Raw genomic sequence first — 57,671 nt, forward strand, 5'->3', positions numbered from 1 at the left:
GCAGTGGGCGACCCAGATCGGCGGCTGGAGGTGATGGCAGATAGCGCCACAGGTGCCTTTGGAGCAATGGCAGCGATCGCCTTGGTACTACTAAAAATAACTGCTTTGACAGATATGCCAGAAAACCGTTGGTTATTGCTGATGGCAGCTTGTGGCTGGGGACGTTGGGGACAGCAGCTAGCGATCGCCCGATATCCTTATCTGAAACCAACTGGCAAAGGTGCATTTCACAAACAAGCCATTCGTTCTTACAGAGATTTGTTACCGGGATTGTTGTTGTTGTTGGGTTTGAGTGGTTTACTTGTGCTAATAGATAAACAGCAGCTATTTCTCGCACTGGCAATGATAGTTGCTGGAAGTGCGATCGCTACTTTAACTGGTGCATGGTTCAACCACAAACTAGGTGGACACACAGGAGATACCTACGGCGCAGTCGTTGAGTGGACAGAAGCCTTATTTCTCTGTGTACTGACTGCCTTGTAAAAAATGAGGAAGATGAGGGAGCAAGAAAAGAATTTTTAACTCCTGACTAATGACTACTTCATTTAATAGGTTGCAGCTTTGTCACCTTGAGTTTAAAAGCCCCAACCCCAGTTTCCCCAAAAGACCGGACACGAATAACATAATTCCCTGTCTCTACGATGCGGGTAAATAGTAGGGAATTGCTACTACCATCTGGGCCATCATCATTTTCTGCCAGAGTCGATCCATTAGGTGCTAGCAGGGTGATGATACTGTCAAAGTTTTCAGATGACAGGTCAACTGCTAAATTATCGCCCTTCTCTAACCTCACAGTATAATCACGAGCAAACCCACCCTGACCTGTGGGAATGTCTTTATCTGAAAGGCTATCGGAAAGTTCAGTACTGTTAGATAAAGGAATTGGACTATACAATTTATTTTGAGCAAAAGCTGCACTTGTGCTTATGCCTATTGCCAGCAATGTGGCAGGAATGATGATGAGTTGTTTTAAACCTGCCGCAAAAACTTTATTCATACATTTCAAGCAATTGTTTCTACAGAAATAGGGTAATTCGGTCAATTTATGCACTTATCTGCTAAAGCTTGCCATTAATTCTTGATTTATCCGTCTTTGACCGCAGTGGCTACTGCTACTAATCCTAAGACCACAATTCCATACTGACCAAGTGTTTGCACAGCAGACCTGGCAGTCGCACCAGTAGTATAAATATCATCCACTAACAGCACTGGGACATTTGGAGGACGACGGCGAAACTCTTGCCCAACCGCAAAAGCTTTAGCCAAGTTTTGTTCTCGTTTAGATACCGATAAACCAAATTGCGCTTCAGTTTCTCGCACTCTTGCTAAACCATTTAGTTTCAATTTTAATCCAGTTATTTCGCAGAAGCTTTGTCCTATGAGTGCGGCTTGATTGTATTTACGTTGTTTTTGCTTGCTAGGGTGAAGTGGGATGGGAACTACCACAGGCTGGCTATCTCGCCTCGGTGAATTTAACAACCATGCTTCTCCTAACCATTGACCCAAGGGACGAGCTATTTGGGGTTGATTTTCGTATTTCATCGCTGCGATCGCTCGTTTCACCGGGCCACCATACTCCCCCCAGCCAAATACTGGTATTGGCTCTTGCCATAGAGAAATCGGGTCTTTTCGTTGACATTTTTGCAGTTGTCTGGTGCAGTTCTGACAGAATTCTTGCGAGGTTGCACGTTGGCACAGAGGGCAATGGGATTGGAGAAAAAGATTGAGTAAGCCTGTGAGATTTTTAATCCAAGTGTGCATTTAGAATTGTCCTTTATCATTAGTCATTAGTCATTAGCCTTTGACCAATGACTTAACATACACGCGATCGCATCTTGTTGTTTCTACTCCTGTTGCTGGAGTGTAGCCGTTGCTTTCATACAGCTTGACTGCTTCCACCAAAACGCTGGCGGTTTCAATCCAAATTTGCCCAAATCCACGCTCTGCGATCGCGGCTTCTAGCTGTTGTAACAAATATTTCCCTAATCCCAAACCCCTAATACTGGGTAAAAGATACATTTTGCGGATTTCTACGGCTTTTTCACCACGGTGTATGGGGTAGTAAGCCCCAGTACCTACTAACTGGCTTTGGTGTTCAATTACCCAAAACTCTCCCCCAGTAGCTAAATAAAATTCCTCTACTCGCAGCACATCTCGGTCAGCGCCCTTTGGTTCCCAACCCAAACCGTATTCTGATAATACATAACTGATGACTTCGGCGGCTCTTGTGCGATCGCTTTTCACCCAATCACGAATTAAAAAATCTTGATAATAGTTTTTCATACCATTTGCTGGTCAAGTTTACACAGAAAATTTTCCTGGTTCTATATCCCAATTTACCCAGCAAATAGCTTTTGTGGCAGAGTCTATTTCAGGCGGTACTCTCAAGGTGTCAATGAAGCGATAAGGGGAGGAGAATTGTCTTCCCCTCCCCTTCTCTGCTTACCAAAGATAATTTAGCGATATAGTAGCCCGCCGCAGGCATCGCTACTATATCGCTGACATTGATATTACAAAAGGATTTGGGCCTTGGACTTGTGTACCAGATGTAGGGCTAAGTTCGTGATTGCGAACTAAAATAACTAAGTTTGTAGTTCAGATATTGGATAGTTGTTGGCGGCTAACTTTTAACTGATAATTCCTAGATTATTGTAGATTTCGATGAGATTTCCATCAGGATCGCGGAAATGAGCTGTGCGAATTCCCCAGTCTGGGCGATCTTGTGGTTCAGTCACAACGATCGCATTCTGATCTTTTACTTGCTCATAGACTTCATCCACGTTATCGACTGCGAAAATCAAGACAATTTTATCTCGATTGACAATATATGAAGGTTGTTCGATTCTTGGGACTACTTCAGCCATTAATTCTTTTTTGAACAAACCCAGCTTGAGATATCCGGTATTAAACTCAGCATATCCGCTATCTTCATCGCCCCAATCGACATCAAATTTCAGCAGATCCCGGTAGAACAGAAAAGAATCTTTATAGTTGGATACAAGCAGTCTCAGGTGTGTTAACTGAAGCTTCATATCTGTTGGGTTAGTCTACTAACTGTGAATTCTAGGTTCTGGGTGCAAAGTCGCCAGTAACTCACTTTCGACAATTGCTAATTCATCAAGCCGTTGCATGACAATTTCTCTGTCGAAGTAAGTAGCAGCTAATACCCAATATATACCGTAGTGACGCGCTTCGGATGCCATTAGCCCACGATAAAATTTTGCTAATTCTGGCTCTGGACAGTGAGCAGCTAATAGTCCTAGGCGTTCGTGAGAGCGAGCTTCTATTAAACCAGTGACTAGTAAGGAATCCAGAAATCGCTCAGGTTCTTTAGGGCGGACTTGAGCTTTTAAACCCGCGCCGTAGGGAGGTGGTGGTAAGGGAGCCAGGGGAATATTCCGGCGTTCTAACCATTGGTTAACTAGCTCAAAGTGTTCTAGTTCTTCGCGGGCGATCGCAGTTAGTTCCCGAACCATTTTAGTATTGGAGGGGTAGCGAAACATCATGTTCAAGGCTACGCCTGCTGCTTTGCGTTCACAATGCGAGTGGTCGAGTAAGATGATGTCTAAGTTAGCGATCGCTTGTTCAACCCAAGCAGAGCTAGTGGGCTGTTTCAGGACATTAATAGTTGGTAATTGAGTAAGCACAGAGTCAATCAATTTTAGATTTTAGATTTTTCCATAGTTTAAACTAGTAGTCCACCAAAGAAACTTTGCGGGGTTTATCGTCAGAAAATCAAGTTCTTTTCTCCCCTACTCTCCCTGCCCCCTGCCCCCTGCCCCCTGCCCCCTCCCTGTTTCATTCCTGCTGCCGACGTTCCTCAATTTCTTGACTCGAAATCATACTATTGACTCTTTCTACATCTGCCATCATCAAAACTGCTCCTTGTATTTCAATGCCAAGCAGGGGAGTGATTGCCAGGTAACATTTTATTTGCCTACCCCGACGATTGGTAGCATCGAGGATCATTTCTTGAAATTGTTTTTTCCCGGATATGGACTCGCGGATAGGCGATCGCAACTGCTCGACGGGTAGCCCAATGTCTAGGCTGAAGATAGACTTTCCTAGTACTTCATCAGTCCGCAAGCCCCATAAATCCTCTACCATATAATTCCAAATTGAAATGTTAAAGCTGCTGTCAATTACCACTATTCCCGTTTGGAGACTTCTCAAAATAGAGATGAGGAAAATGTTTGTGCGATTGAGTTCTGTAGTGCGCTGCGAAAGTTCATTATTAATTGTCTGTAATTCTTCATTAGTAGATTGAAGTTCTTCATTCATCGTCTCCAATTCTTCATTGGTGGATTGGAGTTCTTCGTTAGTAGTTTCTAACTCTTCATTGGTGGATTGGAGTTCTTCGTTGGTGGTTTCTAATTCTTCATTGGTAGATTGAAGTTCTTCGTTGGTGGTTTCTAATTCTTGTTGGGAGCGTTGCAGCGCCTCTTGGAGTTTAATGTAACGGCTGACATCATGAAAAGCGATGCTAACGCCTAAGAAACTGGTGTCGGTGTCTTGCAAAGGCGTAATCAGCACATCCAGATATTGGGTTTCTGTGTTGGACAAATAGCGCTCTACATTTGTCAGAGTGATCGGGCGGCGTTCGGCATAAGCCCGTTCAATTAGCGATCGCAGTTCTATTGGTCGATAGGAAAGTTCTAGATCCTGGAAAGGACGAGTTAAATCTCTGGGTGAAAGGGCAAACAAATTCCGCGCCTGCTCGTTCACCAGTACTAGAGTGCCATTGGTATCAATAACCACTTGGGCGATTGTTGCTGTGTCGAAACTTATATCTCGCAACCGCAGGTGTCGAGACAAACGGATGTTAGATTCGTCTTCTACTGAATTTGCCATAACTAAGAGGCGATCGCGGATATTCACTGACGATACCTTAGTAAATATCCGGTTTTTTAAGTCTATTGGGGTAAAAAGATTAGAATGCATCAACAGCATCTCTGCTTTCCCCAAAAACAGATAGCCAGTATCATTGAGTGCAAAATGAAATCTGGCCAAAATTCGCGCTTGAGTCTCAGAATTAAAATACATTAATGTATTGCGGCTGACTAGTAAATCTAAGCGCGAAATTGGCGCATCCTGAAGTAGATCGTGGCGGCCAAAAATTACTGAGCGGCGCAAGTCTTGGCGGAAGACGTAGCGGTTACCGAGAGTCTCAAAGTATTTTTGCCGCAGTTCATCAGGTACCTCCTGGACATCTTTTGATGAATACGTAGCTTGGCGAGCCTCGTTGAGAGCCTCTTCATCTACATCTGTAGCGTAGATTTTCACTCGTTGGCGAAATTCATCTGCTCCCAATATTTCAGCCATTAACATTGCCAAGGTATAAGCTTCTTCCCCAGAGGCACAGCCAGCGCTCCAAATGCGGATTTGGTCAGAAGTTTTTTTATTCTTAATTATATTAGGTAGTATTTGCTCGGCTAAGTATTCCCAAGCTGATGAATCTCGAAAAAAAGCGGTGACGTTAATTAGAATGGTGTTGAAAAGATAATTGAATTCTTCTGGATAAACTTCTAAGTAGTCTAGATAATCTCCAAAGTTTTCTATGGCCAATGACTGCATTCGCTTGCGTACCCGACGCATCAAAGTCGAGCGCTTATAGCCTGTAAAATCAAATCCCCGGCTTTGTCTAAGATAAACTAGTAGATTTTCAAATTCAGGGTCTTTTTCTGCGGAAGTCATACCAATTTTGGATTTTAGATTTTGGTTTATAAATCTTTACCAAAAAGCTGTTACCTAAACCTCCAATAATACTACCTATGCCAATTTGGTGTCACAGGTCAAGTTAAAGGGAATCAGGATTAAGTAAAGAAGGTTGATTGATATTTTGGGACTTGCTAACGATAATGTCAATCATAAACACTTTCCCGGTTTATTGATTCTAATATTTTTTACTATTTTCAATTACCTCCGTTGCCCGGCCGGAAATAAATTTCCTATGTCAATCCTCTTCTTTATTTATTTATTTAGTTTTCGTTAGAAGACTTTAGCTATTAGCCTCAGAATTAATTCTGAGGTGGTTGTTGGGACTGGTGCAATATCTCAGTTGATTCAATACCCATGACTAAAGTCACCAGGGCGCTGGAGATTTCATCCAGGGGGAGAATAAAATCTACGTTACCAGTTTGAATTGCGGCGGAGGGCATCCCGGAAAATTCGGCGGTTTTTACGTCTTGGGCAATAACAGTACCGCCCATTTTTTTAATTCCCTCTACTCCCATCGCACCATCGCTACCTGTTCCAGTTAGCACAACAGCGATCGCTCTATTTTTGTAACTGGCTGCAACCGATTCAAATAATAGGTCAGCCGAAGGACGTAAAAAATGGACTAATTCCGACTGTGATAAGGAAAGCGTGCCATCACCGTTAACCAACAAGTGACGATTGGGTGGAGCAATGTAAGCCGTTCCTGGGGTAAGACAATCTCCCTCCTTTGCCTGTTTGACAGTAAGAGGCGTGCGCCGACTGAGAATTTCTGCCATGAGTGAGCGATGTTCGGGAGCGAGGTGTTGCACAACAGCGATCGCGGCTGGGAATTTTGCGGGTAGAGTCGATAGCACTTTAACTAGAGCAGCCAACCCACCGGCTGAGGCTGCGATCGCCACTATATCAAAGGCAGCATTAGTAAAGTGAGGTGGATGATTGTTGGTATCTTCTGCCATCTGAATCATGATTTTTCGGCTGTCAGTACCAACCAAAATTATTAGATACAGAGAGGATTAATGTATTTAAAATTATGCATCTTTGCTTAAATAAATTATACAGTATATTTTAACTAATTTCCTTTTTTTGCCTTTATCTGTTAAGTTCATTGGTTAATTTTCCTCTTCTAGAATGCGTTTCGCCTGCAAAAGTTGCAGCCTATGTTCTTCACTAACTGTCGGGTATTGCAGATTTAATTCTTGTAATTTTGTGCAGATAATATTAGCGACTACTAGGCGTGTAAACCATTTGCGATCGGCAGGAATAATATACCACGGGGCCCATTTTGTACTCGTGTAATTAAAAACTTCTTCATAAGCATTCATATAATCATCCCAAAAAGCTCGTTCTCGGACATCGCTATCCGAAAACTTCCAATGTTTTTCAGGAGATTCAATCCGTTCTAAAAAACGTTTTTTCTGCTCTGATTTAGAGACATTCAGAAAGAACTTCAGGATGATCACACCATTGTCTACTAAATATTTTTCAAAGTTATTAATTTCTTCAAAGCGTTGTTTCCATATCTGATTTCCCTCAGGGAAGTGGGGAAGTTGTTGCTTTTTCAGCATCTCTGGATGGACACGAGCCACAAGCACTTCTTCATAGTATGAGCGGTTGAATATCCCAATTCGACCTCTTTCTGGCAAAGCCTTAGTTGTTCGCCACAGGTAGTCATGGTCTAATTCTTCCGCACTGGGGGCCTTGAAACTAAACACCTGAAATCCTTGGGGGTTCACACCAGATGTCACATGTTTAATTGTGCTATCTTTACCAGCAGCATCCATTGCTTGAAAAATAATCAGCAAAGCATAGGTGTTTTGAGCGTAGAGAATATTTTGATAATTAGCTAGTCGTTCAATATCTGCCTGTAGTTTGATTGCAGCATCAGCTTTTTGATGAAAATCAGTCTTATAAGCTGGGTCATAGTTTTTTTTCAGAGAAATCTTTGAACCTGGTGGAACAATGAAAGCATCATAATTCATGTATAAAACTTCCTAACGGCTGCTTATACCCAAGCATATTGTGAAGTACTAATTTTTTAAAGTTACGATTTCTTAATTAAAGAATTTTAATTTCAAATCGATAAATTTTGACTCAGCACTTGCCACCTTTCATTTTCGCCGCTTTGGCATAGGACGCATCGCTTCACGGCCCAACATAAACATCCCTGTAACACCCAAACTAACAAACCAAACATATTGATACCAGTATTGCCGAATCTGCTCACCCGTCCTGAGTTCTGGACGCAACGTGTTTAAGTACAGTAGCAGCACTAATATCATGAGCGCCCCAAAACCAACAAGGCTTAAGCCAACAAGAATTCGTGCAGGTCGCAGTTCAAAATCACTAATAGTATCTAGGTCAATTTCTGCCAGTTCCTTAAAGGAGTCATCCGCTAAAGATGAGGTCGCTTGGAATTTACTGCTCAGTTTTGGTGGCAAAATCGGCGATAGTGTTGCTACGGTTGGGCGGCGTAGTAAAGCCTCAGTATCTCGCAGCAATTCCAATGGCTTACGGGTAGTAGTTGGTTGAGCAAACTCTATGTTGTCTGTGGGAGTTGGGGCATTAGCTTTGCTTTCAAAATCCATAGTACGCTTCGGAAGAACCAGGATATATATAGCCTAGCGAATCAGGAGACAAATACGCCAAAATAATTAGTAATACTCGCTAAAGGCGGGAAGCAAGCTATGTAATTCGTAGTTAGTAATTAATATTTTAGAGTCACTCAATTTAGTTGTGATAAAACACATTTTTGTTCAGAACAAACGAATTTTTGTGTGGGGAAACTACGAATTATTCGTCCATCTCTTTTAATGTAGCTAATGCCGACGGAGATAAGCGGCTCAGATAGCTGAATATCCAGTATTTAAAGATAGTGTTTAAAATCACAGGAAATGTCGCAATAAATAAAAATATGGCGTTTCTACTGGCTGCCACTCCTAAGTGTTCTGCCAATCCTTCAAGAATAATCTCCCAGCCATCTGGTGAGTGAAACCCTACGAATATATCTGTAAAGAGAATAATTAAAAAAGCCTTAGCACTATCACTAAGTCCATAAACAATATTATCTATAAAAGACTTGACAAGGACAATTTCTCTTTTACTCAGAGCGACAAAAATGCTGAAACAAATTAGTGATATTAAGTCAGCAAAAATATTACTAACAGCACTATTGTTTTTTATGTGTAATTCCTCAGATATCTCAATAGCTTTGTCTTTTATTTTTTGTTTTATTCCCTCTGAAGAAATTGGTGGTGCTTGATTTAGTAAATATTCAAACCTCAAATTTTGTTGAAAATTATATAATTTATGGAGAGCTTCTTTTTCCATATCGGAATTGATAAAAATTTGAGTTGTATTATTTACTCTATTTTTTTCTAATATAGGAATTACTAAAAATTCTTTAGATAAATACTGAGTTAAAATCGGTAGGATAATTAAGGTTAACAAAAATTTTAGGGCAATTCTTGTCCTATTTCTAGAAAAACGGTGATTTCTAACAAATTCTTCTTCTGCCTGTGGTGTTAAATCTGCTTTAATCCTATTAACTGTTTTACCAATAGACCTCGGAAAAACTTCAGCTTTTTGAGATGAAGGTGTGGGTTTGATATCATTGATAATACTGCTTTGCTTAAGTTTTATGGTTTGAAGATTTGATTTTAATGCACTTTGGTTAATTAGTTCATCTTTGATAGCGTACTTTTCTACAACTTCATCAATAATTTTCAAATTTTCTAACAATACAGAATTAGAAATATTTAAAGTTCTCCGACTAAGGCGAAATTCTACAAGTCTTATTTTGATAATAGTTAAATTTTTATTAAGGTATCCTTGCCAATAAGACATTACATTTTCAGTATAATTTACTGATTTTGTAGATATTTTTTCACCATTAAAATGTTCTATCTCAATGTTTTTAATTCTTTGGGCTGCTTGTTGAGCTTCTAATAGTGCCCTTTCTGGTGTATCTAAAAACCAATGGTTAAGCGATCGCAAATATTCTTTGATATTTTGGCGAAGTAAATTTGCTGTTTCAGCTAATGAATTTTTCATGATATATATGGCTATTTATAGCATATGCATTATAGTTATATAAGCATGAAAAATGGGTAAGATCTAGTTTAAATTATTATTAACTAGTACTCAACACATATTAGATAAATATATTATTTAGACTGTACACCTATTAGAGGATTAGCTACAGGTAAAGGGCTATTTTCTCTAATTTTAAATCGTTCGGTAGTAGTTCATAGCTAGAATACTGTACCATCACTATCTATTTGGATAGGGGATGTACCAGCTATTCTGAGTTCAGCGGCAATTTTACGCCCTGCTGTCCAGGTTCCCCCTTGCAGAATTTTTACTAGTGGTAGTTCTTCGGGACTCATACCCAACTTTCCGCGCACTGTGGCGGCAATTTTATCCAAGAGAATCACAGTCAAGGCACGCCATTCAACTATAACTTCTGATGCTACTGAGTGGGGCGATCGCAAAACATCTGGATGTTTCGGATTAATCAGTCCCAAATCAATACACAATCCCCCATTCCGATATTCTGGTAGTCCAGTCAGGGCATCTAAACCAGTAATTACTAAACCGAGTTCTTGTAGTGGTTCTAATAAAGAGTATGTCAGCCACTGAGACAATTTGTGAAATGGCACTAAACCATCATCTGCAACCGCTGGATGTTGCCAAACATCTCCCAAATTCACCCCAGCAACTTCTAATCTGCTAGGCCAAATTTCACTCAGTCCTTCCAAAACGGAACTGAAAACAGTTGCAGCTGCTAACTGTCCGTTTTGAGATTTGCCCAACAAATAATTTATCAAATTCCCTGGACGAGGCTTTTCATCGCCAAACAAATAAGGTGAAGAGACTAAAACTTGACCTAATTTTTGTAATAATCTCAAACGTCCAGAAATTCCCACCAAAGGATTTTCTGTATTTACCTGAAACCCAGTTGTGAATTCTGTTTCTGTGAATGCTTGCAATCTTTGAGCATCTACCTGAGGCAAATTATTACTCGAAAAAGTCCCTTGACAAAACATTTGGAAACTGGCTACAGCCAACCCTTCCGATCGCACCAAATTTAACCCGGTTTCCTGCTCATCATAGCGCCAATTATTCCCCGCACCAGCATCTAACAAGACACTGACGATTGCCAAATCAAACTTAGCAGCAGCTTTTTCTAGAGGCGTTAGTCCCGCTAACTGGCTATCTAACTGGGCTAAACGCGGTACACCCCCAACCTCAAAATGTCGCCAACGACTGTGAAACGGAATTTCGAGATTAGGGTACTCGCAGCGCATGACTTCAATTACATAATCTGCTACCTTTGTCAACTGCGTTAAATCGCAAGTAAAATAACGCGACTCTCCCTCAATTACCAATGCAAACAGTTGCCCACAACGTTCCCGAATCGCCACAGGAGAACGAAGATATGCGATTAATTTTCTCTCTTCCACTCTAGAACTCCTGTAAATCATCCGTAGGGGGACGGGCATGTTCCCTACGCCTCTTGACTAATCTAAAGTCCGTCCCTTCACATCAGCCAAACCATTTGCATCTAACACATCCCCTGTAGTGTAATATCCAGCAGCTTTCTTAGCCTCCATTTCTACCCGTGCATCTGGGGGAATCAAATCCTCTGGGATTGGTATTCTTTCCACAATCTCAATTCCCGACTGAATTATGGCGTTGTACTTCATATTACTCATCGATACCATCCGATCAATACGGGTAATGCCCAACCAATGCAACACATCCGGCATCAATTCTTGAAACCGCATATCTTCCACTCCGGCGACACATTCTGTACGAGTAAAGTAGGCATCAGCGCGATCGCCTCCTTCTTGACGCTTCCGAGCATTGTAAACTAAGAACTTCGTCACTTCTCCTAAAGCGCGACCTTCTTTGCGACAATAGACAATTATACCGACACCGCCTTCCTGTGCCGTTTGGACGCACACTTCAATTCCATGTACCAAATATGGGCGACAGGTGCAGATATCTGAGCCAAACACATCAGAACCATTGCATTCATCATGAACCCGCACAGCTACAGGTTTGTTGGGATCAGCGATCGCAGCCAAATCACCGATAATATATACTGTCACACCCCCAATTGGCGGCAAAAACACCTCCAAATCTGATCGCGTCACCAATTCTGGAAACATCCCCCCAGTTTGTTCAAATAAAGCGCGACGCAACTGTGCTTCTGCAATACCAAAACGCTTGGCAATTCCTGGTAAATACCAAACAGGTTCAACTGCGGCTTTGGTGACAACCAAATCACCGCCTGGTTTCATAATCTTGCCATCTACCTGCAAACGACCTTTGTCTACTGCATCTTGCAGTTCTGGCATATTGATGTGAGCTTGAGTGATGGCGATCGTTGGACGAATATCATATCCCTGTTGGCAATAGAATGCGAACATCTCAGATGCGATACCTCCAAAGGGGTCGAGGGATACTATTTTATTAGGGTCAGCCCAACTAGGGTGAGGCCCAATATGCTCTACTGGGGATGTATTAGTCAGATCCGCTCGATGATCTGACTGCAAAGCACCGCTAGCCACTGCTAGAGCACGATAAATTGCATAACTGCCAGAGTGAGTGCCAATCACGTTGCGATGTGCCTGCTTAGTTAGCGTAGCAATAATCGGCCCGCGTTCCATAGGATTGGCTGCTCCCCATTTAATGGGGATTGGTTTAGGGCCAAAGCTACTAGGATGGGAAGTAAGAACAATATGCCTGGAAACGTCGTTTTGCTTTGGCATAATCATTATTTTTTAGGGATGTTTTTATCAGCTATTACTCACTAGGGATCTGTCAACTACCTCTAGTCAGTTTTTATTTTTATGGCTCTCAATGACTAGCGTGGTATTAGTCATATTACTGAATACAATAAATAACACAGAAAATTCATAAATAGCAATTAATCAGTGCAAATTTAAAGATGACTTTAAAAATGAATTAATAGATATATTTTGTGAGAAAGTTAATACAAAGGTATATTCACTGATCTCAAATTCATGGATTCTTTATCTATCAATTCCTTACTTGAAGAGTTGAAAAACCCCGATGCCACAGTCCGGGATAAGGCAACCAGAAAAATCTGGCGGATTTGGTTTCAGCAAAAGGGAATCTATGGGCTGGAAATAATTGATCGCAGTCAAAAGCTACTGGATGCAGGTGAAATTGCTGAAGCCGAAACAGCATTGACTGCACTAATCAAAGACCAGCCGGATTTTGCCGAAGCTTGGAATCGCCGGGCTTTCCTCTATTACAGTATTGGTGATTATCAAAAATCTCTGGCAGATTGTCAGATGGTTGTGCAGATAAATCCGATACATTTTGGGGCGCTTCACGGAATGGGTTTGTGTTATGCGGCACTAGGAGAGTATGGTGAAGCTATCAGAGCTTTTAAACGTGCTCTAGAAATTCAGCCCTATTCGCTAGTGAATCAAAAGTTGATTCTAGAATGTACATTTAGATTCAGCTACAACGGCAGATAGGAGAGAGCATTATATTGTTTTATGAATCCGTCATTACCCTCATCAACAGCAATTCATCGCTTTAGTCGCCGCGATTTTATTCAATACGGTTCTATCTGGATTGGTAGTAGCTTAATTGCTGCTTGTTCTAACAGCAACCAACCGTCAACTAGCAATTCTCAGTTGGATAAAGTTACCTTTGGTACAAACTGGATAGCACAAGCAGAACACGGCGGATTTTACCAAGCGATCGCCACTGGTATCTACAAAGACTACGGTTTAGATGTCATTATCAAAATGGGTGGCCCGCAGGTTCCTAGTGGTACTCAATTGTTGATGGGGGATGCGGTAGATTTCTTTATGGGTTATGGCATGGATGCCGTGAACGCCATAGCACAAGGTATTCCTAAAATCACAGTCGCAGCAATTTTCCAGAAAGACCCTTGGTGTCTTATTACACATCCCAACCCAGCAATTAAAACCCTTGCCGACCTCAAAGGCAAACCAATTTATGTCTCCGCTTCTGCTAACATTACCTATTGGCCTTTACTGGAAGCAAAGTACGGTTTTACCGACGATCAAAAGCGCCCTTACAACTTTAATCCTGCTCCTTTTTTAACTGACAAAAACTCAGCCCAGCAAGGTTATATTACGTCTGAACCCTTTGCGATTGAAAAGCAGGGCGGTTTTAAGCCAGTGGTATTTTTATTAGCAGATTATGGCTATCAACCGTATGCAACCACTATTGAAACCAAAAAAGAACTAGTAGAAAAAAATCCTGAATTAGTAGAACGATTTGTTGATGCCTCAATTAAAGGTTGGTATAGCTACCTGGAAAATCCCCAACCAGGTAATGAGTTAATTAAAAAAGATAATCCAGAAATGACGGATGAGCAACTTGTCTATAGTATTGAAAAGCTAAAAGAATATGGAATTATCCTTTCTGATGCCTCAGAAAAACAAGGCATTGGGGCGATGACCGACACAAAGTGGAAATCACTCTTTGACAGCATGGTTGATACTAAGATTTCTAAATCTAATGTTAATTACAAAGACGCATACACCTTGCAATTTGTGAATAAAGGGGTAGGCTATTACAAGACGTAAGCGATCGCTTGCTATTCTCCAGATTTTTGAATGAGCAACCGTCCCATTATCACACTCAATCAGATTAGCAAGGTCTACACCAATGGCACTGTTGCCCTGCAAGACCTGAATTTAGGAATTCCAGAGTCGCAATTTGTTAGTTTAGTTGGCCCCTCCGGGTGCGGTAAAAGTACAGTCCTGCGCCTGATTGCCGGATTAGGACGCATAAGTTCTGGTAGTATTGACTGGGGTATAACTCAGCAAGCAAGAAAACTGGCTTTTGTTTTCCAAGATGCCGCGCTCATGCCTTGGACAAATGTCAGGGAGAATGTGCGCCTACCGCTGAAGTTGGCGAAAATGTCCAAAAAAGACAGCCAAGCATTGGTACAGCAGACATTAGAACTAGTAGGATTAGAAGGCTTTCAGGATAACTATCCCCGCCAGTTATCAGGTGGGATGAAGATGCGGGTATCGATTGCTAGGGCATTAGTTACTCAGCCAAATATCCTATTGATGGATGAACCATTTGGGGCATTAGATGAAATTACTCGTAGCAAACTCAATGGTGATTTACTCGATTTGTGGCTTCAAGAACGCTGGACGGTGGTTTTTGTTACTCACAATATTTACGAAGCAGTGTATTTATCAAATCGGGTGCTAGTCATGGGGATAAGTCCCGGAAGGATTGTAGCAGATGTAGAAATTGATGTTCCCTACCCCCGTAACGATGACTTTCGCACATCATTGCTGTATAACCAATATTGCCGTGAAATTTCTCAGCATCTAGCTAAAGCTATGAACTTTGCGCCAATTTAAAATTTTTAAGTTATATGCTATTCATCCGTCGTACCCAATCACAAAAGACATCGAGCAAGTTTCTTTCTGCTGACGTTTTGGCACCGATGGGAGTTGGCATTATAGCATTATTTTTATGGGATATATTTGTACGGTTAACACATCTACCACCTTATATCCTTCCTGGCCCTTTATTAGTATTTAAAACCTTAATTACTGACTGGAACGAGCTTTTTCCATCACTATTAATTACACTGCAAATCACAGTCGTTGCTTTTATTGCAGCAGCTATTTCTGGTTTACTCATGGCGATTTTGTTCACCCAAAGTAAATGGATTGAACGCAGTTTATTTCCCTATGCAGTCATTTTACAAACAACTCCGATAGTTGCGATCGCACCCTTAATAATTCTCTGGCTAAAAAATAACACCTTCGCCGCTTTAGTAGTTTGTGCCTGGATTGTCGCCTTTTTCCCCATCGTATCCAACACTACATTAGGACTCAACAGCGTTGACCGAAACTTGCTCAACCTATTTCAACTTTACAAAGCTTCTCGCTGGCAAACTCTGCTGTATCTGCGCTTACCTAGCGCCATGCCCTATTTCTTAGGCGGTTTAAAAATTAGCGGTGGTTTAGCATTAATTGGCGCAGTCGTAGCTGAATTTGTCGCCGGGACTGGTGGGGCAAAATCTGGCATTGCTTACCGAATTTTAATCTCCAGCTACAATTTACAAATTCCTCGGATGTTTGCAGCATTATTCCTCACAACCGGGTTGGGTGTATTAATTTTTGTCAGCTTGAGCGCCCTATCTGACTTTATATTAAGTAAGTGGCATGAAAGTGCTGTGAAACATGAGAATTAAGATTTTAAAACGCAGAGGAACGCAAAGGTTTACGCAAAGGAACGCAGAGGAGTTAATTCTCTGCGAACCTTTGCGCTTCCCTCAGCGTCCCTCTGCGTTAAAAATAAGGATATAAGCTATGACAACATTAAATGCTCTAATTAATTCTCTAGAAGGCATAGAAACCATCACCGACTCTGCCCAAGTCGCAAAATTATCTCAAGATTATCACACCTTTAGCCCGGTGCTAGCGCCGAAACTAGAGGGAAAAGTCGGGGATATCGTAGTGCGTCCCGCCAATGAAGCTGAGGTTTTAAAAGTTGCAGCCGCCTGCGCGAAACACCGTGTACCCGTAACAGTGCGGGGTGCGGGAACTGGAAATTATGGACAGTGCGTACCGTTGCATGGTGGCGTAATTTTAGATATGACGCGGATGCAAGAGATTCTTTGGGTGAAACCGGGGGTAGCGCGGGTAGAAGCTGGGGTGAAGTTGGCGGCTTTGGATAAAAAAACCAGAGAAATCGGCTGGGAAATCCGTATGGCACCCTCCACGTACCGCACAGCGACAATTGGCGGATTTATTGCTGGGGGGAGTGGGGGCATTGGCTCAATACAATATGGATTACTAGGCGATCGCGGTAATATCCTAGCATTGCGGGTGGTAACTGTAGAAGATGAACCCCGTGTGATCGAATTACGCGGCGACGATGTGCAAAAGGTGAATCATGCTTGGGGAATTAACGGCATCATCACCGAAGTGGAAATCCCCTTGGGGCCAGCTTATCCTTGGGCAGAAGTCATTGTCACCTTTGACGAGTTTATGACAGCAGCAAAGTTTGGTCAGGCTGTTGGTAATGCTGATGGCATGATTAAGAAGTTGATTTCTGTCTTTGCATCCCAAATTCCCCAATACTTTCACGCCCTACAACAGTACATTCCTGAAGGGACTCACCCAGTATTTTTGATAGTTGCTGAATCGAGTTTGGAATTCTTACCAGGTTTGGTGCAGCAATATGGCGGCAAAACTACTTATGAAAAACCAGCACAGGAAGCGGGGAAAGGGACACATTTAGCAGAATTTTGCTGGAACCACACTACCTTACACGCCCGGAGTGTAGATACTGCAATTACCTACTTACAAAGTATGTTTCCTCGCGAGCGCAGTTTGCAAGTAGTAGAGCATATGTATCATCACTTTGGCGATGAAGTAATGATGCATTTGGAATTTTTTCGAGTGAACGGTGCCGTAGTTCCTGGTGCTTTGCAACTTGTGCGCTACACCACAGAAGAACGCCTCAACGAGATTATCCGCTATCACGAAGAACAGGGTGTGAGTATTGCAAATCCCCACACATATATTATTGAAGACGGCGGCAGAAAAGTTATTGACCCTGAGCAGTTAAAATTTAAAGAAATAGTTGATCCCTATGGGTTGATGAACCCCGGTAAAAGCAAGGTTCTTCAATTCCAAATTCAAAATTAGCAAAATACAGAAACACATAAGCTGATGCGCGTCTAAAGTATATAAATATTCTTGATTGTCGTTAACTGTTGACTGTTGACGGTTAACAGTCATCAGTCATCAGGTAAATGTACAAATTAAATGCGTAACAGCTTATTAGAACTTTTTGTGTATATTTGTGTAACCTCGCTTGAAAAAGCTAGTTGTTAGGCGTTTATAATTTGTGGTTTGATTTTAAGAGCCGTGGGGATAACCCAAAATCCAACATCCCAAAATCGCCCATGATTGAAATTGACGGTTCCTACGGAGAGGGAGGCGGACAAGTTCTTCGCACTTCCTTAAGTCTAGCGGCCATCACTGGCGAACCCATACGAATTGCAGGCATTCGCGCTGGACGCAAAAAACCAGGATTAGCAGCACAACATTTAACCGCAGTGCGGGCTGCGGCAAGAATTTGTAATGCCCAACTACAGGGTGATGCTTTGGGTTCAACGCTGCTGGAATTCATCCCAGGTAGTGCTGTGCAAGCTGGAACTTATACCTTTGATGTTAGTAAAGCACAAGTTGGTGGTTCTGCGGGTGCGATCGCTCTAGTTTTACAGACAATTCTCTTACCTTTGGCACTAGCATCGGGCAATTCCCAAGTAACGCTAAAGGGTGGAACTCATGTAAACTTTAGTCCGACAGTGACGTACATTGAGCAAGTTTATTTACCAATATTGCAACGCATGGGTGTAGAAGCCCAAGTCAAGTTAGGGGCTTGGGGGTGGTTTCCCCAAGGTGGAGGAGAGGTAGAGTTGCAGGTGAGTGGCGGTGGTAAACTCAGCGGGATCAACTTGCTGGAACGAGGAGAGTTACAACAGGTACGGGGACTAGCAGTGGTGACAGAATTGCCTTCCCATATTCCGCAACGGATGGCAAATCGTGCCGAGAATTTATTACGAGAAGCCCATTTGAAAGTTCATGTACAGACTTTGCGAGAAAGAGGTGTGGCACCTGGGGCGGGTATTTTTTTAACTGCTGAGTATCAGAACAGCTTGACTGGCTTTGGTGGGTTTGGGCGATTACGGTTGTCGGCGGAAACAGTTGCAGAAATTGCTTGTCAGCAGCTGCTTGAGTTTCATCAAACTGGTGCACCAGTGGATGAACATTTAGCAGATCAGTTATTATTGCCAGCTGCTTTAGCGTCACAAGAAAGTCAGTACCGGGTAGCTGAGGTAAGTAGACATTTGACAACAAATGCAGCTGTAATTGAACAATTTGGTCTGGCGCAAATTACGGTAGATCAAGCTGAGAAAATAGTATCGGTAAAGAGTTTGACTATTTAAATTAACTATAGCTACATAGAAAATTGCCTCATTTCAACTCATAGAAATGAGGCAAAGGAGCTTTTATAAGCGGAGACAGAAAACTTTTGATACTTTATCTAGGAGGATTTGCAATCAATCCCGTAAAGCCTGATTTGTTGTAAGAATAAGCAACTGACAAATTAACAAGGTGACTACAAGTGGGTTTGAGACTGAGTTCAGTTGTTCCTAAGACTTACTATTTAATTAAATATCGAACATAGCTTTTGAATTTACCTCTGCTAAAGGCATATATTTAGGTTAAGTCAGTTTGCGATCGCAAATACAAGAAATTAGGCATTGAGCAGAGAGATGTTTGTCGTTGGCTGTGCCAATTAGGTGTAGAACTCTTGTACCTAGCAAATCATACTCTTGAATAAGTGCCATAACTTTGCTAATGAGTCTTTTATACTCGCGGATGAGTCTTTGATATTCGCGGACGAGTCTTTGATACTCGCGGACGAGTCTTTTATACTCGCGAACGAGTCTTTTATACTCGCGGACGAGTCTTTTATACTCGCGGATGAGTCTTTGATACTCGTGGATGAGTCTTTGATACTCGTGGATGAGTCTTTTATACTCGTGAATGAGTCTTTGATACTCGTGGATGAGTTATTAATAGACGATCGCACCCATTAAAATTTTCGGCAACTACATCTAAACTAAAGTTTTCAGGCGATGGCGCAAAGCACCCCCTAGAAACGATCGGCATCTCATACAAAAAAGAGACTAGACTATATTGTATTTGCAGTTTATTTCTCGTTCTTAGGTTTGAGTATAGAAACGCCAGCAACGAGTGTAAGTAGGAGATATTCATTTATGCCAAGATGGACTGCACAGGAGAAAGAAGCGTATCGAACCGAGGTGATGCAACGCATTACCGCAGCCATGCCCTCAGTAATGCAGGAATATGCCTCCATTAATTGGGAAGAGGAACTCAAAGGCTACCATACCGAACATGAATATTACCCTGACTACATTCACGCTCCCATTCATGGCCTAACCGATTCCTACACCAACCCTCAGTCTTGTTTAGCCTGGGATGCTGCTATGGATGCCATTATTCCCCTCAGCCACAAAGTTAGTTGCCAGCAGTTGCGCGAGAAAATGGCTGAATTCATTCCTGAAGACACTCAAATTGAGACGGTATTAGAGCTTGGTGCAGGTACGGCTGAGGGAGCGCTGGCCTTGGCACGGCGGTTTCCACAGGCGAATTTTCGCGTTACTGATGTTTCGCCTTACATGCTGGTGATTAGTCAGCACAAGTTTAACAAGGCTGGATTTAGTGAGCGGGCTTCGTTTGAGCAAGTGGACGCTCGTCATACTGGTTACCCTGACAACTCTTTTGATATTGTCACATCATCACTACTCTTCCACGAGACACCTAAAGAGTGGACGCCTAAGATTCTTAAAGAGATGTACCGGATCACCAAACCCGGAGGTTGGGTACTATATGCTGACACCTATCGTGGTGAATACGCCCTGAGCGCTTCTTTTCAAGAACCGTGGTTGGATGACTTTATCCATTTCAACTTCGAGTACGAGTTTGCCAAAGCAGGTTTTACAGAACTCAATTACATTCGCTATGCCGTGGGTTTGTGGTATATGGTTGGCCGTAAGCTAGAAACGTGATGGCAAAACAATGACAACAGAAGTTAGCATCACGGCATAGCGACGGCAGCTTATTACTCACCGGGCGACTAGAAGTCGCAACTATACAGACTAAACCCACCTCCGTGGGTTAAAACCCTTGATGTATTAGTCCACCTCCGTGGACTACCCTGCGGGAAGTCGCAAAGCGTCTATGTTTGTGTAGTAGCGAATTCTATTCGCCTAATACTTTTCAAACTTTTTCCAACTATAAAAGCATAAATAATCAAAGGTTTGTAGTGAGAAATTTAGTTCTTGGATGACGGCTAAAACACTTGCCATAAAACAATTATAAGATTTTTTGTATTACTTAATATAGTTTGATTTATTCTCACTGACTTACTTAGTTGCTCTAAAAGCGGTTGTAATTAAACCCGTAAATCTGCATTTATTGCAACAATAAGCAACTGACAAATTTACAAGGCGACTGCAAATAACGTTGAGATAAAATTCAGTCGTTCCTGATACTTGCTATTTACTGAACATAAAAAGACAGCATTGAAGTAGCTGTTAAAAAACATGGTAATAAATTTATTAGTGACAACTATGGAATTGGAACAAAACCATGATTGATGAACAAGAAATAGAAAAATTGTGGCAAGCTTTCAAGGTATTAGACGTAGACGGCAACGGAGCGATCTCAACTGAGGAACTAGGGGAGGTAATGCGATCGCTAGGGCAAAATCCCACGGAAGCGGGGCTGCGGGACTTGATCAAGGAGATTGACGTTGACTTGTCAGGCACTATCGACTTTGAAGAATTTAAAACGCTGATGATAGCTAAGGTAGGCGATCGCCAAAGCCGCCTCAAGTTAGCCTTCAGCGCCTTTGATGAAGACGGTAGCGGTGAAATTACTGCCACCGAGTTGCGGACTGTTATGACTCAGTTTGGGCTGACAGACGCTGAATTGAATGAGATGTTGCGGGAAGTAGATCATGATGGCGATGGCTCAATTGACTTTGAGGAATTCTGTCAGCTAGTACCGGAAGAGTCAGAGAGCAAAACTGGCTATCAAGACTCACCGATTTCCCTTAACAGTTCACTCAAGACAGTTGCTACTTCCAATGAGGCCGCAGCAGCTAGCACCCAGCCGACGCAAGAAGCAACGACTCCAGAGTTGGCACAGCTAAGAGAACAATTAGTACAACACCCAAACTCACCAAATCAGAAAACAAGCGGAACCTCCCGCTTACAAATGCAGATTGGTTTGTTTCGTTTGATTCAAGGAGCAGCCTACCGCAGTTTCCGTGAAAGTTTCTCTGCCAACCACGAAACTCACTTGCGGGTGAAAAACTTGCCATACAGAATTACTGATTTTGTGGAGTTTGTTAAGCAAGCGATCGCACTGTACAAATCATTAGGTATAGTATCCGAGGATTGCTACCCTGTCTTAGATGCAGTGGTTGAATCAATTGCTGATGAATATGCCCGATTGCAGGAGCGGATCAAAAACTGGCAAACAGTGGCAAAGACACCAGAAATGTTGGCAGAGCAGCAAGCAATTTTAGAGGCGCGGAGTAAATTTGCCAATGTCAAAGAAAAGTTTGCAGCTGGAGTCGAGTTTGCAATTACCATCAAAAAGAAAAGTCTCAGCTTGGGCGACATCGTGGAAGGTGTGCTGGCCATTAACGAACTCAATCGTTTGAGGGGAATAGAACTGAACGAAGAAATGGCTCCACCACCAACTAAATCTGCGGGAAATCCAAAAGACTATTTGAACAAGTGGAACCGCGTCATCCTCTCGCAAGCAACCGAGGAAATAGATGGTGCAATCATGCCAGTAGCGTATTGGTATGAAGACTTCATGCCGAAGTTGTTGGCGGCCTTTAGTGTGTCTACAACAGCAGATATCCAAAGCAACACCGTACCCGACGAGGCGGCTTTAGATGAATGGTATCAGTGTACAAAAAACTCAGGAGAATTTAACCGCTACGGGGCAGATGTGGCAGAAAATTTTCTCCATTGCACTCCCAAACAGAAATTGATCCTCAAACAAGCATGGCGGTTAACACATCACTACCTAAATGGAGTGCAGAAACGGCGCGAACGCCTAGAATTTGGACGAGAATCAGGGGCGCTATCGCAGTATGTAGCATTTATTGATGTCTATCTAGATCGGACTGAGGTGAAGGATTCCCAAATGCGAGTCAGCTTCCCCTACTACATCGGCCCAGCAGTGTGGCGTTTCTTCCATACTACGGCTGAGATTGTATGTACCAAGACCGATGTACAGCAAAAAGCCGCAGTGGCAATCTTCAAAGACTTCTTCCAACTGTTTGCCACGATGTACCCCTGTCCTTATTGCCGCCATCACCTGAATATGTACGTTGTGCAAAATAAGGAAGTGGATATGTATCCTGTGGAGTATCTGGTACTTGGGCGTGATCCCAACCTGACTGACTTTGAGGTGTCACTAGAGGCGAAGTTATCCACCGTAGTCGATGGTTCCTCCCTGCGTTTATTCTTTTGGAAGCTACATAATACCGTTTCTTCTTCCATTGCGCGATCGGAAGAATGGTATCAAAAGGATGAGAAAGCATTCTACACCACCCGCTTTTGGCCCAGCCTTGACTCAGAGTTAGCCAGAGCCAATGCCCTCAAATACACCAGCATAGAAACTGCTCGCATCTACAACATCTACGGAATTCTCAAGCCATTGGCGCGGCTGACAGGGTTAAAAACGGAATTACCAAAGCTGCTAGAGAAGGGCGATCAGAATAACCTCAAGGAAGCATGTATAGTTGCACAGAACCACATCAAAGATTTAGAGGAGGCTGTCATCAGCGGACAGTTTCTGCAAGAGACATACTACTTTGAGCCTAGCCTTGTAGATAAACCTCCACTCTTCACCCCTGAAGAAGAAGAGTTTGCCCGAACTGGTATGTTTACAGAAACCATTTAAAATAATTCGTAATGACGCTCCTGCGTCGCTACCGCTGCGCTAACGTAATTCGTAATTAAGAATTCAATTACGAATTACGAATTACGAATTAGTTAACTTCCCTTTTTTTCTTGTCGTTCTTTGAGTTTCAGCATGATTTCTGCATGCATCTCGCGGGTAATTGGGTAAAAATACGTTAAAACTAAGCCACAAAGCAAACAAACGGTAGGTATCGGCCCAACAGCAATGCGAATAGCAAACAATGCCGATTCCGGTTGGATAGGTAGTGGACTTCCGGTTACAGTTTCTTTGAAACCAGATACTTGCAAAGCATTTCCCACTAAAAATAGTCCGAAAGCTAAACCAAATTTTTGTAGCAAAACCATGAAGCCATAAAAAATGCCTTCTCTGCGTTGTCCAGTTTGCAGTTCATCTAATTCAATCACATCTGGAATCATCGACCAGGGAATTAGATAAGCTGTGGATACACCAATACCTGCCATGACAGCCATAAAATACATCAAAACTATTTGACCAGGTTGTAAGAAAAATAGTCCGGCTGCTGCTATTATCCATAAACTCATTCCCAGAAAATAAACAACTTTTTTCCCAATTTTTTTACTCAGCGCCCCCCAGACAAATAGCATTAGGAGGGCAGTTCCTTGGACTGCAATCATCACTGTGGGCACGTCTGATTCTTTAAGACCCATACAATTGACTACAAAATAGGGAATAATGCTGGCTGTCACCTGCACACCTAGCCAAGAAAAAAGATATATACCAATAACAAATAAAAAAGGTCGGTTGCTAAAGACAATTTTTAGCTGTTCAAAGAAAGGGAGAGATGCGGGTTCCTCGACTTGGATGCGTTTGGCCTCAAAAGCCAAGATGCGATCGCGGACTCCAAAAACGCACCAATATAATCCTAAAATCGAAATTACAGTACAAACTGTTGCTAAGACAAGAAATTGTTGTTGGCGATCGCTAATTTGAGAAAAAACAATTTGCGTTAAAATCAACGACAGAATACTGCCGCCAATGGAAAATGTAAAACGATAGCTGTTAAGGCTAGTGCGTTCATCGTAATCTTGAGTTAGTTCAGGAGTCATTGCCGTATAAGGCAAATTCACAACCGTGTAGAATGCCTGAGATATCACCCCAATCGCTACGTAGTACCAGAACAGCGGCCAAATATTCTCACTCTGATTTGCGCTAAATTGCGGTACAATCCACTGCAAGAAGAAGAAAATCCCAAAGGGAATAGCCCCATAAAACATCCAAGGAAGACGACGACCCCAACGACGAGATTTCGTTTTATCAGTCAGGAACCCGACAACCGGATCATTTACCCCATCCCAGATTTTGCCAATCATCAAAATACTGCCAGCTAAACCCGCAGGGATACCAGCGACATTCGTGAAGAAAACCAGCAGAAAAAAGACGGAGATATTTGCAGTAATTGCTGGCCCTAAATCTCCTGCACCGTAAGCCAGCTTTGTTTTCAAGTCAAGTTTTTCACTGAGAGGATCTCGTTGGGCATCGCCATCAGCGACAGAATCTTTCATAATAACTTACGCTCATATTAAAATAAAAAGTTTGCGTCACCGATAGCGAAGCGGTAGCGAGTACTCCAGCGTCCGCAGGAGCGTCACAGCCCGTCCGTCCGTCGTAGACATCGCCTTCAATACTAGCCATCTACCACTCCCCTGAGACTTATGCCAGACCTTTATGTTTCTTGGTCAGATTATCACCAAAAAATTGAACAACTGGCTATTCAGATTTATGAATCCGGTTGGGAATTCAACCAGATTATCTGTCTTGCTAGAGGAGGACTACGAGTTGGAGATATTCTCTCCCGTATATACCAGCAACCACTGGCAATTTTAGCAACCTCATCTTACAGTGGCCCTGGTAAGCAAGAAAGAAGTAATTTAATTTTCTCTCACCACTTGACGATGACCGCCGAAAAGTTAGGTTCGCGCATTCTCCTAGTTGATGACTTAGTAGATTCTGGGGTAACACTCCAGCAGACTATACCTTGGCTCAAGCAAAATACTGATTTTCCCATTGAGGAAATTCGCACCGCCGTTCTTTGGTATAAAGCCTGTTCAGTTATAGCACCCAATTATTATGTTGATTATTTAGCTGAAAACCCCTGGATTCATCAACCTTTTGAACACTACGAGCAGATGAACCTCGCAGAACTTGCGGGTAAGGTAAATCAACCGTGTTGATAAATATATACACAAAGTTAATTTCACAGCCACTCATGCTCGACCAGATTCCTTAATATACAATTTTTGTAAAGTATTGGTCGCTTTTTAGATTTTAGCGATCGCTCGTCAAATAGTTGAAAACCGACCGTAATTTAGGCGAAACTAGAGGTGGTGGCAGAAAAAGTAAAATCACCCTCGGATAATTAAAAATGAAATCAGCAGACGAACGCGAACAATTAATTAAAGATATCAACGTATTACTAAACCAAGCTTATGACAGTACTTTAGATGAGATTTACGCATTACTTCAAAAAATAGAAGATGAAGAGGAAGAGGAAGATTTAAAAGCCTATGAGCTTGCAAAAAAATCTGCTGATATTGATGGCTCAGTGTCATGGGAGGAAGCTAAAAAAGAACTAAAACGAGAAATAAAAAAGGAAGTTGCGTGAGTTATAAAGTTGAAATCTTAAAGGGAGCATTAAAACAAGTTAAAAAATTATCGCCAGAACTTCAAGAATGCATACAAGTTAAAATTGATGATCTAGCAATAGAACCCCGTCCTAACGGAGTAAAAAAGCTAAAAGGTAAAGAAAATGCTTATAGGATTAGACTAGGTGAGTATCGAGTTATATACGATATTTTCGATGATATTCTAGTGGTGAATGTTGTAGAAGTTGGACATCGTAGCAAGGTTTATAACGATAAAAGTTAGGACTAATGAATTTGTAATTAATTTTTAATTAATTCTTGATGATTTTAGGTACTTTGAGTGCTTGTTTGTCAATTATTTATGCTTACTAAGGAAGAATAAAACCCCTTTTCTCGCGGTAGCACACCTTACTAACTACAAAATTAAATGATTTGTTGTCATTATTGGCGGTAAAAATATAAATAGTGGAACCTAACAATTTAAGTCCCCAAACTTAGGACTCCACCACCCTTTTTGGGTACTGAAATAAGCTACATCTTTATGTTTGGTATCCTTACGGGATTGTGCGTTAGAACATCGCAACATTGTCTTACTTTGCCCCTCTTTGATGTAACTGTACTCCTCTAGAGGTTTCTTACATACTGGGCAGGGATATGCCGTCATCTTTACGGGAGGCTTTTGTTGATTCTCAGCCTGGACTGCTTTAGTTTGTGGTGGCTGCCAAGTTTTGTTAAAGTCGCTCCAAAACAGCACGACATCACAGCCTTTTGTGCATTTGAGGAAATATTTCTTTTTAACCTTAGTACTCGGAATTTTGGCGAGAAAACTTTTGCATTCAGGGCATCGCGTTTTGGAAGTTTCATATTTGCGATCGCTTATCACATTAGCTTTTACTATTGAGGAACTTGGAACTATAGTTTTAGCTTTGGAAAGCGCTGGTACAAAGTAATTCTGATTCCAACTAGTTAAATAATGCTGCCAAGAGTTTTTTCCTTCAGAAATTGCATCAAGGGCATCTTCCATTTTCGCTGTGAATTCAGCCTCAAGTAAATCCGGCAGTGCTTTGAGCAAAAACGCATCAACTTCTAACCCTAACGCTGTAGGCTGAAGATGGTCTTTTTTCAACTCGACATAATTGCGTTTTTTTAAAGTAGCAACAGTAGGAGCATAAGTACTTGGGCGACCAATTCCTTTACGTTCCATCAGTTGCACTAATTTGGGTTCACTATAACGCGGCGGTGGCTGGGTCTGCTTCTGCTCATGTCCAGCATTCTCCAGTTTTAATGCTTGTCCCTGTTGTAATGAAGGTAAAATACTATCCTTGCTGAGATTATTCCAGTAGCGGGCATAACCGTAAAATTCAATTACTTGCCCTCTAGCTGACCACAGTAGAGAACCAGACTGAGTAATCACCAAAGTTTTACGCAATTGAGCAGCACGACACTGAGAGGCAATTGACCGTTTCCAGATCATCACATACAGATTAAACTCATCATCAGGAAGTTCTAAACGCAACTGAACTGAGGGACGAAATACATCCGTTGGGCGAATCGCCTCATGTGCTTCTTGAGCCGATTTGCTACTGCGATGCTTGGCGACTTGCTGCGGTACATTCTGCGGATCATTTTGCTCTAACCATTTACGGGCGCTGGCACAAAATTCTGGACTCAGCATTACTGAGTCTGTTCGCATATATGTGATAAGCCCTGCCTCATACAGCTTTTGAGCAACAACCATAGTTTTGTCGGGAGCAAACCTCAGCTTTGAACCGGCTGCTTGCTGAAGGCTGGAAGTTGTAAATGGTGGAGGTGGCTGGCGATTAACGATTTTTCCTTCAAAATGAATCACTTGATGAGGATGCCGCTGTGCTTCTTCAACTAAACGTGTCGCCTCTGCTTCGGAAAGAACACGCTTAGACTCTAGTGTTTCTGGACTATTACCCACTTTCGCGTCATCGTGAGTTTCAGTTTCTTGGTCTGCTGCATCTTTTGCAGAATCAACCGTACCTTTGTAAAAAGCCCGAAATCCTTCCGCATAATCTACCCAGACACTCCAGTAATCTTGGGGGACAAAAGCCAGAATTTCGTTTTCTCGCTGACAAATCAGATGTAACGTCGCGCTTTGGACTCTGCCAACACTCTTAGCGCCGTTATTCAATGCCCAAACTAGAGGGCTACCTTTATAACCTACCAACTTATCTAGGCAATCTCGGCACAGCCCAGCACCGATTAAATTTTGGTCTAGCTTTCTAGGATTAGCGATCGCACTTTGTACCGCCGATGCTGTAATCTCAGTATAAATTACTCGTTTCGGTTCCCTTAAACCCAGCGTTTCTTTAAGATGCCAAGCGATTGTTTCGCCTTCCCGGTCTGGGTCAGTTGCTAAGACAACTTCATCAACTTGCTTCACCGCAGACTTGAGCTTCTGAATTGTTTCTTTCGCTCGTTGGTCACGTGGAACGTAATTGCACTTTACATTACTGCCGTCCATGACAAAGCCCAAGGAATCGTCCCCTTCATTGCTGAGTTCTCGGATGTGGCCACAACTGGCTAGAACTTTCCAATCCGAACCTAGAATTTGACTGAGTTTTTTGACTTTTCCCGGAGATTCCACCACAAGGAGGCGTTTGATCATAGCAACTCCGTTTTCGATGCTCTATGTTGAATACTTTGTAACAACAAGTAATTCCATAGTATATTTTAGTATATATGTATCATCTATAGAACTCATGTTTAATTTTTGAAAAAATTTCGTATAACTCAAAGAGGCTTCTTGACTGTTGCCTTCTTAAGCAAATAATTTCAGAAATTGAATCGGATTGTTATAGTGCTTTTATTACTTTTAAATTGAAGCGTAAAAAACCCGGCTTCTCTATGAAAACCGGGTTTTTAAGTAATTGTTAATTTATTTCTGGGCAGTACAACAGGGCAATAAAGGCTTGTTTACAACTTCTTTAATGTCTACTGAATTTAACAAATCTTCCCAATATTTCTGAACTTCGGGATCATTAGGACGCTGGCTGCGTAAATTAGCTAAAATTCTCAAAGCATCTTCCCAAAATCCGGCTGTTGCAAATAAAACTGCACGATCCAAGTCTGTGTTTGGTTGGTTTAGCTGAAGAGATAGGTTTTCATCTTGCGATCGCACAATTGTACCTTGTACATACGAGTCTTTGTCGCGGTTACTCGGGTCACAAATCATCGCAAAAGTCCAGTTATACTCTTTACCGATTTGTAAAGATGGCTGATTAACAGGTAAATTTACACTAACAATACCATTCTGCCCAACAGGTTTGAAAGTTCCCTTATACAATGGGTCAACGCTATCATCATCCTGCAAAACAAATTCTAGTGCTTGCACTGTTGTCGAGGTTTGAGGAATGTAGAAATAGAATGTGGGACGCTCTGCTGTGGTTCGTTGAGCTTCTTTATCTGTTGGTGTCAGGGGAATAATATATTGTCCAGTTTGAAAGCAACTTCCTCGTGTTCCTGCTGACCTGACCCTACCAGGTCTACCTGGAACAAAGGCGATACGATTTCTAGCGTTACCCCGTTTAATATAACCTGTTACATTTCTAATTGCAGCAGTAGCATACCTATCTCCAGGACGTAGGCGTTCTGCTTGCTGAAAATATCCTAAAGCTTTTCTGTAGTTTCTTCGTTTGGTTTCATTATAGCCACTTACCATATATTGGGTGTAAGCAGATTTAGCTTGTGCCAGTTGGTAAACTGACTCTGTTGCCAAAACTTGAGTAGTCCTTACAGACTCAAAGGGGAGAAATGCTAAAGCAGCAAGCAGATAGCTTGCCCAAAATCTATATTTCATGATGTTTATGTCCACTTGTAGTACATTGTTTGGGTATATATAATACAATACCCTAAGCTTTACAGTGGCAAGACTTTGTGTGTGCTAGTTTTTGCGAAGGCTGAGGTCGCCTTCTGAATTTTTTCCAACAAAATTCCCGACTTCTTAAAAAAGTCGGGAATCTGAGCCTTTGAATTTTCACTAGTCTAAAGTCGATAGACTGTTGGCTTTTATCTATTCCCTAATGAGGTACAGCCAATTGTTCATCGGCTACCTGAACATGATCAGCAACAATTTTGCGGAATAAATCGCCTTCAATTGTCTCCTGTTCTGCTAGCAAATCTACTAAACGTTCCAAAACTATGCGGTTTTCTTCCAATAGTTCTTTGGCTTTGATGTAGGAATTGTTAACAATTTCGCGCACTTGCGAATCAATTTTGGCGGCAATTTCCTCAGAATAGTCTGATTTATTCATCCAGTCGCGTCCTAAAAATACCTCTGCACTCTGATTTTCTAGTGACAATGGGCCTAATTCTGACATCCCGAAGCGTGTTACCATCTGCCGCGCCATCCCTGTCACCTGTTGCAAGTCATTGCTTGCACCTGTGGTCACTTCTGGCTTCCCAAAAACGATTTCCTCGGCGGCGCGACCACCCAAGGTAGCAGTAATCCTGGATTTGAGTTGGGAACGGGAAATTAACCCCTGTTCTTCGTTGGGAGTAAACCAAGTTAATCCTAGTGCTTGTCCTCGTGGAATTAATGTAACTTTCTGCACAGGGTCATGGTTTTTGAGCAATGTGCCTACTAAAGCGTGTCCAACTTCATGATAGGCAATCAAGCGTTTGCTCTTGCTGTCTACTAAGGCGGTACCTTCCATACCTGCAACAACTCGATCTACAGCAGCATCAATTTCTAAAAGGGTGACAGCTTCTTTGCGTCTCCTCGCAGTGAGAATGGCGGCTTCGTTGAGTAAGTTGGCTAAGTCTGCGCCAGTAAATCCAGGAGTGCGGCGAGCGATCGCTTCTAATGATACGCTAGGATCGATTTTCTTATTCCGGGCGTGGACTTTCAAAATTTCTAGTCGCCCTTTCAGATCCGGTGCATCCACCATCACTTGTCTGTCAAAGCGTCCCGGTCTGAGCAGTGCTGCATCTAAGACATCTGGACGGTTAGTGGCAGCAATAATAATGATGCCTGTGTTACCTTCAAAACCATCCATTTCGGTGAGGAGTTGGTTGAGGGTTTGTTCGCGCTCGTCGTTACCGCCACCGATCCCAGCACCCCGTTGTCTACCTACTGCGTCAATTTCATCGATAAATATTAGGCAAGGAGCATTATCTTTGGCTTTCTTGAAGAGGTCGCGCACGCGAGATGCACCCACACCAACAAACATTTCCACAAATTCCGAACCGGAAATACTGAAGAATGGTACACCTGCTTCACCTGCGATCGCTTTTGCAAGTAAAGTTTTACCAGTACCAGGAGGGCCAATTAACAGCACGCCTTTGGGAATCCGTGCGCCTACAGCAGTAAATCTTTCTGGCTGTTTCAGAAAAGTAACAACTTCTTCGAGTTCTTCTTTCGCTTCTTCAACCCCGGCTACATCTTCAAATTTCACTCCAGTTTTTGCTTCCATTTGGAAGCGAGCTTTGGATTTGCCAAAATTCATTGCTTGGCTAGAAGCATTAGTAGAGCGCCGCAGGAATAATAGCATTAAAGCCACCAGTGGCAAAATCCACATCAGATTGATCAACAGCCCAACAGCAGCTCGACTGTTAGCAGAGGAAACCTCGCCAAAATCAACATTCTTATCTTTGAGAATGTTAATCAACTCTGTGTTTTGTGCCAGAAGTCTCACCTGTTGCGGTGGTGTATTCTCCTTTTGCCCCTTGAGATAAACTCTTGCTAGCTGTTCGGTTTCGTCAAGCTCTACTTTTTGGATTTCTCCCGCCTTCGCTTTCTTGATCAAGTCACCATAATTTAGAGCAGTGCTCTCTGCTTTTTGTGCCAATACGGGAGAAGCCGAGAACATTCCTGGCAACATAATCAAACTAGCTGCGATTGCACCAACCCAAGCAACACGCTTTGATGACTGCCTTTTTATCAATGCTTTTTTTCCCAAATTTGTCATAATAATTACCTTTTGTCTGGTGGCACAAGTTGAGCTATGGTTTTATGCCTATTCTTCTAGCAAAAATTGTAATAACTGGAAATTACACTTTTCTTATCTAGTCTAACTTCCACACAAAAGCATTCCCAAGTTTCTTCCGGCTATCACATCAAGTTGAGCAAACTGGATAATTATTCTGGCTCCTGACTGTAGATATTAATTTGACACATTCTGACACAAATCGCTAAGATAAGCATAATCATAACGATTCCGCTTTTCAAAAAAATCTGGTGATGGTAGCTAGTTAATAGTTTGTTGCTTAATTATGGTGAGAATTGTTGGCATTGGTGGTAGTTTAAGACCCAACTCCTATACCCAGCTTGCTTTACTTTTAGCAGTGCAAAGGGTAGAAGCCCTCGGTGCAGAGGTGGAAATTCTTGATTTAAGGCAGTTGCATTTACCGTTTTGTACTGGCGCAAAGGAGTATCCAGAGTATCCAGATGTTCAGCGGTTGCAAGATACAGTCAGTCGCGCCGATGGGTTAATTTTAGCGACACCTGAGTATCATGGTGGTGTTAGTGGTGTCCTGAAAAATGCCCTGGATTTGATGAGTTTTGAGCAACTGTCTGATAAAGTGACAGGACTAATTAGTGTTTTGGGTGGTCAGTCTAATAGTAATGCTTTAAATGACCTAAGGTTAATTGTCCGTTGGGTACATGGTTGGGTGATTCCAGAACAAATTGCGATCGGACAAGCTTGGGGTGCTTTCAGTCCTGAGGGCAAACTAGTAGATGAGAAGCTCTCTCAAAGATTTGATCAATTTGCTCAAAGTTTAGTTGATAACACTCGCAAGCTGCGGGGCGTAAATTAGTTGTAGGGTGGGCATAGCTATGCCCACCCTACAAAACTAAAACTAATCAGTGATGATTAGAATCCTCGTGCATTCACGCCGAGGATTACATTAATTAATTAATGATGATGGTGGTGGTGATGATGATCCCCAGCAAGTTGGGGATTAACTGCCAAAGTTTGCTCTGACAACAACTCTGCAATATGAGCATCAGCCCATTGGGCAGCCATTGCCATAAATTCTGGATGATCGTTGACGCAAGCCATTTGCACGTAGTTCGTACCAGGATGCTGTTTTTCCAAAGCATGGATGATATGGTGTACATCCAATAAAGTTTCGTGGTTTTCTGTGGCAAAGCCAATTGGCATAAAAATTACCACTTTTGCACCTAATTGAATCAGGTTATTTGCAGCCTGTTCTGCATTTGGTTGTGTCCAATCAATTAAGGGCGTGTCATGGTTGAGCCAACCCACCGAGATTAAAGGATAGCGGTTAATCAACTTATCTCGTACCAAATCGTACATTGCTTCACTTTCGGCAATTCCAGAAGTGAAGCCTTTAGCTTTATGGGGACAGCCGTGGTTCATTAGGACAATGCCGATTTGAGAAGGTAGATAAGCTGCTGCTAATTCAGCAATTTTCTCCTCAACCAGATGAGCCATTAAATCAATGTAAGCTGGTTCATTGAAGAAAGAAGGAATGTAGCGCTGTGCTTTAACCCAGTGTTCTTCACCATCAGCCAACTCAACGAGAGCGTTGTTAACTTGCTCGATCGCAATCCCACTGGTAAAGATAGAATCAACAACCAGCAGTGGGTAAATTAGCAGCTTATCGAAGCCTTGGTTTTTGATTTCTGCTAAAACTTGATTAGGAAGAAAAGGGGCGCAGAAGTTGAAAGCCTTGAAAACTTGGACACTCTCACCCCATTTTTCTTGTAATTGCTTTTCGATACCAGCCCGTTGCTGTTCAAAGATGGCATTGTGTGGGGAGATAAAATCGTGATGTGTGTGTCCCCACTCATGGCGGTCAAATAGCGCCAAGAGTTTTGCCAGAGGGGGATAGATCCAGGTTGGCACCGGTGCGAATTTTGCTGTCAGTAGATTTAAAGCCTGTTCGTTATAGTTGGCGAAATCTTCGTAGCTTTCGACTTCGCCGTAGCCCATAAGCAGTACGGCTACACGGTCTTTACCTGATAGATGCTCGTGGGTGTGTTGTACTTTTTCCGGCGTGGCAACCACAATGAGTTCCTCAATATAACCAGAGTGCAGAGAAATATAAAGTTAGGGAATAGCTTACACATTTTCCCTACTCTACTAGTAACTTATTATCCCATCCAGGGGGATAGGATAGGTGAGAAAATCAAAATAATACATCAAAAGACATACTACGAGTATTACGGCATACTGAGCAATTCTCATCTAGTGATGCCGATTCCCATTGTGGTCTTGGGTAGGAAAAATTGAACATTAACGTAGAAGTTGCTTAATCAAAGGACTTAAAGTCTGGAAAACTCAAGTTTGTTGGGCTTGACGATATCAGGTGTTGTTTGAATTTTGACATATTATAGTAGGACTTACACACAGGTAACGGAAAACGAACCACAGAGGACGCAGAGGTCACAGAGAAATGAGAGTTTTAGAGGGTTTTTGCATAAGTTCTAATATGTTTTAAATGTTCAAAAAGCTGAAAAACTCAGTTTTATCTCAAGTCCAATTCCCATTGCCTGATTTATGTCAGGGTTAACAATTAATAAATCCCTGTAGTAATTTTAAGTTATTAATAATTGTGAAAGCTGCTAACCCAATAGACAGATGAGTATAATTATTTGCCCTGGAATCCATGAACCAGAATTAACTGAAAGCTTTAGATTCGGATTGTTAGATTTAGTTTCTAATAGCACAATCGGTCATAAATCAGCAAATATACTGGTATTTCCGAGTCAGGATTTATTGGTTTTATCAGCATTTCATATCTTGCAGTTTTTGCGCGATCGCTTGGGCGATCAGCTAAAATCGCCAATTATATTCATTAGCTTTAGTGCTGGCGTAGTCGGGGCAATAGGGGCAGCGCATTTGTGGCAACTCTTAGGTGGTCGTGTCAAAGCATTTATTGCTATAGATGGATGGGGAGTGCCACTACAGGGTAATTTTCCTATTCATCGGATGAGTCATGATTATTTCACCCATTGGAGTTCGTGTTTGCTAGGTAGTGGGCAAAATAACTTTTATGCAGATCCGGCAGTTGATCATTTGTCCATGTGGCGATGTCTAACGACAAGCCACTCTGCGTCTACCCCCCAAACTGTACAGGGTTGGTGGGTAGATTCATCCATTGGAATTTCTCCACCCAAGGGTCATCTGACAGCAGCTGAATTTTTGCATATGCTGTTAAAGCACTATGAAGCAAATTAGTCCGGACAACAGAATTAGGAGTTAGGAGTTAGAAAGTTAGGAGTGGAGAAGGGAACAGGTTACAGGTGATCGTCAATAAAAACTATCTCCTATCCCCTATCCACCATCCCATATCTCCTATCCCCTGCCCCATCTACCCTAATCACTATCCCAAAGTATCTAATGTTTCCAACAGAACCGGCTGCTGTTAATAACGGGTTTGGCGCACTGCTAAAAAACCGTGGTTTTATGCTCCTGTGGATTGGGCAACTGGTGTCCCAGTTAGCAGATAAGATCTTCTTCGTTTTGATGATTGCTCTGCTGGAGAACTACTCTCCACCTGCTGGGTTGGCACAAAACTCAATGTACTCAACTTTGATGCTGGCCTTTACAATACCAGCGATTTTGTTTGGTTCTGCTGGTGGTATCTTTGTTGACCGCTTGCCAAAAAAGCTGATTATGGTCGGCTCAGATGTCGTGCGTGGGCTGTTAACCCTGTGTCTTCCCTTTTTGCCAAGGGAATTCTTAATTCTGTTAATTTTAACTTTTGCCATTTCTTCAGTGACGCAGTTTTTTGCACCCGCAGAGCAAGCTGCTATTCCCCTGTTGGTAAAGCGAGAAAATTTGTTGGCAGCCAATGCACTCTTTAGTAGCACGATGATGGGAGCTTTAATTGTTGGCTTTGCAATCGGAGAGCCGATTTTGAGTTTGTCGAAAAACTTGATGGGAGCAGAATACGGCCAAGAGCTTGTGGTTGGGGGATTATATATATTATCGGCTGTGATCATGCAGCCGATTAAGTTTAAAGAAGACAACCCCCACGGGGAAGGCTGGGCATCAAACCACCCTTGGGCCGAATTCACCGCCAGCTTGCGCTATCTCAAGAAAAACCGTTTGATATTGAATGCCATGCTGCAAGTGACAACCTTATATTGCGTGTTTGCAGCCTTAACGGTGCTGACAATTCAATTAGCCGAGGAGTTTGGTCTTAAAGAAAAACAGTTTGGCTTTTTCTTAGCAGCAGCCGGGGTGGGTATGGTATTTGGTGCGGCGATTTTAGGTCATTGGGGTGATAAATTGCATCACAAGCCCTTACCTTTGATTGGATTTTTGATGATGGCACTAGTTTTAGGAGTCTTCACTTTTACGCACAACTTATTAGTGGCACTAGGACTCTGTGCATTTTTGGGTGTAGGTGCTTCCCTAATTGGCGTACCCATGCAGACTTTAATTCAACAGCAAACACCACCTACCATGCATGGTAAAGTATTTGGCTTCCAAAATCATGCTGTTAACATTGCTCTGGCGTTACCCCTGGCAATTACTGGGCCATTAACTGATGCTCTCGGCTTGCGAACTGTGCTTGTAGGAATGAGTATTGTTGTCGTAGTTGTCGGTGTTTGGGCTTGGCAAAATACCCGCCGAGTCTTGCAAGACGTAATTTAATTAATGTAGGCTAATAGTCTAGGTTTATATTTAATATAAAAATTAATAAGATTTTGATTGAAGTTTTCAATTAAAATGAAATCTTAACTACAGAATTCAGCATTAACTTTAGCTATAGTCTGAGGTTTGACCGTGCGATCGCTTTCCCAAATCAGTCTCCCACAAACCGAGAATCACAAACAGTCTCGTACTTCTAGCCCGCCAGTCGTGCCCAAACGTGCATCTGGCGGTTTTGCTCTGCTTGACAGCCTTCATCGCCACGGCGTTGATTATATTTTTGGTTATCCTGGTGGGGCAATTCTACCAATTTACGACGACCTGTATAAGGTGGAAGCAACTGGTGCTATGAAGCACATTCTCGTGAGACACGAACAAGGCGCAGCCCACGCCGCCGATGGTTACGCCCGTGCCACAGGGAAAGTAGGGGTATGCTTTGGGACTTCTGGCCCAGGAGCAACTAACTTGGTAACAGGGATCGCCACCGCCTACATGGATTCAATCCCGATGATTGTGGTTACGGGACAGGTAGCACGGCCGTCGATTGGTACAGATGCTTTTCAAGAAACCGATATTTACGGGATTACGCTACCGATCGTCAAGCACTCCTATGTAGTGCGTGACCCCAAAGATATGGCGCGAATTGTCGCTGAAGCCTTCCACATCGCTAGTACTGGGCGTCCAGGGCCAGTTTTGATTGATGTCCCCAAAGATGTAGCTTTAGAAGAATTTGACTATGTGCCTGTAAAACCAGGTTCAGTAAAATTGCGTGGTTATCGTCCCACGGTGAAGGGAAATCCCCGGCAAATTCATGCCGCGATTCAGTTGATTACTGAAAGTCGCCGTCCTCTACTGTATGTCGGTGGTGGTGCGATCGCAGCTGGCGCTCATGAAGAAATCAAACAGCTAGCTGAATTATTCAATATCCCTGTCACCACAACCTTAATGGGGATCGGTGCCTTTGACGAACATCATCCCTTAGCTTTGGGAATGTTGGGGATGCACGGCACAGCTTACGCTAACTTCGCCGTTAGTGATTGTGACTTGCTGATTTGCGTTGGCGCTAGATTTGACGATCGCGTTACAGGCAAGTTAGACGAATTCGCCTCCCGCGCCAAAGTAATTCACATCGACATCGATCCCGCAGAAGTCGGCAAAAACCGCGTACCCGAAGTGCCCATCGTTGGCGATGTGCGGAATGTGTTAGTAGACTTATTGCGTCGCTGCAAAGAAACAGGCGTTAAGGCTACACCTAATCAAAACCAAGAGTGGTTAAATCTAGTCAACCGTTGGCGCGAAGAGTATCCTCTCATAGTGCCGCACCATCCTGACAGCATTTCACCCCAAGAAGTAATTGTAGAAGTCAATAGCCAAGCACCCAACGCTTTCTACACCACAGATGTCGGACAACATCAAATGTGGGCGGCACAATTCCTGAAGAATGGCCCAAGACGCTGGATTTCTAGTGCTGGTTTGGGAACGATGGGTTTTGGCTTACCTGCGGCAATGGGCGCGAAAGTGGCCTTTCCTGATGAAGAAGTCATTTGTATCAGCGGCGATGCTAGTTTCCAAATGTGTTTGCAGGAACTCGGAACACTTGCACAATATGGAATAAATGTCAAGACAATTATTATCAATAACGGCTGGCAAGGGATGGTGCGCCAGTGGCAGCAAGCCTTCTATGGTGAGCGTTACTCATGCTCCAACATGGAAGTAGGGATGCCAGATGTAGAGTTATTGGCAAAAGCTTATGGCATTAAAGGCATGGTAATTAGCGATCGCAGTCAATTAAAAGATGCGATCGCTGAAATGCTGGCGCACAAAGGCCCGGTGATTGTGAATGTCCACGTCACCAGAGACGAAAACTGCTATCCAATGGTAGCCCCTGGTAAAAGCAACGCTCAAATGGTCGGTTTGCAGAAACAACCGCCGAAAGCCGCAGCCGAGCCAGTGTATTGTAGCAACTGCAATGCCAAAAATGCTCCTACCCATAACTTCTGTGCTGAGTGTGGGACGAAGCTGTAACGCTTTTTGATAATTTAGACCAGAGAGGTAGGGGAGCAAGGAGAAGGGGAGGGTTAGGGTGGGGTAAAATCCTGGTTAATCAGCTATTTCAGACTTGTGTGTACACCGTATCTTTTTAGGCTACGCAGCGTACACAAGTAATAAAAACCTCTATCGCTCAAGACAACTTAACCGTTTTTATACGCAGATTAATATATTCTCTGCGTATTTTTTATGAAAAAAAGATTCATCCCAATGTATATTTCTGCATTTTTTTGGGAATCATAAATCGAGGAAGCATGATAAACCGCAAAATATGACTTCCTGAAATATCACGTAACTTTTAGAGGATAATTATGTCTAAACGCAAGTTGCCCAAAGGCCGTAGTGTTAGTTCAGTTGCTCTAGAACCAGAAGTTGCGATCGCAATCCTTGGACTTTTTTCCGCTGCGGCTGATGGTGAAGGTATTTCTTCCACAGAAGAATATGCTTTAAGTGAATTTCTCGGTCGGGTTGACTTATTTGAAGATTACTCTGAAGAAGACTTTGAAGAATTGACCGAAAAAGTCGTCAGCTTGATTGAAGAAGAAGAACCAGAAGATTTAATCGCCCAATCCATCGAATCCTTACCCAATAGAGGTTATCGTGAAGCTGCATACATCACAGCTATCTTAGTTGTGGGGATTGACGAAGAAGTACCCGAAGCTGAACAAGATTATATCTCTGAACTTCAAGAAGCCTTAAAAATTTCAGACGAACGCGCACAAGAACTTATAGATGCAGTGTTCGGAGAGGAAGAAGAGGAAGAAGAAGAAGAAGAGGAGTAATCTTTATTGAATTGCAACCTCAGTCATCTACCATCTTTAATTTGGGGTTGCTAATTTAAAGTATGAAATAATTTTGTTTGAGTTAAGTTGTTCAGATTCCCGACGTCATGAAGAAGTTGGGAATCTTGCACATTATCAAAATTAATCCGATAGAGCAATACAGTTCAGAATGAGCAACAAAACCCTTATTGTAGAGACGCGATAAATCGCGTCTGAATTTATAGCGTCTCGATTTATCGCGTCTTCTGAACCGTATTGTCCGATAAAGGACTAATTAGAAATTGGTACATTTTTAAATGCAGCTGTATCTGGCACAAAAATGTCCAAATTATTAATACTGTCGGGAACTCTTAGCCAGATATAAGCATCTGCGGAGGCTTGTGGACGTACTTGGAACAAAGAAACGCTACCTGTTGAGCGATTAAGAGCAACTCCTTTGTAGGTTACGCTAGTGTCAGGATTGCGGGCTGTTGTACTAGCAACCGATATAATATCGCCACCAACAACTCCGTCTGTGGCAAGGCGACGAATACGCATTTGCAGATTTACCACATCACGGTTTCCAGTTTCTGGATCTTTAATTCGTTTTGCTGAAAGTAACTCAACTTCTGCCTTTTTGCCAAAAGCAGGCTGCAAAAATTGACCAGGGCTAATTACTGAAGTTGTAGCAGTAGCTGGGGATGGTGAGACTGTTGCTTGTGGAGAAGTTGTAGCTGTAGGACTTGGCACTTGAGTGGGAATGGTACTACTGACTGTATTAGTAGCATTGAGTGTCTGCCGCAACGTGAAAACTTCATAAGCTACATAGCCGCTACATCCTAAAGCCAAAGTAGAGAGTAATACAGCTACACCAGATAAAAATGTACTCACACCATTGCCTCGATTTCGTATTTCTGTATATGCAGGTTGACTTAGGTTTCTATTTCGTAGTCCCATAAATTATGTTTGTGCGTAGGCGCAGCCCGTCGTAGACATCGCCCACGTATGAAACATGTGAACATCTTCCCTATACTAGTTAAGTAACTTTACTGAGCAATTACTTCTCTCTCCGGAAAGAAGTCTTTGGCAAAGTCAAAATATCTATCTTTGAGATAAGGAAAATTGGTGAGACTTAAGACTTTAAATCAACCACTGGGTGTTTTGTTAATATTTTTGACTAGCCAGATAGGATTTAGTTCTATTGCAAAAGCACAAACCCCAGTTGCACCAACAATTACCACAAAATCAATTTGCTCTACCCGACTGGGAACAGCTATAGATGCTGTAATCAATCGCCCCTTATTCAGTCGGGTGCGCTGGGGAATTTTGGTACAACCCCTGTCAACCGGGCAAACTCTTTACAGTCGAGATGCTCAGAAATATTTTACTCCCGCGTCTAACCTCAAATTGCTGACAACAGCAGCAGCATTGCAGCAATTGGGTGCTAATTTTCGGATTCGCACCTCTGTTTATCAGAATGGCAATGGTGTTTTACGTGTTGTCGGTAGGGGAGATCCTAGTTTAAGTGATGCTGAACTGCAAAAATTGGCACAGCAGCTAAAACAGAAAGGTATTACTCAAATTCAGCGATTGATAGCTGATGATAGTTATATTCAAGGTGATATTGTTAACCCCACCTGGCAATGGGAAGATGTGCAGTCAGACTATGGCGCACCAGTCAACAGCTTTATTCTGAATCAAAATATTTTTAGCTTAAAACTTGTACCGCAGGCTGTAGGTAAATCTTTACAAGTCGTATGGACTGATGCTGGCGAAGCGAGACAGTGGCGGATAATGAATCAGTCAGTAACCGTTGCCCAAAATCAACCAAGCTACATCAATGTTACCCGCGAATTATCTGGGACAGTATTACGAATTCAAGGACAACTGACAACAAATTCTGAACCGACTTTAATAGATTTGCCTGTAGTTGACCCTAATTATTACTTCTTACGGCGCTTCCGTACTGCTTTGGCAACAGAAAAAATTTCCTTAGGACAAACATTAATAGTAAATGGTGGTGTTAATCAAGAGGAAATAGCATTTGTAGAGTCGCCACCTTTAGTTGAATTATTAGCAGAGACAAATCTAAATAGTAATAATCTTTATTCTGAAGCACTGTTGAGAGCATTATCTGTAGAAAAACCCAAAGTAAAAAATCAGACTAGTGCTGATGTAGGTTTGGAAGTCGTCAAAGCGAGTTTAACTCAATTGGGAGTTGATCCAGCAAATTATATTTTAGTGGATGGTTCGGGTTTATCGCGTCGTAACTTAGTGACACCAGAAGCTTTTGTACAAACTTTGCGAGGAATAGCAAGAACACCAACAGCATATCTGTATCGCGCATCTTTACCCGTGGCGGGTAAAAGTGGAACCTTGAAGGGTCGTTTTCAAAATACATCTGCTGAGGGCATTGTGCAAGCCAAAACAGGTACGTTAACGGGTGTAGTTTCTCTATCTGGATATATGAATGCGCCTAAGTATGAGCCTTTAGTTTTTAGTATTATTGTGAATCAATCAGAACAACCTGCAACAGTTGTGCGGCAGGCAATTGATGAAATTGTTGTGTTGTTAACGCAGTTGCAGCGTTGTTAATATTATTGCCATCAAATTAAACAACAGGTTGACTAATTCGGAGTCCCATGATCACTAAGTCCCGTTCAACGCTATCAATTTCGGCGACTTCAGGTAAATGTCCCCAATGTTGAAAACCAAATGTTTCAAAAAGCTTTAAACTGGGTTGATTGTGGGCAAAGATGAAGCAAACTAGGGTCTTTAAACCCAAACTAGGACTTTCACTAATTGCTTGTGCTAATAGTTGTCGTCCCAAACCACACCGATGAAAGCTAGGGGCTATGTAAATACTAATTTCGGCAGTCTTACTATAGGCGGGCCGCCCATAAAAGGATTGGAAACTAAGCCATCCAGCAATTACTCCCTCTACTTCGATTACCCAAAGTGGCTGTTGTGAAGGCGATCGCGCCTTAAACCAAGGAAGACGACTTTCCACAGATACTGGCTCTAAATCAGCAGTTGCCATGCGGCTAGGAATTGCAGCATTATAAATTGCCACAATTGCAGGCAAGTCAGTTTCAATCGCATGGCGAATAGTCATTGCTACCGTCTTGGAAAAAATCTTGAGAAAATATTCAAAAATAATACAGCGTTACGGAAGCTGTAATCCTATCTCACCAGAATAGTTTTAGCTCCCCTTCGCACCGCTTGGATAGGATTTGCAGTTCCTCCGGTTCCTCCATCGACAGCTAAAATCTGATAACTTAACGTTGACTGCTAATGTTACATCTAGTATCGTTGAGCGGGGAAAAACCAACGTGAAAGCACAGGTATTTAGAGGCGTCAATCAGTTGTCTTACGAAGATATCCCAGTTCCAACCCTAGAACCAGATGAAGTGCTGGTACAGGTGCGGGTTGTGGGGTTGTGTCAGTCAGATATTAAAAAAATTCGTTATCCACTGTATGAACCGCCGCGCATTTTTGGACATGAAACTGCCGGCACGATCGCAGCATTAGGCAATGATGTCAGAGGTTGGCAAGTTGGACAACGGGTAGCGGTAATGCACCACATCCCCTGTATGCGTTGCGCCTACTGCCTAAATGATAATTTTTCAATGTGTGATGTCTACAAAAACATCTCCACAACCGCAGGTTTTAACGCCAGTGGCGGCGGTTTTGCCGATTATGTCAAAGTTCCCGGACATATTGTTCAAAACGGCGGACTAATTCCCATCCCGGATAATATCAGTTTTGAAGAAGCGAGTTTTGTAGAACCGACTAACTGCTGCTTGAAAGCTGTGAAAAAAGCTCAAATTGCTCCAGGACAAACTGTCTTAGTTACTGGTGCTGGGCCAATTGGGTTAATGTTCATTATGTTGGTGAAGTATTTCGGAGCAAAAGCGATCGCTACCGATTTACTACCCTCTAGAATTGAAAAAGCCTTGAGTGTTGGTGCAGAAGCGGCTTTTGATGCTCGTGATCCCGATTTACCAGCAAAAATTCATGCCCTAACTGGTGGACTGGGTGTTGATGTTACCCTGCTGGCTGTTCCTAGTGAGAAAGCCTTCTTTCAAGCACTTGACTGTACGCGCAAAGGTGGCAAAATCTTGTTTTTCGCCGAATTCCCTGATGAAGTAGAAATTCCCATCAACCCTAATATCCTCTACCGTCGGGAAATTGACTTAATCGGCAGTTATAGCTCATCTTATCGGCTTCAGAATCTATCAGCTGATATTGTATTTAATCAGCGAATTGACGTGCAAGCATTGATTAGCGATCGCTATCCATTAAAAGATTTATCAGCAGCTGTCGAAGTTGCGATCGCACCCACACCGGATACTTACAAAATCCTAATTTATCCGTAAAATAACGTAGATATAGGGACGCAGGGAAATTATTCTTTGCGTCCTCGTCTCTTCTTCCCTTATCTCCCCATTAGCCCAAACAAAATGCTTATTACTCTAGTTGCAGTCGCCCTACTAGCTTTTTACGTCGCCTGGAATCTCGGAGCAAACGATGTTGCTAACGCGATGGGAACCTCTGTAGGTTCTAAAGCTGTTACCCTCAAACAAGCGATAATAATTGCTGGGGTATTAGAGTTTACGGGTGCTGTATTGTTTGGACATGAAGTAACGGAAACTCTCGCAACGAAAATTACCAATCCCGCTTTATTCGCAGCTACACCCCAAGTATTAGTTGCTGGGATGGTAACTGTATTAATTTCCTGTGGTGTGTGGTTGCAAATTGCCACATCACGCGGTTTACCAGTATCCTCTTCTCATGCGGTTGTTGGTGCGATCGCTGGATTTAGTTGGGTAGCTTTGGGAGTAGGTGCAATTGATTGGTCATCAATTGGCTTGATCACCATTGGCTGGGTTTTAACGCCATTAATTAGTGGTGCGATCGCTGCTTTATTCTACAGTCAAATCAAGCACTGGATTTTGGATCAACCCAATCAAATAGTGCAGTTACAAGAATGGATTCCCTGGTTGAGTACTGCGCTGCTAGGTGTATTCGGCGTGATTGTATTACCATCACTAACTCAACCGCTAACCAATTTTGTAATTGAGCAAGTTGGTTTCAACATCCCTGCTTACGACATCCCACTGTTAACGGGTGCAGTAGCAGCAGTTGGACTCACAATTATTAGTTGGCGACAATTGGGAGATTTGGGGAAAACAGAAGAGTCTATTCAATTCCCAGTCCCCAATCCCCAGTCCCCAATCCCTAATCCCGTAGAAAGATTATTCGGGCGATTCCAACTACTGAGTGCTTGCTTTGTAGCCTTTGCTCATGGTTCTAATGATGTGGGAAATGCGATCGCTCCTTTAGCTGCGATCGTTTACATCAATCGCACTGGTAGCGTACCTACAGATGGTATCACCATCCCTATTTGGATTTTAATCCTTGGTGGTGCTGGTATTGTTGGTGGTTTAGCTGTCTGGGGTAAAAAAGTCATCGCCACTATTGGCGAAAACATTATCGCCTTGCAACCTAGTAGTGGATTTTGTGCCGAACTTGCTACTGCTACCACCATTCTCATCGCTTCCCGGCTAGGTTTGCCAGTCTCCACCTCCCACGCTCTTGTCGGCGGTGTAGTTGGTATTGGACTAGTGCAAAATCTCAAGTCGATTAAGTTCAAAACACTACAAGGAATTGCTGCTGCATGGCTAATTACAATCCCCGTGAGTGCTGTTCTTAGCGCTGCCATCTTTAGCATCGCCCGGATCTTATTTCTCTAAGAATTATTAATATTTTCCTAACTTTTTCCTCTACTGCATCTACTCAAAGTAGAACATAGACTGCAACAACGCCAAAAAAGCGTGTTTTTGCAGAATTGCTGCTCATTCATTAGAATGTTGTGCAGGGGATAGCGTAACTTTGAATTTCCACAGAAAGATACTTTAATCTCCATTTAGAGATATAAACTGTCACACAAGTTACATTCCACACAAATTTACAGCTAGTTTCACAAGTCAGAAAATTTTGTGGCGATGTCTGGGCACAAGTCGCTTTGTACCTACGCACATGCATCTGCAAGTCTTTGATAATTACTATTGGCAGCAAAACAATAAATATTTATTTGGAGTGAGATTTTTTGAAAAATAAAAATTTCATTGACAAATAGTTGATCTAAATTAAACTGACCAAATACTTGTCAATTCTGGAGAGAACACGGTGTAGTAACCAGTGGGACAAATTTGATGCTTTGCCAAGTTGTGTTCAGTATGACAGAATTACGTTGAAATGCGGAAGTGCTGTTAAAATTTTCAATTTATCTGACAAAATACAGGAAATTCGTATGAGCGCCAATAAAGTGTACGGGAAGCAGCTTTATCGTCAAAGTGTTAGAGGTTAGAAGCTAATGGGGCGATTCGAGAAGCAACCAGAAAACCCGAGAGTCAGAGGCGAGCTATCCAGAGCAGCAGAAAATGCTCTTTGGGCTGTAGTTGAAGACTTAGAAAATCTTCAGCAGAATGTCCTCAGAGCGTTACAAGAAGACGTAAAGCGGCTTCAGTCAGAAAAAAATCGGTTATCTGATGACATTCAAAGCTTGCTAGAGGAAAAAGAGCATTTACAACAAGTGCGCCAAATTACCGAGCAGCAAGTGTTAATTCGTCAACTGGCAGAAGTTCTGGCAAAGCATATATCTTCACAACTGCAATCCTCTCTGGCAACTTTAGCTAACCAAACTATAGAGGGTAAATCTTACGAACAAGCTGCGCTAAAGTCCGCTGAAGTGAGCAGCAATGTAGTAGGTGAAATTAATGAAAAAGTCGAACACATGTTTGACAGCTTGGATGACACCGTTACTGTAACCTTTAACTCGCTGCAACAAGAGCTGAAGAACTATCAAAGTAATCTTTCCCAACAGTTGTCACGGATGTATAGCCAGCAGCAGCAAGGGGAAACGATTTTGGCGGAGTTTGTTAATCGCCTGCATGGAGAACTAGAAAAAACTATAGAAGAAACTTCACGCAAGCCAGCAACAGCAGGTACACCTACTGTTTTGCAATTTACCGAGCCAGAAAAAAACAGTTCTTTTGAGACATCCTCGCCACAGCTTGGCGAAGTAGTAAAAAATTCTCCTGAGCCAATTTCCCCGATCCCTAATAAATTTTCACCAAGGGAAACGACATCAGAGCCGCCCGCTGTTAGAGAAAACACCGCGAACCCAATTTCTATTTCCAGCAAGGACTTGTCCCAAAGGGAAACGACATCAGAGCCGCCCGTTGTCAGAGAAAACACCGCGAACCCAATTTCTATTTCCAGCAAGGACTTGTCCCAAAGGGAAACGACATCAGAGCCACTGTCTGCTGTAGTTCCACCACCAAAGGACAATGCTACCGAACCAATTTCTGTCCTCAATAAGGACTTGCCGAAAAACGAAACGACATCAGAGCCTCCTACTGTATCTGTACCACAGCCAGAAGCAACACAACCTTTACGAAGGAGAAACGCTGCTGAACCAATTTCTGTTATCCGCAGGAACGTGCCGCAGAGCAAAGCTAAATCCTCACCGATTACTGCGCTACAGCCGCAGTCGGGAGAAAAACCTCCACAATCGCGATCGCGTGATTCCTCCGGTTTATCGCAGATCCAAATTGGTTTATTGTTGATTGTCTTATCGGCAGTGGTATCGTCGCTTTACAACGTAGCTATCAAGGTGATTTTCCACGAAGGTTCTCAGATTTTTGGAGTATTGGAGGTAGAGCGCTTGCTGCCGCCAACCTTGGGCAATACTCTATTAATTTTGACGCTCAGGTTTATGGTAGTTGTACCACTGATGGTACTGTTGTCTCCTATATTACATCCAACCCTGTGGCAAGACTTGGAAAACTTGGCTAACTCAGTTCGAGGAAATCCCACATCTGCTAATGCAGCAACTAAGCGGATTTTAATGTTGTCAGTTGTTAGTGGGTGCTTTTTGTTTTTGTCTCAGGTGCTCATATATATTGCGATCGCTCAAGTCACGACAGGAATGGCGATCGCACTATTCTTTGTCTATCCGATGGTTAGTGGTCTATTATCGTGGTTTCTGTTTCGCGATCGCCCTGGCATATTCCGCATCGGTGCGATCGCCGCGATTTGCTGCGGTGAATTGTTGGTTTTAGGGGGTTCTCCCAACACAGGTATGGGTAATACTTCAATGGGAAGCATCGCCGCCATTCTTTCGGGTGTGGCTTTTGCTGCCTACATAATTCTGACGCGGGTCTGTGCAAGCAAAATGCATCCTGTAACTTTTACTTTAATTAACTTCGCTACCATGCTGCTGTTGAGCTTTATCTGCTTGATGTTACCTTTACCAAGCAGCTGGAACTTGGTAATTGACCCCTCAAAGATGCTGGAACTGGTTTTAAGTGCGTTTATTTTGGGTGTACTGACTCTTGCTGGCTATTTGCTGAACAATGTTGGTATTGGTAAACTAGGTGCCTCGCGATCGGCGATTATCGGTGGTAGTATCCCAGTTTTAACTGTGATTTTCGCTGGGGTAATCATTCAAGAAAATTTGGATATTGTGCAAATTCTGGGAGTGTTGTTAGTAAGCTTTGGTGCGGCTGCTTTCAGCTTTGAAACAATGCGAAATCAGGTTAAACCCTCTAGTCCCACCAATTAAATGACGAGTTCAATCAGTTTAGGTGTGATGGGAGCTAAAGTAGCTCTAATTACTCTCAGCATCAATCCTGACGCGAATACGCCTAGTTGTAACTTCTCTAATTCATCTGTGACAAACAAGATCCCCGGCTTCTTCGAGAAGTCGGGGATCTGAGTTTTCACGAATTGGGACTGCTGTATGGGTGGAGATAACACTGAATAGATGAGTAAGCAGTAATCAGAATAACTTGACTTGTAATATATTTTTGGGGATTTAGCCTGATACAGGTAGGGAAAACACGTATATATAAGCAGTATGAGTAGTACTGACTCAAGCAATTGAGCACGAGTACTTGCTCAGAGTGGATATGGGCAAGGAGTTAAGACCATTGACGCATATTTTGAAACTAGGAGATGAAGAAATAGAGAAATGTTTAGCGTAACTCGTTTTTTAAGCGTGGGAGACTATTGTAGCTACATGAATAATGGAGCGATCGCCTCTGAAACAGGTAGTAACTTTATTCTACTAAAACCTCTGTATGTAACGAGGAATTTTCAATTCCTCGTTACATACTCTTGAGTTTGGTGAGATCGTATCTTTAATCTATTCCAGTCTGTACTAGTCAATTTGGTCTGCGATCGCCCAGACACCTAGAAAAAGAAGCTTGTATCATACGTTGCTGCGGTTTTTCATCCTTTTATAGCAACAAACTATTTATGTAATTCAAGTTACTCAAATATATAAAACAGTGAGGTAAAAACATACTTAAAAATAGTCAATAGATTAGTTGAATCATGAAAATTTAAAATTCTTTCATGAAAAAAATATAATTTTATTGGAAAAAAATCTCTAAATAATCATTTTATTAAAACCAATATGTTTTATTATATGTATGGCTATTAACCAATTTTTAGGCTATTAGTATGCTCAACAAAGCCTCATGGTTAAGCGATTCAGTCTGAAATAATCGCAGGCTTCTGTGTCAACTCATCAACACAAAAGGATAAATCAGACTTGGATTTAGGAGTCAATATAAAAATATCATCAAATCTTGATTTAAGAAGAATATAAAATATTTAAATATGCATCATTCTTACAGTTAAAAATACATAAAATCGTTTCAAATTAAAAAAATAATGATATGATAAGGAACGATATTTGAAAAAAACAACAGGGATTTTGAAATTGGAATTAATTGCTCTACTTGATGTCTACTATCCTCCCTCAAGCCAACGGCTTATACTGCCGAGACATCACTGGAGGTTGTGAACGAGATGATAGTTCACAACGAGCCATGTGGCTCAACCTCTGAATGTGGCTACACCTGGTAAGCGATTTCTTTTTAGACGACTCCCAATGAACTCTAGCCACCTGTGTACTACAAATAATTCACCAAAGCTGAATAAAAACCATATTTTTCGAGTAACAGATATCCCTGATGAACTGCGCAAACTAGTTTTTACTCCGAGTTGGCATAGTGCCACAATTAGGTGTAAGCAGCTTGACGTTGTTGCTCTTGAAAGATCAGAAAAACCCCAGAGAACTTAAAGGCTTTGTAGATTACTTGCAACCCAGTTGACTTTTGGGATCTAAACCGCCGTCAAGCTGAACTTGGTGATGTATGTAATTTTCCGGTTAGATGCAGGGATAGTTATAGTAATAACGACTGAATCTGCCTTTTTACCAGAAAATATGCGAAAATGGTAGTTTGGACTACCACGGATCTCATAGTTATCGCATACTAATATAGTCTGAAGTGAAGACATCGCCTTCAGCCAGGTGTATACTACCTATTTTCACTCGATTAACAACTGTGTAAACGTGCTATTCAATTGTCTGTAATATGAGTAACGACATAGATCTGATCAAACGTCTTGACCCCAGTGCGATGGATCAGATCATGCTTTATCTGGCTTTCAGTGCCATGCGGACGAGTGGGCACAGGCATGGGGCATTTTTAGATGCAGCCGCAACGGCAGCAAAGTGTGCAATTTACATGACCTATCTGGAGCAGGGGCAAAACCTGCGAATGACAGGGCATTTGCACCACCTGGAGCCAAAACGGGTAAAAATTATTGTAGAAGAAGTCAGACAGGCGCTAACAGAAGGCAAACTGTTAAAAATGTTGGGTTCTCAAGAACCTCGCTATTTGATTCAATTGCCTTATGTCTGGCTAGAAAAGTATCCTTGGCAACCGGGGCGATCGCGCGTTCCTGGTAGCAGTCTGACAAGTGAAGAAAAAAGACAAATTGAGCAGAAACTGCCAAGTAATCTACCTGATGCCCAGTTAGTTAGCTCTTTTGAGTTTCTGGATTTGATTGAGTTTTTGCACAGGCGATCGCAAGAAGACTTGCCACCCGAACACCAAATGCCTTTGAGTGAAGCCTTGGGTGAGCATATCAAGCGCCGTCTGCTTTACTCAGGAACGGTAACACGCATTGATTCTCCTTGGGGAATGCCCTTCTACGCTCTTACCCGTCCTTTTTATGCCCCAGCAGACGATCAAGAACGCACTTACATCATGGTAGAAGATACTGCTCGGTATTTCCGCATGATGAAAAATTGGGCAGAACGGCGGCGAAATGCTATGCGGTTGCTGGAAGAACTTGATATCCTCCCAGAAAAAATGGAGCAGGCTATGGAAGAATTGGATGAAGTTATCCGGGCCTGGGCAGATAAATATCACCAAGACGGTGGTATCGCAGTGGTTTTACAGACAGCTTTTGGCGAAAGAGAAGACTAGTAGCGCTACGCAAAATTCAAAAAGCTTACTTTATAAGCTTTTTACTGATTTTGTCCCTTACTTAAAAGTAGGGGTATGGTTAATTTATTTACATTGTAACACTGTACTACTAGTACAAAAGTCACAAGCAGTTTTGTGACTTTTGTATTGTAAGTATTTAGTTTGCATAATTTGCAAGCAGAGGGAAATTATAGCGGGTTTTATATAAGAAATTGTTGCGTTGCTCAAATCATAGTAGGGTGGGCATTGTACTGCCCACCCTACTAATTAACCTGTATTTTCAGTCAATTAGCACTGTAATTTAATTAGTGCCGGGTTGCGTTGGAACGAGCGGTTGTGTTGGAACGAGCGGTTGTGTCGGAACTGGGGTAGACTCGAAACTTGGACTTGAACCCGCAGGTATTATAGTTGGCGGTGTAGACGAAGATGAAGCACCGATAACACTATCATCAGCACTGATACAAGTATCTAGTGCTTGAGTAGCGGGAAAGTCGATTTGACTACGCAAGCCAACCACACACTGCCCAAAGCGCACAGGTAACAAACTACGTCCACAGTAATCTAAAACTGCCGGATTAGCTTCTTCCTTAGTACTTAAGCTAACGCCAACTACACAGGTAGCTAACTCTTCAGGACGCCGAGCTTTCCCACAAGAAGAAAGCGCATCTGTAGCAGCAATTTGGGTTTCCTTGTCAATTTTAACCACGCAAGCAGCCAAATCCCTTGGACGCAGTGCTGCTGCACAACCTTCTGATGCCGCTTCTGCTGTTAAACCCACCCCCAGAAGGCGACCCGCACAGACACTATAATCATTGCTGTAGGAGGCAGCGATCGCAGGATTGGGTAAGATCGTTGTCAACCATCCAGCTATAGCTAAAACTGGCACTGTTAAAATCCTGGAGGTGGAACTGGCTTGTTTGTTCTTACCTCTATTAACCGCTTTATTGCTCATTTATATTGCCATTCTCCAAACACCCAAGGTTATGCTAACTCAAATATTTTAAAAATCCTCTGCAATAAAAGAATTTCAGCGGGAGTAAGGTATAGACATAATTAATTATGCCGGAAATTGTGTTAATATAACTGTTTGAAAGATAAGTAGGCAACGTAAAAAGTATTTCAGAGTAAGAATACTGCGTAAACCAATCTGATGATTGAGTAGTCTACGAAACTAAATAAACACAAAAAACTTATTGGCAGAAGTACGGCGTGACAGGTCGGAATTCAGGCTTGGAAGCTAGTGTGTCGGTTATGCCGACTTTAAAGCAACTGGCGCAAAAGTTGATGCCTCTACTTTGGTAGGATACGTCATACCAAGGCAAGCAGCCTCAAAAACCAAGAATCCTCTGATTTTACTCAGGGGAATGTCAAAATTGAATGTTTGGGTAAAGTTTAAACAGGATTAGATTAAGGAAACTCATGTCCCGATACAGAGGGCCACGCCTCAGAATTGTACGCCGCTTGGGCGATTTACCAGGATTGACTCGTAAAAGCGCCAGACGCGCTTATCCGCCTGGTCAGCATGGTCAGAACCGTAAGAAGCGCTCTGAGTATGCTATCCGTTTAGAGGAAAAGCAAAAGCTCCGCTTCAACTACGGTTTGACAGAAAAACAATTGCTGCGTTATGTGCGCAAAGCCAGACGTGTTACGGGTTCTACCGGACAAGTGCTGCTGCAATTGCTAGAAATGCGCTTGGATAATACCGTTTTCCGGTTGGGTATAGCCCCAACTATCCCAGCTGCTCGTCAACTGGTAAATCATGGTCACGTAACTGTTAACGGTCGTGTGGTTAATATTGCCAGCTACCAATGCCGTCCTGGTGAAGTAATTGCAGTCAGGGATCGGGCACAATCACGGAAGTTGGTGGAAGCTAACTTGCAATATCCCGGTTTGGCCAACCTCCCCAGTCATTTGGAGTTTGACAAAAATAAGTTGGTTGGTAAAGTCAACAGCGTTATTGAGCGGGAATGGGTGGCATTACAAGTTAATGAACTACTTGTGGTGGAATACTACTCACGACAAGCGTAAGCAGTTAGGAGTTATGAGTTATGAGTTATGAGTTTAAAGACGATAATTCCTAACTCCTCACTTTTAACTCCTAACTATTTTCATCCACCGATTTGCGACATGGTGCGGGCGTATGTACCTAAAATGCCAGAATCGCGCGCTTTAAAGTTAATTTCTGGCTTAATTGCCAGTAAATGCCTCACCTGCTCTTGTAATTGAGCGGTACTAGTACCAGAACGCAAAGCAGTTTTTAAATCTATTTGACCAGTTTCATTTAATAAACAGGGACGCAGCCAACCATCAGCACTAAGGCGCATCCGGTTACAACGATCGCAAAAACATTCTGACATCTGACTAATAAATCCCAGTGTCCCCTTCGCACCGGGAATTTTAAAGACATCAGCAGGGCCAAAACCACGAACTTGTGATTCTGTCAATCCCCAGCGATCGCGGATTTGTTGCCGTAAATCGGCTGAAGATATCCAACCGCGATCGCCAAACAAATGCAAATTACCAATAGGCATAAATTCAATAAATCTAACGTGCCACTGTTTCTCAATTGTCAGAGCAGCTAAATCTAGAATTTCGTGGTCATTGACCCCAGGAATCACCACCACATTCAGCTTCAGGGGGTCGAATCCGACTTGATGGGCTGCTTGAATCCCATGCCAAACTTGTTGCCAACGAGAACGCCCCTGATTACCAATAATTTGATCAAAAGTGTCAGGATCAAGAGAGTCCAGACTAATATTAATTCGTCGTAGACCAGCATTGTAGAGGTTTTGTGCCATCGGAGCCAGCAAAAAACCGTTGGTGGTCATTGAGAGGTCTTGAGTTTGGGGAAAAGAAGCGATCGCACTTACCAAATCCACCACACGCGGACGCAATAATGGTTCACCCCCAGTCAACCGAAACCGATTAAAGCCTACTGGAATAAATACCTCTTCAATTAAGGTGAGTAGCTCCTCATCACTCAACAGCTGTTGCTTGAGAATATAGTCCAGTTCTACTCCCTCTGGCATACAGTATTGACAACGAAAATTGCAGCGATCGATTAAGCTAATCCTGAGGTAGTCTACCTGGTTCATCGTTTTATTTTTATTCTCTTTGATTAATTAAGTACCTCGCTGAGGTGGTTTACCCCTTGCCCCTATTTTGTGGTAATCCAAGATACTGCACCACCTCTTAAGTTAGAGCTTACAGATTGTGGCATAATAAGCCGATCGCGTCCACTAGTTAGTCATCAATCGTGCAAGATACCGACTCCATCAACGACCTTGCTGCTGCGTTACTACAGCCAGCAGATATCAGCTTTGAACTGCCCGATCCAGAAGATGAACAGATTCTAGAGTCAGATTTTCAACAGCAGCTAGAAATAGCTTGGCAGGTATGCGATCGCTTTGATTTGCAAACTGAAATCTGGCGGGGGCGAATTTTACGTGCTATCCGCGACAGAGAGAAAGTGGGTGGTGACGGACGCGGTACTGGCTTTCTGCGATGGCTAAAAGAGCGGGAAATCAGCAAAAGTCAAGCTTATGCCTGGATTCAACTGGCGAATAGTGCCGATACTCTCATCGAAGACGGTAAACTTGACCCAGGTTCTGTAAACAACTTCAGCAAACGGGCATTTGTTGAAACCTCCAAAGCATCGCCAGAAGTGCAACAGATGGTGAGTGAAGCCGCCCAAAAAGGCGATCGCATCACCAGGCGCGAAGTCCGTCAACTCAGCGATGAATGGACAGCCATGTCCTCAGATTTACTACCTGAAGCAGTTAAGGAAAAAGCAGCAGATAACACCCTTCCCCCACGCTACATTGCCCCACTGGTGAAGGAAATGGAAAAACTGCCAGAATCGCATCAAAAGTTTATCCAAAAGGAAATAGCTGCTAATCCTGATGTAGATACCCTCAAACAAGTTACTACAGAAGCGCGTAACTTGGCCAAATATCTCAAAGGGGCGGCTCAAGTTCAAGCGCTAACGCAGGAAAATATTGATATTGAAACAGCCTTAGAAGAAGCGCAGAGAGTCGGCTGTTTGAGCATTGCTGCTGACTTGGTAAATCAAGCATCCCAGATTGAACAAACGATCGCTAAACTCTACATGACTTGGAAACGAATCGGCAATTTGGCAGATAGATTATATGTAGATACTGGCGCAAGTACACCCAACTTGCGATCGCTCCTCACTTGCTTGGAACCTCTGGGTGGTGAAATCATGGAATTGCAACTTAGTGGCGCGACTGAACACACTGTGCGTCTGCAAATTCAGGAGACGAGTTAGGGAGTTAATGTAAATTCGACGAACCTCTCCCTGCCTTGAACTAAAGTTCAAGTTTCTCTCCGAGTCGGAGAGGGACGGTTTTGCGTACTAAAACCAGGGAGAGGTCTTTTGATTGAGCTAATTAGGCGGACACTATATGATGAATTCACATTTAATTAGCAGCGCAAGATGTAGCGGTGAGCGAGGAGTTATGGGGCGAGGCAGTGGGTACTTGAGCAACCAGAACCACATTCCCATTGGCATCCATTACCCATCCTTGGGCTTCTACAATTTGAGTAGGTTCATTGACAGAATTAACTTTCTGTGATTTTTCTTCTGTGTTTCGCTGCGCTTGAACAACCACTTTTTTCTGAATACCGCCAGCACGATTCTGACTCTCTGGAGAGAGTGTTATCCAATCTGCTAGCACCGCATCATCAGCTATCAATGGCTGCGTGGGATCGGCTACTAATCCTCCACGCCCAGTAGCAATAAATGAACTCCTGGCTATTTTTCCACCAGAATTACAACCAGCAGTAATTTGCTGGGAAGCATCAACCAGATTTACGGGCAATTCTACTAATCCTTTACTGGGGTCAGCATCTGGTGAATTGATTTGTACAGTGCCATTTAATGAAGGGTTTTGTTGAGAAAATGCCGTGATGTCACTTGTTCGCAGGTTATTCGGGTTTATGTCTTTTGGGTCAAGCCTCTCTACGTCTGCACGGGTGCGGGGCACAAATCCAAAGATGTTCTTAGTGATGATTGTGATTTTACCACCAGAGCCAGAGAAGGCATTGGCAGTAATATCGTTATTTCCAAAGGGAGTAGCGACGATGAAGCCATTAGGTGCTTTGATGGTGATGTTACCGCCAGTTTTATCACCTCCGGCATTAGTGGATATTTGGCTGTTGCGGCGCATTAGTAATAAGTCCCGCACCTGTAGCGAAATATCACCACCCCGACCTAACTCACTATTAGATGTGAGTTTTCCTTTGCTGTCTAAAAGTATAGAGCTAGCGCTTACAGTTAGATCCCCTGCTGATCCTAGATTGGGTACATCTCCTTCGTACATAAATGGCTTTAAAAGTTGACTGCTTACATTTATTACAGCTTCATCCTGTAGGATTAATTTCTGTGTTGAGATTGTTACTTGCCCGGCATTTCCAGAACCTAAAGTCGAAGCAAATATGCTACTAGGAGCACCTGTTTTTGGTTTTCCTTTTATCTCTACGGATTCAGAAGCGTTTACAGTTAAATTTCCTCCGTTTCCTGTAGCTGGTTTAAATTGTGACATTGAAAGCTCTCCACTAGACTCTGTTGATATCGTTGCCCCATTTTGAACACGCAACCTCTTAGTATTGATTGTTATATCCCCTGCTCTTCCACCACCAAATGTCGTACTAAAAAGTCCACTAGAGAAAATACCATCTGGAGTAGTAGAGTTACCAATCAGATCCACTGACTCGGAGGCCTTAATGTTTAAATTTCCTCCCTTACCCCTCCGACCTGTAGTAAAAGTGAGCACTTGTGCACCATCTTGAACAATTAATTTCCCAGTACTAATTGTTATGTCTTCACCATCTTGATCGCCTGTAGTTTGACTTATCAAGCTTACGGCATTACCAATTAGTTCTATAGAATTTGCCTGCATTTGGATACTACCGCCACCATTGCCACTAACATCTACAGTAGATGGAGATGAAATATCAAAACCATCAACAGTCCGCTGGAGTAGTTGAATGTTCTGGAAGTTTTGGACACCTTGATATCCTAAGACCCAACCTTGGTCTGTTGATTTAAGGTTGACCAGACTATTACTACCAACACTTCCTAGCTCAATTCGTCCCGATGCTGCTGTTAAGTTTCCGCCCTCCAGCGTTATGTCACCGCCTACAAGCGCTAAGGTTTTGCCTTGCTGTACTTGTAGACCAACAGGTTGCTTGAAGATATTAGTTGTCACGCCATCTGAACTAGGTGCTTGAGATTTATTGCGAATAGACGCCGCAGTTGTGCCAAATTGTAAGCCATTAGGAACGCTTACTGTCAGTATGGGTGGGGTTTGGGGATCTGTAGCACTAAATTTAGTACCATTGGCAAAGTTCAGACTACTCGCAGTACTCGCTACCAATGAACCGCCGATTTGTAAAGAAGCATTCTTCCCAAAAATTATCCCGTTTGGATTAATTAGAAACAGATTGGCTTTGTGTTGAGCTTTAATAATGCCTTCAATATTAGAAACAGACTTCCCTGTTACCCGACTAATAATGTTCTCAACACTTTCAGTATTTCTAAACTCAGCAGTAGTTCCAGGAAGTACGGAAAACTCTTTAAAACTATGGAAGAGATTGCTTCCATCTTGGGAAATGGTTCCACCTGTAATAACGGTGATAGCATTCACTTGCTTTTCAATTTGAGAATTAGTAGGTAGAGTAACATCCTGAGTAATTTGGGCAATAGCAGAGTTTCCAGAAAAAACTATTGCACTACCTGTTGCAACTCCTAGTCCTTGACACCAGATCCAAAAATTGCTCATGCCAGATATTACACTCCTTCAAACAGTATCTAAGTGAGTATGTGAAAATAAATCAAAGTATATTTAAGTAGTTTTTTTCAATAATATTGGTAGGACTGTAGTGAGAGCCCTAGCCCTCAACGTAGAGCTAAAACCCTTACTACAAACCTTTAATTATTAACACTGGCAAGGACGTCCATTACACAAAC

At 42.6% G+C, this 57,671-nt stretch carries 49 protein-coding genes (2 of these 49 running past the window's edge); 24 read left to right on the forward strand and 25 right to left on the reverse strand.

From position 1 onward, the window contains the following. Positions 1-483, forward strand: the 3' portion of a protein-coding gene (cobS, locus tag ACEYW6_RS06690; protein ID WP_412979101.1) for an adenosylcobinamide-GDP ribazoletransferase. It extends 291 nt beyond the left edge of the window; the window shows 483 of its 774 coding nt (coding positions 292-774); its start codon lies beyond the left edge, outside the window; the stop codon is at positions 481-483. A 58-nt stretch (positions 484-541) separates the two neighbouring features. On the opposite strand, the gene ACEYW6_RS06695 is transcribed toward cobS, so the two are convergent. The 12 genes from ACEYW6_RS06695 to ACEYW6_RS06750 all read right to left on the reverse strand — a co-directional run bounded on the left by ACEYW6_RS06695 (position 542) and on the right by ACEYW6_RS06750 (position 12,494). Next, a complete protein-coding gene (locus ACEYW6_RS06695) occupies positions 542-997 on the reverse strand; it encodes a PPC domain-containing protein (RefSeq protein WP_190893865.1) in 456 nt (151 codons plus the stop codon). A gap of 86 nt (positions 998-1,083) precedes the next feature. Then, positions 1,084-1,761, reverse strand: coding sequence for a ComF family protein (locus ACEYW6_RS06700; RefSeq protein WP_412979102.1), 678 nt, complete (start codon positions 1,759-1,761; stop codon positions 1,084-1,086). A 33-nt stretch (positions 1,762-1,794) separates the two neighbouring features. Beyond that, positions 1,795-2,283 carry a GNAT family N-acetyltransferase gene (locus ACEYW6_RS06705; RefSeq protein ID WP_190893863.1) on the reverse strand — a complete coding sequence of 163 codons (489 nt, stop codon included), beginning with the start codon at positions 2,281-2,283 and terminating at the stop codon, positions 1,795-1,797. Between the two features lie 344 nt (positions 2,284-2,627). After that, positions 2,628-3,032, reverse strand: a complete 405-nt coding sequence (locus ACEYW6_RS06710; protein ID WP_412979103.1) for a VOC family protein — start codon at positions 3,030-3,032, stop codon at positions 2,628-2,630. 18 nt (positions 3,033-3,050) lie between these two features. Beyond that, positions 3,051-3,647: a tRNA-(ms[2]io[6]A)-hydroxylase gene (locus ACEYW6_RS06715; RefSeq protein WP_114083559.1), complete on the reverse strand. Its 597-nt coding sequence runs from the start codon at positions 3,645-3,647 to the stop codon at positions 3,051-3,053. A 151-nt stretch (positions 3,648-3,798) separates the two neighbouring features. After that, positions 3,799-5,694, reverse strand: a complete 1,896-nt coding sequence (locus ACEYW6_RS06720; RefSeq protein WP_412979104.1) for a CheR family methyltransferase — start codon at positions 5,692-5,694, stop codon at positions 3,799-3,801. Between the two features lie 323 nt (positions 5,695-6,017). After that, positions 6,018-6,683 carry a chemotaxis protein CheB gene (locus ACEYW6_RS06725; RefSeq protein ID WP_412979105.1) on the reverse strand — a complete coding sequence of 222 codons (666 nt, stop codon included), beginning with the start codon at positions 6,681-6,683 and terminating at the stop codon, positions 6,018-6,020. Between the two features lie 144 nt (positions 6,684-6,827). Then, positions 6,828-7,697: a polyphosphate kinase 2 family protein gene (locus ACEYW6_RS06730; RefSeq protein WP_412979106.1), complete on the reverse strand. Its 870-nt coding sequence runs from the start codon at positions 7,695-7,697 to the stop codon at positions 6,828-6,830. Between the two features lie 129 nt (positions 7,698-7,826). Beyond that, entirely contained in the window at positions 7,827-8,303 is a 477-nt protein-coding gene (locus ACEYW6_RS06735; protein ID WP_412979107.1) for a hypothetical protein, read from the reverse strand. Positions 8,304-8,508: 205 nt separating this feature from the next. Then, on the reverse strand, positions 8,509-9,768 hold the full coding sequence (locus tag ACEYW6_RS06740; protein ID WP_412979108.1) for a proton extrusion protein PcxA: 1,260 nt from the start codon (positions 9,766-9,768) through the stop codon (positions 8,509-8,511). A gap of 200 nt (positions 9,769-9,968) precedes the next feature. Further along, on the reverse strand, positions 9,969-11,219 hold the full coding sequence (locus tag ACEYW6_RS06745) for a URC4/urg3 family protein (protein ID WP_412979109.1): 1,251 nt from the start codon (positions 11,217-11,219) through the stop codon (positions 9,969-9,971). An 18-nt stretch (positions 11,220-11,237) separates the two neighbouring features. Next, entirely contained in the window at positions 11,238-12,494 is a 1,257-nt protein-coding gene (locus tag ACEYW6_RS06750; RefSeq protein ID WP_412979110.1) for a GTP cyclohydrolase II, read from the reverse strand. Between the two features lie 255 nt (positions 12,495-12,749). Here ACEYW6_RS06750 and ACEYW6_RS06755 point away from each other — a divergent pair, with 255 nt between their 5' ends. The 6 genes from ACEYW6_RS06755 (at position 12,750) to rtcA (ending at position 18,724) form a co-directional block, all read left to right on the forward strand. Next, complete coding sequence (locus ACEYW6_RS06755; protein ID WP_114084950.1) at positions 12,750-13,232, forward strand: tetratricopeptide repeat protein; 483 nt, start codon at positions 12,750-12,752, stop codon at positions 13,230-13,232. Between the two features lie 21 nt (positions 13,233-13,253). Continuing rightward, a complete protein-coding gene (locus tag ACEYW6_RS06760; RefSeq protein WP_412979111.1) occupies positions 13,254-14,318 on the forward strand; it encodes an ABC transporter substrate-binding protein in 1,065 nt (354 codons plus the stop codon). Between the two features lie 30 nt (positions 14,319-14,348). After that, on the forward strand, positions 14,349-15,113 hold the full coding sequence (locus ACEYW6_RS06765; RefSeq protein ID WP_412979112.1) for an ABC transporter ATP-binding protein: 765 nt from the start codon (positions 14,349-14,351) through the stop codon (positions 15,111-15,113). Positions 15,114-15,127: 14 nt separating this feature from the next. Then, positions 15,128-15,955: an ABC transporter permease gene (locus tag ACEYW6_RS06770; protein WP_412979113.1), complete on the forward strand. Its 828-nt coding sequence runs from the start codon at positions 15,128-15,130 to the stop codon at positions 15,953-15,955. 118 nt (positions 15,956-16,073) lie between these two features. Beyond that, positions 16,074-17,417, forward strand: coding sequence for an FAD-binding oxidoreductase (locus ACEYW6_RS06775; protein WP_412979114.1), 1,344 nt, complete (start codon positions 16,074-16,076; stop codon positions 17,415-17,417). A 260-nt stretch (positions 17,418-17,677) separates the two neighbouring features. After that, on the forward strand, positions 17,678-18,724 hold the full coding sequence (rtcA, locus tag ACEYW6_RS06780) for an RNA 3'-terminal phosphate cyclase (RefSeq protein ID WP_412979115.1): 1,047 nt from the start codon (positions 17,678-17,680) through the stop codon (positions 18,722-18,724). 279 nt (positions 18,725-19,003) lie between these two features. Here rtcA and ACEYW6_RS06785 read toward each other — a convergent pair whose 3' ends face one another. After that, entirely contained in the window at positions 19,004-19,129 is a 126-nt protein-coding gene (locus tag ACEYW6_RS06785) for a hypothetical protein (protein WP_412979116.1), read from the reverse strand. Between the two features lie 432 nt (positions 19,130-19,561). Here ACEYW6_RS06785 and ACEYW6_RS06790 point away from each other — a divergent pair, with 432 nt between their 5' ends. Both ACEYW6_RS06790 and ACEYW6_RS06795 read left to right on the forward strand, forming a co-directional pair. Beyond that, positions 19,562-20,374: a methyltransferase domain-containing protein gene (locus ACEYW6_RS06790; RefSeq protein ID WP_412979117.1), complete on the forward strand. Its 813-nt coding sequence runs from the start codon at positions 19,562-19,564 to the stop codon at positions 20,372-20,374. A 583-nt stretch (positions 20,375-20,957) separates the two neighbouring features. After that, positions 20,958-23,294, forward strand: coding sequence for an EF-hand domain-containing protein (locus ACEYW6_RS06795; RefSeq protein ID WP_412979118.1), 2,337 nt, complete (start codon positions 20,958-20,960; stop codon positions 23,292-23,294). A 92-nt stretch (positions 23,295-23,386) separates the two neighbouring features. Here ACEYW6_RS06795 and ACEYW6_RS06800 read toward each other — a convergent pair whose 3' ends face one another. Next, positions 23,387-24,838 (reverse strand): MFS transporter, encoded by a 1,452-nt coding sequence (locus tag ACEYW6_RS06800; protein ID WP_412979119.1) that lies wholly within the window; start codon positions 24,836-24,838, stop codon positions 23,387-23,389. Between the two features lie 150 nt (positions 24,839-24,988). Between ACEYW6_RS06800 and ACEYW6_RS06805 the strand changes: the two genes are divergently transcribed. The 3 genes from ACEYW6_RS06805 (at position 24,989) to ACEYW6_RS06815 (ending at position 26,201) form a co-directional block, all read left to right on the forward strand. Continuing rightward, positions 24,989-25,507 (forward strand): phosphoribosyltransferase, encoded by a 519-nt coding sequence (locus ACEYW6_RS06805; RefSeq protein WP_412979120.1) that lies wholly within the window; start codon positions 24,989-24,991, stop codon positions 25,505-25,507. 191 nt (positions 25,508-25,698) lie between these two features. Beyond that, positions 25,699-25,938: a hypothetical protein gene (locus tag ACEYW6_RS06810; RefSeq protein ID WP_412979121.1), complete on the forward strand. Its 240-nt coding sequence runs from the start codon at positions 25,699-25,701 to the stop codon at positions 25,936-25,938. Further along, positions 25,935-26,201 carry a type II toxin-antitoxin system RelE family toxin gene (locus ACEYW6_RS06815; protein WP_412979122.1) on the forward strand — a complete coding sequence of 89 codons (267 nt, stop codon included), beginning with the start codon at positions 25,935-25,937 and terminating at the stop codon, positions 26,199-26,201. Before ACEYW6_RS06810 ends, ACEYW6_RS06815 begins: the two co-directional genes overlap by 4 nt. 189 nt (positions 26,202-26,390) lie before the next feature. Here ACEYW6_RS06815 and topA read toward each other — a convergent pair whose 3' ends face one another. The 3 genes from topA to ftsH form a co-directional block, all read right to left on the reverse strand. After that, positions 26,391-28,553 (reverse strand): type I DNA topoisomerase, encoded by a 2,163-nt coding sequence (gene topA / locus ACEYW6_RS06820; RefSeq protein WP_412979123.1) that lies wholly within the window; start codon positions 28,551-28,553, stop codon positions 26,391-26,393. Between the two features lie 270 nt (positions 28,554-28,823). Then, positions 28,824-29,744, reverse strand: a complete 921-nt coding sequence (locus ACEYW6_RS06825) for a DUF928 domain-containing protein (protein ID WP_412979124.1) — start codon at positions 29,742-29,744, stop codon at positions 28,824-28,826. Positions 29,745-29,964: 220 nt separating this feature from the next. Next, positions 29,965-31,854 (reverse strand): ATP-dependent zinc metalloprotease FtsH, encoded by a 1,890-nt coding sequence (ftsH, locus tag ACEYW6_RS06830; protein WP_412979125.1) that lies wholly within the window; start codon positions 31,852-31,854, stop codon positions 29,965-29,967. 304 nt (positions 31,855-32,158) lie between these two features. Between ftsH and ACEYW6_RS06835 the strand changes: the two genes are divergently transcribed. Continuing rightward, positions 32,159-32,704 (forward strand): NADPH-dependent FMN reductase, encoded by a 546-nt coding sequence (locus ACEYW6_RS06835; protein WP_190893840.1) that lies wholly within the window; start codon positions 32,159-32,161, stop codon positions 32,702-32,704. A gap of 98 nt (positions 32,705-32,802) precedes the next feature. On the opposite strand, the gene ACEYW6_RS06840 is transcribed toward ACEYW6_RS06835, so the two are convergent. Next, positions 32,803-33,921: a ferrochelatase gene (locus ACEYW6_RS06840; protein WP_412979126.1), complete on the reverse strand. Its 1,119-nt coding sequence runs from the start codon at positions 33,919-33,921 to the stop codon at positions 32,803-32,805. Positions 33,922-34,494: 573 nt separating this feature from the next. Between ACEYW6_RS06840 and ACEYW6_RS06845 the strand changes: the two genes are divergently transcribed. The 4 genes from ACEYW6_RS06845 (at position 34,495) to ACEYW6_RS06860 (ending at position 39,347) form a co-directional block, all read left to right on the forward strand. Beyond that, positions 34,495-35,094 (forward strand): hypothetical protein, encoded by a 600-nt coding sequence (locus ACEYW6_RS06845; RefSeq protein WP_412979127.1) that lies wholly within the window; start codon positions 34,495-34,497, stop codon positions 35,092-35,094. A gap of 162 nt (positions 35,095-35,256) precedes the next feature. Further along, the gene (locus ACEYW6_RS06850) at positions 35,257-36,519 is read left to right on the forward strand and encodes an MFS transporter (RefSeq protein WP_190893837.1); all 1,263 of its coding nucleotides are present in this window, start codon (positions 35,257-35,259) and stop codon (positions 36,517-36,519) included. 132 nt (positions 36,520-36,651) lie between these two features. After that, positions 36,652-38,541: a biosynthetic-type acetolactate synthase large subunit gene (gene ilvB, locus ACEYW6_RS06855; protein ID WP_412979128.1), complete on the forward strand. Its 1,890-nt coding sequence runs from the start codon at positions 36,652-36,654 to the stop codon at positions 38,539-38,541. 335 nt (positions 38,542-38,876) lie between these two features. Beyond that, positions 38,877-39,347, forward strand: coding sequence for a tellurite resistance TerB family protein (locus ACEYW6_RS06860; RefSeq protein ID WP_412979129.1), 471 nt, complete (start codon positions 38,877-38,879; stop codon positions 39,345-39,347). Positions 39,348-39,617: 270 nt separating this feature from the next. Here the strand turns inward: ACEYW6_RS06860 and ACEYW6_RS06865 are convergent, their stop codons facing one another. After that, the gene (locus tag ACEYW6_RS06865) at positions 39,618-40,217 is read right to left on the reverse strand and encodes a hypothetical protein (RefSeq protein WP_412979214.1); all 600 of its coding nucleotides are present in this window, start codon (positions 40,215-40,217) and stop codon (positions 39,618-39,620) included. 234 nt (positions 40,218-40,451) lie between these two features. Here ACEYW6_RS06865 and dacB point away from each other — a divergent pair, with 234 nt between their 5' ends. Further along, the gene (dacB, locus tag ACEYW6_RS06870; RefSeq protein WP_412979130.1) at positions 40,452-41,921 is read left to right on the forward strand and encodes a D-alanyl-D-alanine carboxypeptidase/D-alanyl-D-alanine-endopeptidase; all 1,470 of its coding nucleotides are present in this window, start codon (positions 40,452-40,454) and stop codon (positions 41,919-41,921) included. Positions 41,922-41,937: 16 nt separating this feature from the next. Here dacB and ACEYW6_RS06875 read toward each other — a convergent pair whose 3' ends face one another. After that, positions 41,938-42,441: an N-acetyltransferase family protein gene (locus ACEYW6_RS06875; RefSeq protein WP_412979131.1), complete on the reverse strand. Its 504-nt coding sequence runs from the start codon at positions 42,439-42,441 to the stop codon at positions 41,938-41,940. 217 nt (positions 42,442-42,658) lie between these two features. On the opposite strand from ACEYW6_RS06875, the gene ACEYW6_RS06880 reads away from it, so the two are divergent. From ACEYW6_RS06880 to ACEYW6_RS06890, 3 genes are all read left to right on the forward strand, one after another. Continuing rightward, the gene (locus ACEYW6_RS06880) at positions 42,659-43,705 is read left to right on the forward strand and encodes a zinc-dependent dehydrogenase (protein WP_190893938.1); all 1,047 of its coding nucleotides are present in this window, start codon (positions 42,659-42,661) and stop codon (positions 43,703-43,705) included. An 84-nt stretch (positions 43,706-43,789) separates the two neighbouring features. Next, positions 43,790-45,082, forward strand: a complete 1,293-nt coding sequence (locus ACEYW6_RS06885; protein ID WP_412979132.1) for an inorganic phosphate transporter — start codon at positions 43,790-43,792, stop codon at positions 45,080-45,082. A 623-nt stretch (positions 45,083-45,705) separates the two neighbouring features. Further along, positions 45,706-47,958, forward strand: a complete 2,253-nt coding sequence (locus ACEYW6_RS06890; protein ID WP_412979133.1) for an EamA family transporter — start codon at positions 45,706-45,708, stop codon at positions 47,956-47,958. Here the strand turns inward: ACEYW6_RS06890 and ACEYW6_RS06895 are convergent. Next, positions 47,955-48,119: a hypothetical protein gene (locus ACEYW6_RS06895; RefSeq protein ID WP_412979134.1), complete on the reverse strand. Its 165-nt coding sequence runs from the start codon at positions 48,117-48,119 to the stop codon at positions 47,955-47,957. The genes ACEYW6_RS06890 and ACEYW6_RS06895 overlap by 4 nt on opposite strands. 1,661 nt (positions 48,120-49,780) lie before the next feature. Here ACEYW6_RS06895 and hetR point away from each other — a divergent pair. Beyond that, positions 49,781-50,680, forward strand: a complete 900-nt coding sequence (hetR, locus tag ACEYW6_RS06900) for a heterocyst differentiation master regulator HetR (RefSeq protein ID WP_069071266.1) — start codon at positions 49,781-49,783, stop codon at positions 50,678-50,680. 301 nt (positions 50,681-50,981) lie between these two features. On the opposite strand, the gene ACEYW6_RS06905 is transcribed toward hetR, so the two are convergent. After that, entirely contained in the window at positions 50,982-51,632 is a 651-nt protein-coding gene (locus ACEYW6_RS06905) for a hypothetical protein (protein ID WP_412979135.1), read from the reverse strand. A gap of 467 nt (positions 51,633-52,099) precedes the next feature. Between ACEYW6_RS06905 and rpsD the strand changes: the two genes are divergently transcribed. After that, positions 52,100-52,708, forward strand: coding sequence for a 30S ribosomal protein S4 (gene rpsD / locus ACEYW6_RS06910; RefSeq protein ID WP_012408407.1), 609 nt, complete (start codon positions 52,100-52,102; stop codon positions 52,706-52,708). Positions 52,709-52,788: 80 nt separating this feature from the next. On the opposite strand, the gene moaA is transcribed toward rpsD, so the two are convergent. Then, positions 52,789-53,775 (reverse strand): GTP 3',8-cyclase MoaA, encoded by a 987-nt coding sequence (gene moaA, locus ACEYW6_RS06915; protein WP_412979136.1) that lies wholly within the window; start codon positions 53,773-53,775, stop codon positions 52,789-52,791. Positions 53,776-53,936: 161 nt separating this feature from the next. On the opposite strand from moaA, the gene ACEYW6_RS06920 reads away from it, so the two are divergent. Continuing rightward, positions 53,937-54,968, forward strand: coding sequence for a hypothetical protein (locus tag ACEYW6_RS06920; protein ID WP_190893824.1), 1,032 nt, complete (start codon positions 53,937-53,939; stop codon positions 54,966-54,968). 151 nt (positions 54,969-55,119) lie between these two features. Here ACEYW6_RS06920 and ACEYW6_RS06925 read toward each other — a convergent pair whose 3' ends face one another. Next, positions 55,120-57,483, reverse strand: a complete 2,364-nt coding sequence (locus ACEYW6_RS06925) for a filamentous hemagglutinin N-terminal domain-containing protein (protein ID WP_412979137.1) — start codon at positions 57,481-57,483, stop codon at positions 55,120-55,122. Positions 57,484-57,639: 156 nt separating this feature from the next. Then, positions 57,640-57,671, reverse strand: partial view of a hypothetical protein gene (locus ACEYW6_RS06930; RefSeq protein ID WP_334850835.1) — the 3' end only. 250 nt of this gene lie beyond the right edge of the window; 32 of the gene's 282 nt are visible here — the last part of the coding sequence; its start codon lies off the right edge, out of view — the gene reads right to left on this strand; the stop codon is at positions 57,640-57,642.

The organism is Nostoc sp. UIC 10607 (assembly GCF_047228265.1).
In the GTDB taxonomy this organism is placed as follows: domain Bacteria; phylum Cyanobacteriota; class Cyanobacteriia; order Cyanobacteriales; family Nostocaceae; genus Nostoc; species Nostoc foliaceum_A.

Coding starts and splice junctions, on each gene's coding strand:
- ACEYW6_RS06710 (WP_412979103.1), bottom strand. CDS start 3,032: ATGAAGCTTCAGTTAACACACCTGAGACTGCTTGTATCCAACTATAAA.
- ACEYW6_RS06730 (WP_412979106.1), bottom strand. CDS start 7,697: ATGAATTATGATGCTTTCATTGTTCCACCAGGTTCAAAGATTTCTCTG.
- ACEYW6_RS06775 (WP_412979114.1), top strand. CDS start 16,074: ATGACAACATTAAATGCTCTAATTAATTCTCTAGAAGGCATAGAAACC.
- ACEYW6_RS06705 (WP_190893863.1), bottom strand. CDS start 2,283: ATGAAAAACTATTATCAAGATTTTTTAATTCGTGATTGGGTGAAAAGC.
- ACEYW6_RS06720 (WP_412979104.1), bottom strand. CDS start 5,694: ATGACTTCCGCAGAAAAAGACCCTGAATTTGAAAATCTACTAGTTTAT.
- ACEYW6_RS06885 (WP_412979132.1), top strand. CDS start 43,790: ATGCTTATTACTCTAGTTGCAGTCGCCCTACTAGCTTTTTACGTCGCC.
- ACEYW6_RS06795 (WP_412979118.1), top strand. CDS start 20,958: ATGATTGATGAACAAGAAATAGAAAAATTGTGGCAAGCTTTCAAGGTA.
- ACEYW6_RS06810 (WP_412979121.1), top strand. CDS start 25,699: ATGAAATCAGCAGACGAACGCGAACAATTAATTAAAGATATCAACGTA.
- ACEYW6_RS06925 (WP_412979137.1), bottom strand. CDS start 57,483: ATGAGCAATTTTTGGATCTGGTGTCAAGGACTAGGAGTTGCAACAGGT.
- hetR (WP_069071266.1), top strand. CDS start 49,781: ATGAGTAACGACATAGATCTGATCAAACGTCTTGACCCCAGTGCGATG.
- ACEYW6_RS06835 (WP_190893840.1), top strand. CDS start 32,159: ATGGTGAGAATTGTTGGCATTGGTGGTAGTTTAAGACCCAACTCCTAT.
- ACEYW6_RS06735 (WP_412979107.1), bottom strand. CDS start 8,303: ATGGATTTTGAAAGCAAAGCTAATGCCCCAACTCCCACAGACAACATA.
- ACEYW6_RS06860 (WP_412979129.1), top strand. CDS start 38,877: ATGTCTAAACGCAAGTTGCCCAAAGGCCGTAGTGTTAGTTCAGTTGCT.
- ACEYW6_RS06825 (WP_412979124.1), bottom strand. CDS start 29,744: ATGAAATATAGATTTTGGGCAAGCTATCTGCTTGCTGCTTTAGCATTT.
- ACEYW6_RS06765 (WP_412979112.1), top strand. CDS start 14,349: ATGAGCAACCGTCCCATTATCACACTCAATCAGATTAGCAAGGTCTAC.
- ACEYW6_RS06745 (WP_412979109.1), bottom strand. CDS start 11,219: ATGCCCGTCCCCCTACGGATGATTTACAGGAGTTCTAGAGTGGAAGAG.
- ACEYW6_RS06790 (WP_412979117.1), top strand. CDS start 19,562: ATGCCAAGATGGACTGCACAGGAGAAAGAAGCGTATCGAACCGAGGTG.
- rtcA (WP_412979115.1), top strand. CDS start 17,678: ATGATTGAAATTGACGGTTCCTACGGAGAGGGAGGCGGACAAGTTCTT.
- ACEYW6_RS06725 (WP_412979105.1), bottom strand. CDS start 6,683: ATGATTCAGATGGCAGAAGATACCAACAATCATCCACCTCACTTTACT.
- ACEYW6_RS06750 (WP_412979110.1), bottom strand. CDS start 12,494: ATGCCAAAGCAAAACGACGTTTCCAGGCATATTGTTCTTACTTCCCAT.
- rpsD (WP_012408407.1), top strand. CDS start 52,100: ATGTCCCGATACAGAGGGCCACGCCTCAGAATTGTACGCCGCTTGGGC.
- ACEYW6_RS06875 (WP_412979131.1), bottom strand. CDS start 42,441: ATGACTATTCGCCATGCGATTGAAACTGACTTGCCTGCAATTGTGGCA.
- ftsH (WP_412979125.1), bottom strand. CDS start 31,854: ATGACAAATTTGGGAAAAAAAGCATTGATAAAAAGGCAGTCATCAAAG.
- ACEYW6_RS06740 (WP_412979108.1), bottom strand. CDS start 9,768: ATGAAAAATTCATTAGCTGAAACAGCAAATTTACTTCGCCAAAATATC.
- ACEYW6_RS06770 (WP_412979113.1), top strand. CDS start 15,128: ATGCTATTCATCCGTCGTACCCAATCACAAAAGACATCGAGCAAGTTT.
- ACEYW6_RS06905 (WP_412979135.1), bottom strand. CDS start 51,632: ATGAGCAATAAAGCGGTTAATAGAGGTAAGAACAAACAAGCCAGTTCC.
- ACEYW6_RS06695 (WP_190893865.1), bottom strand. CDS start 997: ATGAATAAAGTTTTTGCGGCAGGTTTAAAACAACTCATCATCATTCCT.
- topA (WP_412979123.1), bottom strand. CDS start 28,553: ATGATCAAACGCCTCCTTGTGGTGGAATCTCCGGGAAAAGTCAAAAAA.
- ACEYW6_RS06800 (WP_412979119.1), bottom strand. CDS start 24,838: ATGAAAGATTCTGTCGCTGATGGCGATGCCCAACGAGATCCTCTCAGT.
- ACEYW6_RS06755 (WP_114084950.1), top strand. CDS start 12,750: ATGGATTCTTTATCTATCAATTCCTTACTTGAAGAGTTGAAAAACCCC.
- ACEYW6_RS06845 (WP_412979127.1), top strand. CDS start 34,495: ATGAGTATAATTATTTGCCCTGGAATCCATGAACCAGAATTAACTGAA.
- ACEYW6_RS06700 (WP_412979102.1), bottom strand. CDS start 1,761: ATGCACACTTGGATTAAAAATCTCACAGGCTTACTCAATCTTTTTCTC.
- moaA (WP_412979136.1), bottom strand. CDS start 53,775: ATGAACCAGGTAGACTACCTCAGGATTAGCTTAATCGATCGCTGCAAT.
- ACEYW6_RS06785 (WP_412979116.1), bottom strand. CDS start 19,129: ATGGCACTTATTCAAGAGTATGATTTGCTAGGTACAAGAGTTCTACAC.
- ACEYW6_RS06805 (WP_412979120.1), top strand. CDS start 24,989: ATGCCAGACCTTTATGTTTCTTGGTCAGATTATCACCAAAAAATTGAA.
- ACEYW6_RS06890 (WP_412979133.1), top strand. CDS start 45,706: ATGGGGCGATTCGAGAAGCAACCAGAAAACCCGAGAGTCAGAGGCGAG.
- ACEYW6_RS06760 (WP_412979111.1), top strand. CDS start 13,254: ATGAATCCGTCATTACCCTCATCAACAGCAATTCATCGCTTTAGTCGC.
- ACEYW6_RS06850 (WP_190893837.1), top strand. CDS start 35,257: ATGTTTCCAACAGAACCGGCTGCTGTTAATAACGGGTTTGGCGCACTG.